General features: G+C 50.5%; 67 protein-coding genes and 1 tRNA gene (2 of these 68 running past the window's edge). 52 read left to right on the top strand and 16 right to left on the bottom strand.

The window, feature by feature from the left end; genetic code table 11:
* On the top strand, positions 1-327 hold the 3' portion of the coding sequence (locus OGX67_RS20105) for an MFS transporter (protein WP_257651830.1). Its footprint begins 906 nt before the window's first position; only the last 327 of its 1233 coding nucleotides appear in the window; its start codon lies beyond the left edge, outside the window; its stop codon occupies positions 325-327.
* Positions 328-355: 28 nt separating this feature from the next.
* On the opposite strand, the gene OGX67_RS20100 is transcribed toward OGX67_RS20105, so the two are convergent.
* The 3 genes from OGX67_RS20100 to OGX67_RS20090 form a co-directional block, all read right to left on the bottom strand.
* Positions 356-637: a hypothetical protein gene (locus tag OGX67_RS20100; protein ID WP_003035330.1), complete on the bottom strand. Its 282-nt coding sequence runs from the start codon at positions 635-637 to the stop codon at positions 356-358.
* Between the two features lie 107 nt (positions 638-744).
* The gene (locus OGX67_RS20095) at positions 745-1560 is read right to left on the bottom strand and encodes a Cof-type HAD-IIB family hydrolase (protein ID WP_003035335.1); all 816 of its coding nucleotides are present in this window, start codon (positions 1558-1560) and stop codon (positions 745-747) included.
* Entirely contained in the window at positions 1560-2768 is a 1209-nt protein-coding gene (locus OGX67_RS20090) for an MFS transporter (protein ID WP_003836950.1), read from the bottom strand. The genes OGX67_RS20095 and OGX67_RS20090 overlap by 1 nt, the downstream gene beginning before the upstream one ends.
* Before the next feature lie 85 nt (positions 2769-2853).
* Here OGX67_RS20090 and OGX67_RS20085 point away from each other — a divergent pair, with 85 nt between their 5' ends.
* Positions 2854-3402 (top strand): TetR/AcrR family transcriptional regulator, encoded by a 549-nt coding sequence (locus OGX67_RS20085; RefSeq protein ID WP_061548820.1) that lies wholly within the window; start codon positions 2854-2856, stop codon positions 3400-3402.
* A 5-nt stretch (positions 3403-3407) separates the two neighbouring features.
* On the opposite strand, the gene OGX67_RS20080 is transcribed toward OGX67_RS20085, so the two are convergent.
* Complete coding sequence (locus tag OGX67_RS20080; protein ID WP_048219203.1) at positions 3408-4322, bottom strand: LysR family transcriptional regulator; 915 nt, start codon at positions 4320-4322, stop codon at positions 3408-3410.
* A gap of 102 nt (positions 4323-4424) precedes the next feature.
* Here OGX67_RS20080 and OGX67_RS20075 point away from each other — a divergent pair, with 102 nt between their 5' ends.
* Complete coding sequence (locus OGX67_RS20075) at positions 4425-5339, top strand: DMT family transporter (RefSeq protein WP_032948920.1); 915 nt, start codon at positions 4425-4427, stop codon at positions 5337-5339.
* Positions 5340-5351: 12 nt separating this feature from the next.
* Here OGX67_RS20075 and OGX67_RS20070 read toward each other — a convergent pair whose 3' ends face one another.
* From OGX67_RS20070 to OGX67_RS20045, 6 genes are all read right to left on the bottom strand, one after another.
* Entirely contained in the window at positions 5352-6149 is a 798-nt protein-coding gene (locus tag OGX67_RS20070; protein ID WP_257651831.1) for an SDR family NAD(P)-dependent oxidoreductase, read from the bottom strand.
* A 164-nt stretch (positions 6150-6313) separates the two neighbouring features.
* Positions 6314-7525, bottom strand: a complete 1212-nt coding sequence (locus OGX67_RS20065) for a multidrug effflux MFS transporter (protein ID WP_257651832.1) — start codon at positions 7523-7525, stop codon at positions 6314-6316.
* A gap of 488 nt (positions 7526-8013) precedes the next feature.
* A complete protein-coding gene (bamE, locus tag OGX67_RS20060; protein ID WP_052951303.1) occupies positions 8014-8325 on the bottom strand; it encodes an outer membrane protein assembly factor BamE domain-containing protein in 312 nt (103 codons plus the stop codon).
* Positions 8326-8451: 126 nt separating this feature from the next.
* The gene (locus OGX67_RS20055; protein WP_257651833.1) at positions 8452-9498 is read right to left on the bottom strand and encodes a phage integrase; all 1047 of its coding nucleotides are present in this window, start codon (positions 9496-9498) and stop codon (positions 8452-8454) included.
* A 52-nt stretch (positions 9499-9550) separates the two neighbouring features.
* Positions 9551-10633, bottom strand: a complete 1083-nt coding sequence (locus tag OGX67_RS20050; protein ID WP_257651834.1) for a hypothetical protein — start codon at positions 10631-10633, stop codon at positions 9551-9553.
* Between the two features lie 92 nt (positions 10634-10725).
* The gene (locus tag OGX67_RS20045) at positions 10726-11286 is read right to left on the bottom strand and encodes a phage repressor protein CI (protein ID WP_257651883.1); all 561 of its coding nucleotides are present in this window, start codon (positions 11284-11286) and stop codon (positions 10726-10728) included.
* A gap of 128 nt (positions 11287-11414) precedes the next feature.
* On the opposite strand from OGX67_RS20045, the gene OGX67_RS20040 reads away from it, so the two are divergent.
* From OGX67_RS20040 to OGX67_RS19985, 12 genes are all read left to right on the top strand, one after another.
* Positions 11415-11636 carry a MerR family transcriptional regulator gene (locus tag OGX67_RS20040; protein ID WP_012016743.1) on the top strand — a complete coding sequence of 74 codons (222 nt, stop codon included), beginning with the start codon at positions 11415-11417 and terminating at the stop codon, positions 11634-11636.
* 32 nt (positions 11637-11668) lie between these two features.
* A complete protein-coding gene (locus tag OGX67_RS20035) occupies positions 11669-12178 on the top strand; it encodes a phage regulatory CII family protein (protein WP_286527071.1) in 510 nt (169 codons plus the stop codon).
* A 7-nt stretch (positions 12179-12185) separates the two neighbouring features.
* Complete coding sequence (locus OGX67_RS20030) at positions 12186-12386, top strand: phage filamentation protein Fil family protein (protein ID WP_023184690.1); 201 nt, start codon at positions 12186-12188, stop codon at positions 12384-12386.
* Positions 12350-12691, top strand: a complete 342-nt coding sequence (locus OGX67_RS20025; protein WP_257651835.1) for a DUF5347 family protein — start codon at positions 12350-12352, stop codon at positions 12689-12691. Before OGX67_RS20030 ends, OGX67_RS20025 begins: the two co-directional genes overlap by 37 nt.
* Before the next feature lie 67 nt (positions 12692-12758).
* Positions 12759-12992 (top strand): DUF2732 family protein, encoded by a 234-nt coding sequence (locus tag OGX67_RS20020; RefSeq protein ID WP_001244238.1) that lies wholly within the window; start codon positions 12759-12761, stop codon positions 12990-12992.
* On the top strand, positions 12992-13219 hold the full coding sequence (locus tag OGX67_RS20015) for a TraR/DksA family transcriptional regulator (RefSeq protein ID WP_257651836.1): 228 nt from the start codon (positions 12992-12994) through the stop codon (positions 13217-13219). The genes OGX67_RS20020 and OGX67_RS20015 overlap by 1 nt, the downstream gene beginning before the upstream one ends.
* The gene (locus tag OGX67_RS20010) at positions 13216-14073 is read left to right on the top strand and encodes a DNA adenine methylase (RefSeq protein WP_257651837.1); all 858 of its coding nucleotides are present in this window, start codon (positions 13216-13218) and stop codon (positions 14071-14073) included. The genes OGX67_RS20015 and OGX67_RS20010 overlap by 4 nt, the downstream gene beginning before the upstream one ends.
* Positions 14064-16472, top strand: a complete 2409-nt coding sequence (locus OGX67_RS20005; protein ID WP_257651838.1) for a replication endonuclease — start codon at positions 14064-14066, stop codon at positions 16470-16472. The genes OGX67_RS20010 and OGX67_RS20005 overlap by 10 nt, the downstream gene beginning before the upstream one ends.
* Before the next feature lie 158 nt (positions 16473-16630).
* On the top strand, positions 16631-16819 hold the full coding sequence (locus OGX67_RS20000) for a hypothetical protein (protein ID WP_151225021.1): 189 nt from the start codon (positions 16631-16633) through the stop codon (positions 16817-16819).
* A gap of 160 nt (positions 16820-16979) precedes the next feature.
* Positions 16980-17516, top strand: a complete 537-nt coding sequence (locus OGX67_RS19995; RefSeq protein ID WP_257651839.1) for a hypothetical protein — start codon at positions 16980-16982, stop codon at positions 17514-17516.
* On the top strand, positions 17513-18493 hold the full coding sequence (locus OGX67_RS19990; protein WP_257651840.1) for a HEPN domain-containing protein: 981 nt from the start codon (positions 17513-17515) through the stop codon (positions 18491-18493). The genes OGX67_RS19995 and OGX67_RS19990 overlap by 4 nt, the downstream gene beginning before the upstream one ends.
* A gap of 305 nt (positions 18494-18798) precedes the next feature.
* Positions 18799-19503 carry a DUF4145 domain-containing protein gene (locus OGX67_RS19985; protein WP_137347562.1) on the top strand — a complete coding sequence of 235 codons (705 nt, stop codon included), beginning with the start codon at positions 18799-18801 and terminating at the stop codon, positions 19501-19503.
* 2 nt (positions 19504-19505) lie between these two features.
* Here the strand turns inward: OGX67_RS19985 and OGX67_RS19980 are convergent, their stop codons facing one another.
* Positions 19506-20546, bottom strand: a complete 1041-nt coding sequence (locus tag OGX67_RS19980; protein WP_257651841.1) for a phage portal protein — start codon at positions 20544-20546, stop codon at positions 19506-19508.
* On the bottom strand, positions 20546-22312 hold the full coding sequence (locus tag OGX67_RS19975) for a terminase ATPase subunit family protein (RefSeq protein WP_257651842.1): 1767 nt from the start codon (positions 22310-22312) through the stop codon (positions 20546-20548). Before OGX67_RS19975 ends, OGX67_RS19980 begins: the two co-directional genes overlap by 1 nt.
* 142 nt (positions 22313-22454) lie before the next feature.
* Between OGX67_RS19975 and OGX67_RS19970 the strand changes: the two genes are divergently transcribed.
* From OGX67_RS19970 to OGX67_RS19920, 11 genes are all read left to right on the top strand, one after another.
* Positions 22455-23288 carry a GPO family capsid scaffolding protein gene (locus OGX67_RS19970; RefSeq protein WP_286527061.1) on the top strand — a complete coding sequence of 278 codons (834 nt, stop codon included), beginning with the start codon at positions 22455-22457 and terminating at the stop codon, positions 23286-23288.
* Positions 23289-23304: 16 nt separating this feature from the next.
* Complete coding sequence (locus OGX67_RS19965) at positions 23305-24369, top strand: phage major capsid protein, P2 family (protein ID WP_286527059.1); 1065 nt, start codon at positions 23305-23307, stop codon at positions 24367-24369.
* A 3-nt stretch (positions 24370-24372) separates the two neighbouring features.
* Positions 24373-25023 (top strand): phage terminase small subunit, encoded by a 651-nt coding sequence (gpM, locus tag OGX67_RS19960; protein ID WP_286527057.1) that lies wholly within the window; start codon positions 24373-24375, stop codon positions 25021-25023.
* Positions 25024-25116: 93 nt separating this feature from the next.
* Positions 25117-25581: a head completion/stabilization protein gene (locus tag OGX67_RS19955; RefSeq protein WP_286527055.1), complete on the top strand. Its 465-nt coding sequence runs from the start codon at positions 25117-25119 to the stop codon at positions 25579-25581.
* Positions 25581-25784 (top strand): tail protein X, encoded by a 204-nt coding sequence (locus OGX67_RS19950; RefSeq protein WP_166515006.1) that lies wholly within the window; start codon positions 25581-25583, stop codon positions 25782-25784. Before OGX67_RS19955 ends, OGX67_RS19950 begins: the two co-directional genes overlap by 1 nt.
* Positions 25785-25787: 3 nt before the next feature.
* Positions 25788-26003: an HP1 family phage holin gene (locus OGX67_RS19945; protein WP_286527049.1), complete on the top strand. Its 216-nt coding sequence runs from the start codon at positions 25788-25790 to the stop codon at positions 26001-26003.
* Complete coding sequence (locus tag OGX67_RS19940) at positions 25984-26499, top strand: lysozyme (protein ID WP_286527047.1); 516 nt, start codon at positions 25984-25986, stop codon at positions 26497-26499. Before OGX67_RS19945 ends, OGX67_RS19940 begins: the two co-directional genes overlap by 20 nt.
* Entirely contained in the window at positions 26496-26924 is a 429-nt protein-coding gene (gene lysB, locus OGX67_RS19935; RefSeq protein ID WP_286527045.1) for an Rz-like lysis system protein LysB, read from the top strand. Before OGX67_RS19940 ends, lysB begins: the two co-directional genes overlap by 4 nt.
* Positions 26815-27057: an Rz1-like lysis system protein LysC gene (gene lysC / locus OGX67_RS19930; protein WP_286527043.1), complete on the top strand. Its 243-nt coding sequence runs from the start codon at positions 26815-26817 to the stop codon at positions 27055-27057. Before lysB ends, lysC begins: the two co-directional genes overlap by 110 nt.
* Positions 27020-27451: a phage tail protein gene (locus OGX67_RS19925; RefSeq protein WP_257651843.1), complete on the top strand. Its 432-nt coding sequence runs from the start codon at positions 27020-27022 to the stop codon at positions 27449-27451. Before lysC ends, OGX67_RS19925 begins: the two co-directional genes overlap by 38 nt.
* Positions 27444-27893, top strand: a complete 450-nt coding sequence (locus OGX67_RS19920) for a phage virion morphogenesis protein (protein ID WP_257651844.1) — start codon at positions 27444-27446, stop codon at positions 27891-27893. The genes OGX67_RS19925 and OGX67_RS19920 overlap by 8 nt, the downstream gene beginning before the upstream one ends.
* 74 nt (positions 27894-27967) lie before the next feature.
* On the opposite strand, the gene OGX67_RS19915 is transcribed toward OGX67_RS19920, so the two are convergent.
* Entirely contained in the window at positions 27968-29662 is a 1695-nt protein-coding gene (locus OGX67_RS19915; protein WP_257651845.1) for a hypothetical protein, read from the bottom strand.
* Positions 29663-29753: 91 nt separating this feature from the next.
* On the opposite strand from OGX67_RS19915, the gene OGX67_RS19910 reads away from it, so the two are divergent.
* The 15 genes from OGX67_RS19910 (at position 29754) to OGX67_RS19840 (ending at position 42676) form a co-directional block, all read left to right on the top strand.
* Positions 29754-30332: a phage baseplate assembly protein V gene (locus OGX67_RS19910; protein ID WP_257651846.1), complete on the top strand. Its 579-nt coding sequence runs from the start codon at positions 29754-29756 to the stop codon at positions 30330-30332.
* The gene (locus OGX67_RS19905; protein WP_257651847.1) at positions 30329-30688 is read left to right on the top strand and encodes a GPW/gp25 family protein; all 360 of its coding nucleotides are present in this window, start codon (positions 30329-30331) and stop codon (positions 30686-30688) included. Before OGX67_RS19910 ends, OGX67_RS19905 begins: the two co-directional genes overlap by 4 nt.
* Positions 30675-31583, top strand: coding sequence for a baseplate assembly protein (locus OGX67_RS19900; RefSeq protein ID WP_257651848.1), 909 nt, complete (start codon positions 30675-30677; stop codon positions 31581-31583). The genes OGX67_RS19905 and OGX67_RS19900 overlap by 14 nt, the downstream gene beginning before the upstream one ends.
* The gene (locus OGX67_RS19895) at positions 31576-32181 is read left to right on the top strand and encodes a phage tail protein I (RefSeq protein ID WP_257651849.1); all 606 of its coding nucleotides are present in this window, start codon (positions 31576-31578) and stop codon (positions 32179-32181) included. Before OGX67_RS19900 ends, OGX67_RS19895 begins: the two co-directional genes overlap by 8 nt.
* Complete coding sequence (locus OGX67_RS19890) at positions 32178-33605, top strand: phage tail protein (protein WP_257651850.1); 1428 nt, start codon at positions 32178-32180, stop codon at positions 33603-33605. The genes OGX67_RS19895 and OGX67_RS19890 overlap by 4 nt, the downstream gene beginning before the upstream one ends.
* Positions 33605-34201, top strand: a complete 597-nt coding sequence (locus OGX67_RS19885; protein WP_257651851.1) for a tail fiber assembly protein — start codon at positions 33605-33607, stop codon at positions 34199-34201. Before OGX67_RS19890 ends, OGX67_RS19885 begins: the two co-directional genes overlap by 1 nt.
* A gap of 127 nt (positions 34202-34328) precedes the next feature.
* A complete protein-coding gene (locus tag OGX67_RS19880; RefSeq protein ID WP_257651852.1) occupies positions 34329-35339 on the top strand; it encodes an acyltransferase family protein in 1011 nt (336 codons plus the stop codon).
* A gap of 228 nt (positions 35340-35567) precedes the next feature.
* The gene (locus tag OGX67_RS19875) at positions 35568-36740 is read left to right on the top strand and encodes a phage tail sheath protein (protein WP_257651853.1); all 1173 of its coding nucleotides are present in this window, start codon (positions 35568-35570) and stop codon (positions 36738-36740) included.
* Between the two features lie 9 nt (positions 36741-36749).
* A complete protein-coding gene (locus tag OGX67_RS19870) occupies positions 36750-37265 on the top strand; it encodes a phage major tail tube protein (protein WP_286527036.1) in 516 nt (171 codons plus the stop codon).
* 54 nt (positions 37266-37319) lie between these two features.
* Positions 37320-37622, top strand: coding sequence for a phage tail assembly protein (locus tag OGX67_RS19865; RefSeq protein WP_257651854.1), 303 nt, complete (start codon positions 37320-37322; stop codon positions 37620-37622).
* Positions 37623-37636: 14 nt separating this feature from the next.
* A complete protein-coding gene (locus tag OGX67_RS19860) occupies positions 37637-37756 on the top strand; it encodes a GpE family phage tail protein (RefSeq protein WP_001397628.1) in 120 nt (39 codons plus the stop codon).
* The gene (locus OGX67_RS19855) at positions 37749-40814 is read left to right on the top strand and encodes a phage tail tape measure protein (protein ID WP_257651855.1); all 3066 of its coding nucleotides are present in this window, start codon (positions 37749-37751) and stop codon (positions 40812-40814) included. The genes OGX67_RS19860 and OGX67_RS19855 overlap by 8 nt, the downstream gene beginning before the upstream one ends.
* Entirely contained in the window at positions 40811-41296 is a 486-nt protein-coding gene (locus tag OGX67_RS19850) for a phage tail protein (protein ID WP_257651856.1), read from the top strand. The genes OGX67_RS19855 and OGX67_RS19850 overlap by 4 nt, the downstream gene beginning before the upstream one ends.
* On the top strand, positions 41293-42393 hold the full coding sequence (locus OGX67_RS19845; protein ID WP_257651857.1) for a phage late control D family protein: 1101 nt from the start codon (positions 41293-41295) through the stop codon (positions 42391-42393). Before OGX67_RS19850 ends, OGX67_RS19845 begins: the two co-directional genes overlap by 4 nt.
* A 67-nt stretch (positions 42394-42460) precedes the next feature.
* Positions 42461-42676, top strand: a complete 216-nt coding sequence (locus tag OGX67_RS19840; protein WP_072053662.1) for an ogr/Delta-like zinc finger family protein — start codon at positions 42461-42463, stop codon at positions 42674-42676.
* Between the two features lie 287 nt (positions 42677-42963).
* Here OGX67_RS19840 and OGX67_RS19835 read toward each other — a convergent pair whose 3' ends face one another.
* Positions 42964-44649 carry an aspartate:alanine antiporter gene (locus tag OGX67_RS19835; RefSeq protein ID WP_003035354.1) on the bottom strand — a complete coding sequence of 562 codons (1686 nt, stop codon included), beginning with the start codon at positions 44647-44649 and terminating at the stop codon, positions 42964-42966.
* Positions 44650-44918: 269 nt separating this feature from the next.
* Between OGX67_RS19835 and OGX67_RS19830 the strand changes: the two genes are divergently transcribed.
* On the top strand, positions 44919-45299 hold the full coding sequence (locus tag OGX67_RS19830; protein WP_003035356.1) for an inner membrane protein YbjM: 381 nt from the start codon (positions 44919-44921) through the stop codon (positions 45297-45299).
* Positions 45300-45333: 34 nt separating this feature from the next.
* Here OGX67_RS19830 and OGX67_RS19825 read toward each other — a convergent pair whose 3' ends face one another.
* Positions 45334-45597: a GrxA family glutaredoxin gene (locus OGX67_RS19825; protein WP_003035358.1), complete on the bottom strand. Its 264-nt coding sequence runs from the start codon at positions 45595-45597 to the stop codon at positions 45334-45336.
* 172 nt (positions 45598-45769) lie between these two features.
* Here OGX67_RS19825 and OGX67_RS19820 point away from each other — a divergent pair, with 172 nt between their 5' ends.
* The 10 genes from OGX67_RS19820 (at position 45770) to rlmC (ending at position 54635) form a co-directional block, all read left to right on the top strand.
* Positions 45770-46060, top strand: coding sequence for a YbjC family protein (locus OGX67_RS19820; RefSeq protein ID WP_003035362.1), 291 nt, complete (start codon positions 45770-45772; stop codon positions 46058-46060).
* On the top strand, positions 46044-46766 hold the full coding sequence (nfsA, locus tag OGX67_RS19815) for a nitroreductase NfsA (protein ID WP_003836934.1): 723 nt from the start codon (positions 46044-46046) through the stop codon (positions 46764-46766). Before OGX67_RS19820 ends, nfsA begins: the two co-directional genes overlap by 17 nt.
* Before the next feature lie 59 nt (positions 46767-46825).
* Complete coding sequence (gene rimK / locus OGX67_RS19810) at positions 46826-47728, top strand: 30S ribosomal protein S6--L-glutamate ligase (RefSeq protein ID WP_071697293.1); 903 nt, start codon at positions 46826-46828, stop codon at positions 47726-47728.
* 90 nt (positions 47729-47818) lie between these two features.
* Positions 47819-48295, top strand: a complete 477-nt coding sequence (locus OGX67_RS19805; RefSeq protein ID WP_003035368.1) for a type III secretion system chaperone family protein — start codon at positions 47819-47821, stop codon at positions 48293-48295.
* A 433-nt stretch (positions 48296-48728) separates the two neighbouring features.
* On the top strand, positions 48729-49841 hold the full coding sequence (gene potF, locus OGX67_RS19800; RefSeq protein WP_003035370.1) for a spermidine/putrescine ABC transporter substrate-binding protein PotF: 1113 nt from the start codon (positions 48729-48731) through the stop codon (positions 49839-49841).
* 138 nt (positions 49842-49979) lie between these two features.
* Entirely contained in the window at positions 49980-51113 is a 1134-nt protein-coding gene (gene potG, locus OGX67_RS19795) for a putrescine ABC transporter ATP-binding subunit PotG (protein ID WP_003035373.1), read from the top strand.
* A gap of 9 nt (positions 51114-51122) precedes the next feature.
* Positions 51123-52076, top strand: a complete 954-nt coding sequence (gene potH, locus OGX67_RS19790; protein WP_003035374.1) for a putrescine ABC transporter permease PotH — start codon at positions 51123-51125, stop codon at positions 52074-52076.
* Positions 52073-52918, top strand: a complete 846-nt coding sequence (potI, locus tag OGX67_RS19785) for a putrescine ABC transporter permease PotI (RefSeq protein ID WP_003035376.1) — start codon at positions 52073-52075, stop codon at positions 52916-52918. Before potH ends, potI begins: the two co-directional genes overlap by 4 nt.
* A gap of 59 nt (positions 52919-52977) precedes the next feature.
* Complete coding sequence (locus OGX67_RS19780) at positions 52978-53466, top strand: YbjO family protein (RefSeq protein WP_003035378.1); 489 nt, start codon at positions 52978-52980, stop codon at positions 53464-53466.
* A gap of 41 nt (positions 53467-53507) precedes the next feature.
* The gene (gene rlmC / locus OGX67_RS19775) at positions 53508-54635 is read left to right on the top strand and encodes a 23S rRNA (uracil(747)-C(5))-methyltransferase RlmC (protein ID WP_257651858.1); all 1128 of its coding nucleotides are present in this window, start codon (positions 53508-53510) and stop codon (positions 54633-54635) included.
* A gap of 504 nt (positions 54636-55139) precedes the next feature.
* On the opposite strand, the gene OGX67_RS19770 is transcribed toward rlmC, so the two are convergent.
* Positions 55140-55163, bottom strand: a tRNA-Ser gene (locus OGX67_RS19770); it runs 139 nt beyond the window's last position.

The raw sequence follows: 55163 nt of genomic DNA, 5'->3' as shown, positions 1-55163 counted from the left end.
GCTGCGACCACGGTGGTGTCATCTCATGCATATCTATGGATGACGGCGGGTTTGAGTATCTATGCGTTTGGTATTGGCGTGGCGAATGCGGGGCTGGTGCGCCTGACGCTGTTTGCCAGTGAAATGAGTAAAGGTACGGTTTCTGCCGCAATGGGTATGTTGCAGATGCTGATTTTTACCGTTGGTATCGAGCTGAGTAAACACGCTTATCTGCTGGGAGGCAACGGCTTGTTCAGCTTGTTCAATCTGGCCAGCGGCGTGCTGTGGCTGATTCTGATGGTGATCTTCCTGAAAGATAAACGGGTAGGGGATTCCCGGGAAGGCTAAAGCCCGGTTGCCCGGGCCTGGCAGAAACTTAGTGGTGATCGTCAATCTGATGTTCGATGATCATGCCTTCACCGACGCTGGCAACATGTCGCGCATAAGGATGTGCGCGATAAACAGGAGCCGGGGCAGGTGCCGGGGCAACATACACCGTTTGTGGCGCAGTAGTCACGTTGACCGCCTGCGGCACGCTGACGGAAGAGGGCACGATCACCACTTTATAACCGCTTGGTACATCAACGGTAACGCTTTGTGCAAATACTGACCCTGCAAAACCCAGCAACAATGTCGCCATCAGTACACTTTTCTTCATAATCCGCTCACCTGAAATATTCACTGGAAGTAATAATCCAGTGGGTTAATTTGAGGCGGATTATGAATAGATCATGCCATCATTTTGTTGCCGTCTGTGCTGAGGCGTTAATGCGTAAACGGTGCTTCATTCTTTAACACGCGGTCGATAATATCCAGGACGCCCTCTTCGTTGTTCGATCCCGCGCGATATTTCGCCGCCTTGATAACCGGCTCATGGGCGTTGGCCATTGCAAAACTAAATCCCGCCTGGCGCAGCATCTCAATATCATTTCCGCCATCGCCAAACACAACAACCTCATCGTCGTTAATATTCCAGCGTTGTTGCAGCAGCCGCAGACCATTTGCCTTATGCACGCCGGGAATAATTAAATCGATGCTGCCGTAGCCGGTATGCACCGGCACCATAATGTCGCCAATCGCCTCGTGGAGATCGGCCTGCACCTGTGGGATTCTGTCGTCGGAAATATTCAGCCCGAACTTGAAGAAAACGTCGTTAAGATTATCAAAATTATCTACAAATTCGAGACGATGATAATACATGGCGGAAACAGCTTTATGTTCATCGCTGTACTGCTTCAGCGTGTAGGCGCTGCTTTTACCACAGGCAATAATATCAATGTCCGTACGGGTCAGCAGATGTTCAACGATGGCCTGGAAATCATCCTTTGCCAGTTCGCCGTTAAAAACATCTTCACCTTCACTGACTACCCAACCGCCGTTTTCGGCAACAAATGAGATCTCACTGGCCAGTTCGGGGAAAAAGGAAATCAACTGATAATATTGATTGCCGCTGGCGACCACAAAGCGGATCCCTTGTTCTTTCATCTGGCGGTATTGCGCCATAAAGCGCTCACGGTTATAGGTTTTTTGGTCACTTAAAAATGTGCCATCCATGTCGACCGCAATTAATTTGATACTCATTAGCTGTTCTCCATCACCGTGGTATTTTTGAGATCCGGTTTCGCCACCGCTTTCGCGACGATGGCGGCAACAAGCACCAGCGCCAGCACCACCAGCATAGCGCTGCGCAGGCCGTAGTGTTCACCCAGGTAGCCCAGCAGCGGCGGTCCAACCAGGAACGCCAGATAGCCGGTCGTTGCGACAACGCTGACGCGGGTTGGTGCATCGGGACCGGTGTCGCTGGCGGCTGAAATGGTCAGCGGGAAGCCGAGTGATGCACCGAGTCCCCACAAAATAACGGAAACTCCTGCCACCCAAGAGCTGTCGACAAAAATAATCAGGCTAATCCCGAGAGCGCCCATCAGCGCACTGGCGCGCACCACCGTGACGCGGCTGTAGCGGTCGATGAACCAGCCGCCAGTAAAGCGGCCAACGGTCATGCCCAGCGTAAATCCGGCATAAATCAGAGAGCCTGATGTTGGGCTAAACCCATGACCGTCCACCATCAGCAGCGGAAGCCAGTCGTTGGCGGAACCTTCAGCAAATGCCATTGCGAGCACCACGACGCCAATCAGCAATAACTGGATATCGCGATAAAAAGGCAGTCCTTTTTCACCGGAGGGAGAACCATCAGCGGCATTTTTACCCGTGCCGTCAGGAATCGCTTTGATGGCGATAAAGATAGGAGTGATAGCTACCAGCGCCGCCAGCAGAATATGCGCGTTTGCCGGGACGCTGAAGGCGGTAAGCATCATCCCAACTCCTGCGCCCGCCAGCGTTCCCAGGCTGTAAAAACCATGCATCATCGGCAGCACGGTTTTATTCATTTCGCGTTCAACCGCCGCACCTTCGACGTTGATGGCCACTTCTGCTGCGCCAAAGCTGGCGCCAAACACGGCCAGACCAAATGCGAAAAGCCAGGCGGAATGCAGCCAGAGCGCCACGCTGAGGATAGCCATCCCAATGACCGCACATGACATGGTAGTGCGGATCACTTTGCGCGTGCCAAATCGTTTCACCAGCCAGGCCGAACAAAGAATGCCACTCATCGAACCAATAGAGAGTCCAAACAGCACCGCGCCCATTTCGGCGGTAGAGATGGAGAGAATATCTCTGATGGCAGGGGTACGCGTTGCCCAGGAGGCCATTAATAATCCTGGTAAAAAGAAGAACGTGAACAGCGCCCAGGTGCGACGTCTTAAGGCTTTGCGTGATGAGATGCCAGTCATGAATTCGAGCCAAAGAAAAGAGGAAAGAAGACAACATTAGCAAGGTTGTGTACATTTGTACACAAATGCAAGAAGAGGAAATGCAGTGCGACGTGCAAACGATCCGCAGCGGCGGGAAAAAATAGTTCAGGCCACCCTTAAGGCGATAGTAATCCATGGTATTCATGGGGTTACACACCGTAAAATCGCTATGATTGCCGAGGTGCCACTGGGCTCAATGACCTATTATTTTGCAGGAATAGATGATCTGCTGTTGGAGGCATTCAGCTGTTTTACGCATACTATGTCTCAGCAGTACCAGGATTTTTTTGCCGACGTTGCTGATGCGCAGACGGCCTGCCATGCGATTACCGATATGATTTACGGCTCCCAGGTCACAACGCCTGATAATATGGAGCTCATGTATCAGCTGTATGCTTTCGCCAGCCGTAAACCAGCGTTGAAAACGGTGATGCAGAACTGGATGCTACGCAGTCAACAAACGTTAGAGCAGTGGTTTGATCCGGTTACGGCGCGGGCGCTGGATGCGTTTATTGAAGGAATGACGCTGCATTTTGTCACGGATAAAAAACCGCTGCAGCGAGAAGATATTCTGATGATGGTGGAGCGTATTGCCGAATTGCCGCAGAGATAAAATCCTCAAAATGGTTTGTCGAGGCGGGTAACGGCCTGACGTAAAAAATCAATGACTTTTACCGCCTCTGGCGTCAACGGTCGGGCGGCTTTTTTTACCGTCCCGACATCCATGTAAGTAATAAAATCATCAATCGTTCTGTGCATGACGCGCAGACCATCCAGTGACCACGGGCGATACACCAGGTCGGATAAAATGGTTATCCCTCTGCCTTTTGCAACCAGACTTCTTATTGCTTCAAAAGAGTTGCTGCGAAAACTGATATTGGGCGTATAGCCACGCTGCTGCCAGTAATCGATGATTACGTCAGGGTATTTATCGGTTTCCAGCAGTAAAAATGGTAGTTTCTCGACGTCTATTAAACGGATCGATGCCTGGCTCTGTAGCGGATGCCCAATAGACGTCCACAGGCGGCGCTGTGAACGAATAAATGTTTCGATCTCCAGGTCGTTATCATGGTTGATATTTGAGGTCAGAAGCAGGCAAAAATCGACCTTTTGTTCCCGTAGCGCCTGTACCAGTTCCGGTGCAGTGGCTTCATAAAACACGATCTCCAGCAAAGGGAAACGTCGTTCAATATCGTTGAGTATATCCGGAATAAGATAGGCAGAGAGCGTTTCGGCAATGCCTATGCGCACTGTGCCGGTGAGAATTTCGCTCCTGTCATGCAGGGCGTCAATAGCCGAGTGGCTACTGTTGATGATGTTGCAGGCATGTGCCAGAAAGCGCTCGCCCTCAGCGGTGAGCTTCACACCTTTGGGATAACGTACAAATAGCTGCACGTCTAATGCTTCTTCCAGGTTCCGCATGGCAATGGTCATTGATGACTGAGAAATATGACAGCGTGCGGCAGCTTTGGAAATTTGTAATGTTTCTGCAAGCGCGATGTAAAACTCAAGTTGCCTTAGCGTAAATTTCATAGTTTTAATCTATGCAGATGGATAAAAACGTTATATTAGCATTCATTCTCACGCCGCCGTAGCCTTGTGGTCATACCGTACAACTGACAATAAGGCGCAAATATGCCCTATCTTTTACTCAGTCTGGCTGCCTGTTTTTGGGGTGGAAATTATGTGATTGGTCATCTCTTGGTCGCTGAAGTTAATCCCATCGTTTTATCAGCGGCGCGCTGGGTATTTACCGCGTTATTATTGATGACGCTCTATTTTCGTCAGGTCACAGAGCAATGGCCGGTGATGAAAAAATCCTTTGGTACTATCGTCTTCCTTGCGCTTTGTGGTCAGGTTCTTTTCCCCTTAACGCTGTATATCGGCTTGCAATATACAACCTCGCTTAATGCCGCGATTTATATGTCCACCACCCCGGCACTCGTACTGTTAATCAATAAGTTCTTTTTTAAAGAGCGGATTTCTGCGCGAAATATAGCTGGTGTGATCCTGAGTACTGTTGGTGTTATATGGCTGGTGTCGCAGGGTGATATGATAAATGCGCGGGTATTTGCACATCTGAATCAGGGCGATTTCTGGACCATGGGGTCAGCGTTAAGTTGGGCCGTCTATTGTGCTTTTTTACGCATTAAACCGCGTGAGGTAAAGGGAAACGCCTTTGTCGCAGTGAGCGCGCTGTTAGGTGCGATTGTACTTATTCCGGTACTGGCTCTGGAGTTGATACGCAATGGTATGCCGGGATGGAATAGCTATGCCAATACAGGCGTTGTAACTGGGCTGGCATACCTTGTTATTTTTCCTTCCTGGCTGTCATATCTATTATGGAACAAAGGGATTAGCGCCATTGGCGCAACGCGTGGAGAGATCTATTCACACTTGATCCCATTGAGTGGCGGATTATTTAGCGTGATGTTTTTGCACGTCGCTCTGCATTCATATCATCTGGTGAGCGCGTTGGTTATTATGTGCGGTATAGCATTGTGTTCCCGTCCGAGTGCAAAAAAAGGCTCGCAGCAGCACATGGCGTGAAAAGCGGGTAAATTAGCTTACGGTGGCGCCCCCGGTAATATTTACCACTGTGGCGGTCATAGCGCTGGCATGGTCTGAAGCGAGAAAGGTTGTAACCTCAGCGATTTGTGCAAGCGTAGGCAGGCGCGCGAGCATGGTACTTTGCGCCGCCCCCTCTAACCATTGATCGACGGTTAAACCCATTGACTGTGCTTTAGCGGTGAAAATTTCTCCGGTATAGGAGCCAGCCGCTACAGCATCCACAATCGCATGCGACCGCACGCCGACGACACGAATGTTTATTGGTCCCGTCTCGCTGGCGAGCGCTTTAATAAAAGCCTCTGTTCCTGCACAGCCGACGATATGGCCGAGATGCCCGGGCATCGCCATCGGGGCTGCGGGCGCAACGATGGTGAGAATAACGCCCGGTCGATTGCCGCCCATGTGCGGCGTTACGGCTTTTGCGATATTGAACTGCGCCGCAAGAAAAGGGGTGATACCGCTTATAAACTCAGAGAGGGATAATGCATCGATGCGTTTGCCCTGTTCGTGCATAAATCCCGTTGCGTTTACCACCACATCTATTCCACCGGTTTGCTGTACAAGGCGGGTAACTTCCTTCGATGCGTTGTGCTCGTCGAGTACATCGGTGATAAAGGTTTCGACTGTACCACCCGCCGTTCGGATGCCACTTGCGGTCCAATCCAGCTTTTCCTGACGGCGCGCGCCCAGATACACATGGGCTCCTTCGCGCGCCATAGTATGCGCAACTGCACTACCAATAGCGCCGCTGCCACCGAAGATCATTGCGACTTTGCCTGAGAGTAACATAGCAACCCCATCACCATTTAGCACCGAGTAAAGTATGTGCCATAACGGGCATGCTGCAAATTTGAGAAAGCGTTTCCGGGGAACCTCACTCAGCGATGAAAATCAGGTTATGTCGGGGACATTGCTGCTATAGGTCTTATAGCAGCAATGTCTATCAGCTCATTTTAACGCCGATCAGTTACTGTAAGTGTTTGATATTTCTTTAACATGTATATCATTATCAAAATTATCAAAAGCAAGTACATCATCCAGATGCTGGTATTTAGCTCAATTAAAAAACTACCGACACCTCCGATAACTGACGGAATAACCAGCGAGGCGGCTCCCATCAACGCAGAGGTCGCTCCCAGGTTGGTGCGCTGGCTGGACATGGTCAGGTAGGTATAGAGTGATTCGAACATCCCTCCAGCAAACATCAGGATAATAAAGAAGAATATAAAAATATTGACGTGATAACTAAGTATTATTAATGGAATACACAGTACAATAAATGAGGCGATGATTTTCAGCCACGAATTCAAAATTTGCGACGCAGACCGTTTCTTAAGAAGTTTACCTGATAATGCAGCCCCCAGCAGTAGGAAGCCTCCAATAATTGATGAAAGCACACCAAATTGCGTTGATGAGTATCCAAACGTAACCATAAAAATAAATGGGGAGGCTGTGACATAGCAATAAATCAGCGAAAATGACAGACCAAGAGACAGACAAGGTAGATAAAATCGAGGTTGTTTGCTGATCTCTTTATACGTATTAAATGATGATTTTAATGAATAGGCAACCCTTCTCTCATGACTGAGTGTTTCAGGGAAGTTTAAATAAACGTATATTAACGTTATAATAGCATAGCCACATATCATTAAAAAAATTGCGCGCCATCCCCATAAGTCATTAATTATCCCTCCCAGCAGGGGCGAAGCAATGGGAACGACACCTTCGATAGTGATGATGATGGCATACAGCGTCGCGGCCACTGAACCACGAGTTACATCTCGAACTGCGCTGATTGCTGTAACCAGCGTTATTGATATAGAAAGACCTTGTATGACACGGATCGCCAGAAACATAACCAGATCGGTTGAGAGCGTGAGACAATATGTTGTCACGCCATAAATAACCGCACCTGTAAGCATAATTTTTCGCCGGCCAATAGCATCAGATAATGGACCAAAAATTAGCTGTCCAAAACCAATGCATAGGGTATAAACCATAATCGACAACTGCGTGGTTGAGACATTTTTTTCAAATTCTTTTGCGATGTCGGGAATTGAAGGTAAATAAGTGTCCACTCCCAGAATCCCCATTATCGTCAACATGGCCAGGCCGACAGTAAAGTAAATTATGTTCTTTCTATGAATAACAGTTTGCAGCTTCATTACTTATCACCATGAGTAAATTAAAAGCATGAAAAAGTTCACTATTTAAATAGAGATGTTGTGGATAATTATCGTGTAGGCAATAAAACAGAGTTGAAATGAACTGTCAAACTTTTGACTCAAAAAAATTGAGATATGAGTCACAGGTATATAGCCATAATTTTCGATGGTAGGGTTCCAGTTAAATTTAATTGTGTTTGATTGCCAGGCAGCACGAGGAACCATAAGTACACTGACTTCGAATACGGGCATACTGTTGGTGTTGGTGTTGGTGTTGGTGTTGGCGTACGTGATTGATTTTTTCAGTAGTAAATTTCAGGCAACAAAAAACCCATTTATGTAAATGGGTTAATTAAAACAACGAGTTGTATAATAATCAATAAGTTAGTTTTGTGGGGAGAGGTGGCGACTACGGGGCATTGCCAACCGCTGCCGCCACTTTGTCGCCACTAACGTTTTAACTAACTAATGTCATAAGAGTGCACGTATTAAAATACCACAACACCTTTGACGGGAGCGCCTGCTCCACGGATTTCGCCGCTTCCATAAGAGACGACTTTCCCGTTTTCAAAGGTAACGTAGTAATCACCCTTATCCCATCCCCAACCAGATGTTAACCGGTTGCTGTACTGGATTTGTTCGCTGTTACCTTTAACTGCATCACCATCAGGGGTTCCAAGTAAATCAATTACTTGTTGTTTTGTCATGCCAACCTGAACATTGTGAATTTTTTCACCAGTAGTACAGCTTGCTAAAACTGCTACGGTAAAGCCGATCATCATTAATTTTTTGAAGTTCATTTCTCAGTCTCTATGGATTGTGAGCAGTAATTATTTACCAACCAACATTATGTGATATTGATCACGCACTAGAGGACTCAATGATTCCATAAATAATTTTTAATAAGCTGGTACAGGATGAGCACTCTATATCCGGGGTATGTCAAAGTTTGTTAGTGCCATAGGCAATGTTGCCAGGGGATTAAAACGCAATGCTGTTTCTAGGTGGTCAGGTGCTAAGTGCGCGTAGCGCATAGTCATTTTTATGTCGTGATGCCCAAGGATTTTCTGCAGAGCCAGAATGTTTCCGCCAGACATCATAAAATGCGCTGCGAACGTATGACGAAGAACGTGTGTTAGTTGACCGCGTGGAAGCACGATAGAAGTCTTATCCATTACAGATAAAAACTGGAAGTAGCAGTCAGTGAAGAACTTGAAACCGTCCAGGGTAATGATTTCCTCATACAGCTCTTTGCTAATCGGAATGCTGCGGTTCTTTTTGCCTTTGGTCCTGACGAATGTGATCCGGTATTTCGTCACCTGAGAACGGGTTAGGTTCACAGCTTCGCGCCAGCGTGCTCCGGTGCTCAGACAGATTTTAACGACCAAAGCGAGCAGGGGGCTTTGGCGGTTGCAGTCGTACAAAAGCTCAGTAATTTGTTCATGCGTCAGCCAGGCCATCTCCTTTTCTGCGATGGTAAATTTGCGCATGTTCTCCAGCGGGTTCGGCGCTGTCCATTCACCTAGTCGGGCCAGCTCGCTAAAAACGCCGCTAAGGTAGCTTTGCTCAAGGTTGATAGTTACCGGGCTGGCACCTTTCTTCCACTTGTCGCTAAAGTAGATTTCCCCTGTAAGGCGTTTATCGCGGTAGTGCGCGAACAATTTGGAACTGAGATCGGTTGCGAGAGGGTTTCCGAGTGCATCGACCATCAGGACCAATTTGTCGTAAACATGCTCGCCAGCGGTCAGGGATTTGCCGTGCAGTTTGAACCAGAGTTCAACCACGTCTTTCAGAGTTCGACGGTCTACCGATTCACCCAGCCAAGGCTTAGCTTCTGCCTCATCCATCGTGTGACGCTCAAAAGCTAATGCTTCGCCTTTGGTGGCGAACTGCTTACGCACACGCCGCCCGCTGCGCCCAGCGGGGTAGCATTCGCATATCCATTTACCTGTGTCGAGTTTTCGTACTGCCATAAAAAAGCCCTCATGTCTGAGGGCTAAATTTAACTGTATGCATGAACAGTGGTCAATGTTTGTTGAGCTCATTGATATACATGTTCATTTTTAACTTGGTGTTATAACGCTCAAAATCCTCGTCAAGCGATTTAGAAATATTGGATGCGAATCCATAAAATTCTGGGGCTTCAATCTCAACAGTTTTGCTAAACATATCCCCATAAAAATAATGTCTCTCATTAAATACGTTAATGTAATAGTATAATGTGTCTTTTATTTCCAAACGTTTATTCATTAAGCCACAAATAGATGAGATAAGCTCAATTGAGTATTTTAAATCTTTTTTGAACTCATCCTCATCATAGTAGGTTGTTACTATTTTAAGGGTTCCAACATCATTTTTAAGCATGTATAAGTAATTTTTGTCAGATTTCTTTATACTTATGGTTAGCTTTTTATTTATTTCATTTATTGCATTTGCTACTCTATTGAAATCATCAACCTTACCACGTAGATTATCCTTCCTTATCTTTGAACGTGAAAGATAAGATGAGGCTGTGTTAAGCAGGGTTTGAATATCATTAATTTTATCTGATATGTCATTAATTACTAATCCAGATTCATAAGACGATTTTTCAAAAAGATTATTATAAAGTTTGTAAGGTTCGCTAACCTTCTTTTCAAATTCTCCATCTTTTGTTTTTAATATGTGCGTCGGGAATTTAGATAACGCTTCTGTAATATATTTGTGATGTGAAAAAAAACTATCACCCATATTCTTTTTTCTTGTAACTTCTAATTGAGAGGCCGTTTGAATTGTTCTGTGTATGTGTGCAACTATAGCAACTAAAGGAATGGATAAAGACCAAACACCAATCGGTAGTTTAAAAATAGTTAAGAAATTTTGATAGCCGACATGACTTAGATTTAATTTTATAGTGCTGTCATACCAAATGGGTAAACAAAGTGAAGTTGCTAGTAAAAGAGGTCCAGCAATAGCAATTTTGAAAAGACGTTGCTTCGATAAACTTTCGTCAGTAAATTCAAAGAAGCTCAATATGTATCTATTAAATTTGTCTAAAAAAATGAATATTAAAATAATCGAAATCAGAAAACCAATCAGTATAGTTTTTATGTTTAATAAGTCATCCATTACTTGCTTCTCTCACGTATAGCTAAAAATGCTAGAAGTTGCTGTAAATTAAAAATGATAACGTTTGTTTCCCCAGACATAAAAAATTCCTTTTATTTAATGCAGCTAATGAGCACCTTTGCGAGGATCTCTATATCTGCTAATGCACACTCAAACGAACGATTACCGCCGTCAATTAGGAGCCGGCTTCCCGGAAGGCGAGTTAAAGTCCGAAGTAGAACCTGACCATCAATACTCACTAGCCATTTGCCATCACGGACATCTTCAAACTCGGTATCACAGATAAATTCTGAATCATGTTCTGCGACCACAATTGGTTTCCTAAGATTTTCTGGAAGAAATGCTTTATCGAAGATGTAAGAACCCGCCACTTTTAGCTTACCTGATGATACAACATGTCTATCAAGCTCTATGGTGTTTTCTTTTTGTGAGATTTCTCTGTGTCCTTCCCCACATGTAAGCCATTTTAGTGAGACTCCAGTTTCAAGGGCGCACTGGATTATCCAATCGGCAGGAAAGGTATCCCTCATGTACCGGTTAGCCAATGTACTTTTTGACACTTCTAAGTGGTCAGCAAGGGCTTGCCGTGTTGTAAAACCATATGCCTCGACCAATCGCTCAATCGCAGCCTTTCCACCCTGATTGGGATTTATTTTGATCTCGTTTGGGTACTTTGATGTTGACATATCTCTTATGCGATCCTAGTATCAATTTGGTTCCCATTTGGGGACTTATCACGATTACAAACGGCTCACCACAAGCCAATAGGAGATGTTGCATCATGACCCCTAATATTTCAATCACTCTGAACACACCGCACGTCACAATTGAACGCTATAGCGAGTTAACTGGCCTGCCTGTTGACACCATAAACGATATGCTTGCAGATGGTCGGTTGCCTCGTCACCGCCTGCGCAAAGATAAGAAGCGTGAAAAGGTAATGATTAACATCGTTGCTTTAACCGTTGATGCACTATCAGATTGCAACGTGACTATCAATTAGTTCCATTTTGAGACTTTACGGAGCAACTGACTATGTTTGACTATCGCATATCAAAACATCCTCACTTCAATGAGGCCTGCCGGACGTTCGCTCTACGCCACAATATGGCGAAGCTGGCAGAACGTGCAGGTATGAACGTTCAAACCCTGCGCAATAAGCTCAACCCGGAGCAACCACACCAGCTCACAGCACCAGATATCTGGCTGCTGACCGATCTCACCGAAGACTCAACACTGGTTGATGGATTTCTGGCGCAAATTCATTGCCTGCCATGTGTTCCGGTAAACGAAGTTGCAAAAGATAAATTACCTCATTACGTCATGAGCGCTACCGCAGAAATAGGTCGTGTTGCTGCCGGTGCTGTCTCTGGTGATGTGAAAACTACTGCAGGCCGCCGCGAGGTTATCAACAGCATCAACTCTGTCACGCGCCTGATGGCACTCACCGCAGTTTCATTACATGCGCGTTTGCAGGCGAATCCGGCGATGGCAAGCGCGGTAGATACCGTGACGGGCCTCGGCGCTTCGTTCGGTCTGATCTGAGGTGGCTATGCTGACTAAAGAACCATCTTTTGCATCACTGCTCGTTAAGCAAAGTCCTGCAATGCACTGCGGTCATGGCTGGATTATGGGGAAGGATGGCAAGCGCTGGCATCCATGCCGCTCTCAGGATGCTCTGCTGGATGAACTGTCCACTAAAAATCAGGGGAAACCATGGCTATTGAAGGCGATGCTGCGACTGTTCCGCTAAGCGCTGGCCTCCGCCTTAATGGGTTAAACCACATCGCGGAATTAAGGGCGAAAGTGTTTGGCTTAAATATTGATTCAGAACTGGGGCGCTTTATTAGCGATATGCGGGGCCAACGGGATATTAACCATGAGCAGAATAAACGCGCATTAGCTGCAATATTCTTTATGGCAAAGATTCCGGCGGAACGTCATAGCGTCAATGTTAGTGAGCTGACGACTGACGAAAAGCGGGAGCTGATTAAAGCAATGAACCATTTCCGTACAGTGGTGAGTTTATTTCCAAATCGGCTAGCCATGCCGAATTAATCCACAACCGAAATTAAAGGCGTAAACCCGCCGGGCTTCTTATTGCCCAAATTCAGGAGAAACAACAATGCGAAATATTGAAACCCGAATCACCAAAACAGGACCAGATGATGCTGGCCTTAACCAGATGCTGACTGATGCACGCATGGAAGAACGCCGTGCACGTGCTGCGGCAATGGCAGCCCGTCTTGATAGCCTGGCTTGCCATATCACGTCACGCCAGCTTAATCACGTTGAAGCGGCGGAGCTGCTGCGTATTGCGGCTGAAAACATTCAGAACGAAGCGCAGGAGATCCACTGATGGCTGATTCAATGGACCTTGTACAACAGCGCGTTGAAGAAGAACGCCAGCGCCACATTCACACCGCCCGCAACAGAGCGCCGGGCGTTTCTCGTGTTCTCTGCATTGATTGTGATGCACCGATCCCACCAGAACGCCGCCGTGCTATTCCGGGTGTGCAGTGCTGTGTCACCTGCCAGGAGATTGCGGAGCTGAAAGGCAAGCATTACGTAGGGGGTGCTGTATGAGCACTATCCTGAAATGGGCGGGTAATAAAACCGCCATCATGGCAGAACTGAAAAAACACCTTCCAGCAGGCCCGCGACTGGTTGAACCTTTCGCGGGTTCATGCGCTGTGATGATGGCGACAGACTATCCTCATTATCTTGTCGCGGATATTAATCCAGACCTGATTAATCTTTATCAGGTGATAAAGAATGATGTTGAATACTTCATCAAAGAAGGCCGATATCTTTTTGAAGCCCGTAATGATTCAGAGGCATATTATAAGACGAGACAGGAATTTAACTTGCGCCATGGTGGCGCAATTGAATGCGCATTGTATTTCTTATATTTAAATCGCCATGGTTATCGCGGACTGTGTCGCTATAACTTGAACGGCTATTTTAATGTTCCTTACGGTAATTATAAAAAACCGTACTTCCCTGAAAACGAAATACGCGCATTTGCAGAAAAAGCAAAACGCGCAACGTTTCTCTGCTCAAGCTATGACGAGACACTGGCACTGCTGCAGACGGGTGATGTGGTTTATTGTGATCCGCCATATGACGGCACGTTTAACGGATATCACACCGCTGGTTTTACAGAGGATGATCAGTACCATCTGGCGTCTATTCTTGAGCGTCGGTCATCAGAAGGTCATCCGGTTATTGTGTCCAACAGTGATACGTCTTTGACCAATTCGCTTTATCGTGATTTTACCCACCATCGTATAACCGCTAAGCGCAGCATGGGCGTGGCTGCCGGTGATAGTAAAACTGCAGTAGAAATCATTGCTACAAAATCAGCACACTGGCTTGGTGTTGATTTGTCATCTGGTCCTGATGTCTCGGTGGAAACTGAGGTGCGGGCGTGGCAGTGAGTAAATTCACATTACATCATGAACAAACCACCGGCGGCTCGAATGAGGCCGCCGTGGCCTTTCCATGGAATACCCCAAAAAAAGCGGTTAACCCGTATCTGGACCCGACGGACGTTGCGCCGGAGTCTGCGCTTTCAAACCTCATCACTCTGTATGCTGCGGATAATGAGCAGGAGCAACTGCGCCGTGAGGCGTTGAGTGATGAGGTTTGGGAACGCTATTTCTTTAATGAATCCCGTGATCCTATCCAGCGTGAAATTGAGCAGGAACGGCTGATTAGCCATGCCAAAATGGCCCGCGAACAGCAGCGCGTTAATCCCGATTTGGTGATTATTGCCGATGTAAGCGCCATGCCTGCCCATATCAGCAAGCCTCTGCTGGAGCGGATTAAATACTTCCATAGCCTGGGCAGGGCTAAAGCTTATTCCCGTTATCTGCGCGAAACAATCAGGCCTTGTCTTGAGCGGCTGGAGCGCGTACGTGACAGCCAGGTGTCAGCGTCTTTCCGGTTCATGGCGAGCCAGGACGGGCTAGAGGGGCTGCTGGTACTGCCTGAAATGAATCAGGAGCAGGTCAAGCGCCTTTCCACGCTGGTTGCGGCACATATGAGCATGTGTCTTGATGCGGCCTGCGGTGATTTGTTTGTCAGTGACGATGTTAAACCAGAAGAAATCCGCCAGGCATGGGAAAGGGTTGCTGCAGAAGCCATGCGCCTTGAGGTCATCCCGCCTGCCTTTGAGAAGTTACGCCGCAAAAAGCGCCGCCGCAAGCCGGTGCCTTATGAATTGATCCCACCGTCGCTGGCGCGCATGCTGTGTGCGGACTGGTGGTACCGCAAATTGTGGCAGATGCGCTGTGAGTGGCGGGAGGAGCAGCTGCGTGCCGTCTGCCTGGTCAACAAGAAAGCGTCCCCGTATGTCAGCTATGAAGCGGTGATCCATAAACGCGAGCAGCGCCGCAAATCGCTGGAGTTCTTCCGCTCGCATGAGCTGGTCAACGAAGACGGCGAAACGCTGGACATGGAAGACGTGGTGAACGCCAGCAACAGCAACCCGGCACACCGCCGTAATGAAATGATGGCCTGTGTTAAGGGACTGGAGCTGATCGCGGAAATGCGCGGAGACTGCGCGGTGTTTTATACCATCACCTGCCCGTCACGCTTCCATGCAACCCTCAACAACGGCAGACCTAATCCGAAGTGGACCAGCGCTACTGTCCGGCAGAGCAGTGATTATCTGGTTGATACATTCGCCGCTTTCCGCAAGGCCATGCACAAGGCCGGGCTGCGCTGGTACGGCGTCCGCGTTGCAGAGCCGCACCATGACGGCACCGTGCACTGGCATCTTCTGTGCTTTATGCGCAAAAAGGACCGTCGCCCCATCACCGCGCTGCTGCGTAAGTTTGCCATCCGTGAAGACCGCGAGGAGCTGGGCACCAATACCGGACCGCGCTTCAAGTCCGAGCTAATCAATCCGCGCAAGGGAACGCCGACCAGCTACATCGCCAAATACATCAGTAAGAACATCGATGGGCGCGGGCTGGCTAAAGAAATCAGCAAAGAAACCGGCAGATCACTGCGTGACAGCGCCGAGCATGTCAGCGCCTGGGCGTCACTGCACCGTGTCCAGCAATTTCGTTTCTTTGGTATTCCGGGGCGTCAGGCATACCGCGAGCTGCGCTTGCTGGCTGGTCAGGCGGCGAGAGTGCAGGGCGAACGCAAAGCGGGTGCGCCGGTACTGGATAATCCGCGTCTGGATGCGGTACTGGCAGCTGCAGATGCGGGTTGCTTTGCCACCTACATCATGAAGCAGGGCGGTGTACTGGTTCCCCGCAAACATCACCTTGTCCGCACGGCTTATGAGCTTAACGACGAACCGAGCGCCTACGGCGATCACGGTATCCGTATCTACGGCATCTGGTCCCCGATTGTAGAGGGCAAGATTTGCACGCACGCGGTGAAGTGGAAAAAGGTTCGTAAGGCCGTTGATGTTCAGGAGGCGGCAGCCGACAAGGGCGCTTGCGCCCCTTGGACTCGTGGCAATAACTGTCCCCCTGTTGAAAATCTGAACAAATCAGGGGGGGATTTACCTGATATTAAAACTATGGATGAGAAGGAGCTGCAGGAATATCTCCACAACATGGGCCAGAAGGAGCGGCGGGAGCTGACAGCCAGGTTGAGACTGGTAAAACCGAAGCGGAAAAAAGCATACAAACAGAGTATTTCGGATCAGCAGCGCCTGCTGCTTGAGGCAGAACTGACAGCCAGAGGGTTTGAAGGTAGTGCATCGGAGATTGATTTGCTTCTGCGTGGCGGCAGCATCCCATCCGGTGCCGGTTTACGTATTTTTTACCGTAACCAGCGGCTGCAGGAAGATGACAAATGGCGTCAGTGGTACTAAGACTGCCATTTAACATTTCGTGCTTTATTGACTGGGGTCAGTGCATCCAATTAACTGACAAAAAACAGTTTTACATTTTTCTGTTCCTACTATACTGTTTATATAAACAGTGGATATATGTACAGTAATTGTGTATCCGTGTAATGATAGGAGGGAAGATGCAGGACTATCTTTTGGAGTCATTGAAGCTCCAGCGTATTGATTTTTTTATCAAGCTTGTAGCGGCTAGTGAGTGCAGCGACGAAGAAAAGCGGCTGGCTATCCAGTGGGTGTCGGAATTGACGGACGAGCTAATGGCGAAAATTTACGCTCATGAAAGTTACCGCTCAAGTGATATGTCCAGTTGAATTTTCATTAGCTGTGATTATTGATTAGATAAATTTATAAACAGTAGCCTGCGTTAAGCCAATGGGTGACGCAGGTTTTCTGTATGTGACATAAGCCCTTGAAATTATCTCTAAGCAATTGTAATGTTGAGATTAATGGGTGATTATAATGGTATTTTTTATGGATGATTTAGAGAAAAAGTTCAGGTGTACACCTTTAGAGCATAAAAAATATCCAAAGAGATTAAGTGAATATATAAGTTTTTTAATAGGTAAAGGTCGAATTTTAGAGGCTAAATATTATTTTCAGATATTAATTAAATTGCGACCTGATAACTTAAATGCTAATATTTTAGGTTATGAGCTATCAATAAAATCTTTTGATAACGAAGGTGTGGCTAGATATGATAAATTTCTATGTGATAACTCTAAAAGAATTGTTGATGTACAGATTTTACAGTTGGAATATTATTACTCAGTAAACAATGTCAAGGGTTTTTCATTTGTCCTCGAACATATTTTATTAACTAGATTAAAACCAGATGTTTTAACCAAGGTTATTGGGCTTGTTGTTACTTTTGAATCGTATGTGTCAATCACAATGTTATTGTCATATCTCAAGAAAAATAAATTAAAACTAAACGCTAATGCTGAGGCACGAATAAAGAAAGTTGCTGTGCAGGAATTTACGGATACGCTAGTAAGGATTAAGTTATGAGTGCTTTTTTAGTTGTCCGGATATTGCAGTCTCAGAGTGTTTATCTGCCTCACACCTTAGTTTATTCTGAAGTGGAATTGAGAGGCCCGAGTGCAGATACAAGTGAGGAATCCAGCTTTTTTGAGTCTGTTGCAAAGAAGAGTTATCTTGACTATAACCATTACAAATTATGTGCAAGAATTGCTGCTATTGTAAATGCAAGCAATGTTGCTGATGCTTTAAATATTGCAGAAAATATATTTTCTGAAGTAATGGATGTCATCTCAATAAATTTTCCGATATCGAATTTTAATCTCTCACCTATAGGATTGGTTAAAAACTTGGATAGTGGGGCTATTCATCATATGAATGATGATAGCTTCAAACCATCCACAACATTTATGTTGCAACAAGGAATGATTCAAAAATATGATAATGATCATTATTTATTATCAAGGGATAATGAATTGAGTAAAAGATATTTGCGATCACTCCACTGGTTTAGAAATGCAAAGCATGAAAATAATAAGCAGCTAAAAATACTTTTTTATTGGTTTGCGCTTGAGGCTCTTCTTAAGGAGAATGAGTCCGATAATATCAGTGGGATGATTCGTTGGTTTCTAGGGTTTCCTAACGGGAAAAATAGTCAGGATGTGTCCCTGCATCTAATAAAAAATTTGGAATTACATGAGAGATATCATTTTTGGAAAAAGAAATTGCCAAGTGTTTTAGATCAAATTAGAGAGTTTAGAAATAACTCAGTTCATCATGGTTTTAGAAATATTGAGTTTGCCTCGTCTGAGCTTGATCTATTTTGCCAAGTGATGGTTCTGAGTGTATCAAGGTGCCAAGGGGCTGTGAGAAATGCAATTAACAATAATATAACAAGTATTTCTGAATTTAAAGAGTATATACCTGATATTTTTGAACTCAACACACATGTAATTAATGATACCCATGGAACAATAATTTATAGTCTTGAAGAGAAAGTTAAGTAGGCACACATTCTGAACTAAGGCCTCTAGTATCGGGAATTTTAGTTTCTTGATACGTTACATGTTCTGCCAGTTGCCGCATGAATTCGCATGATCGCCAGAAGATCTTTTATGCTTAGGCCTATCAGAAATGGCGGGGATTTGCTCAAATCATGCAGTGCATGAAAACCATTGCACAAAGCGGGCAGGCGTGGCGGGGATACGAGCGCGCGCTGATGGTTGTAAAGCAGAAGCGTTGATATCAAAATGTAATACGTCAAGGGCCTCGATTCGGCTCGGTTTATAGGGAATTAGTGGGGGATTGGGTCATGGCAACGTATGTAGACGACTGTCCGAGATGTGGTACACAAAAAATTGCTTTTGATGTACGTGGTGCAAACTGTTGTGGGACTTATCGGTCTTTTGATATGCAGGATATTCCTGTGTATGAAGTTTATTGTGTGTGCAGAGAATGCCATAAAACGACGCTTTTTCTTTGCGAAAATAAACAAAAAGAACAAGCATTGGATTCTTTTGATTGGAGGATGGCAATATTTGGGCTGAAGGATGTAGCCAGAGTAAAGCGTTGTATTTCTCCTGCAGATCTTATGGTTGGTGAACCGCCTGAATTTTTGCCTGCACATATAAATACTGCATATGAAGAAGGGGCAAAATGTTTGGCGATTGGCTGCTACAACGCAGCGGCCACTATGTTTAGGCTTTGTCTTGATTACGCAACAAAAGGGCTTATTCCAAATGGTGATGACGCGCCTGCGGCAAAAATAAAAAGAAGCCTTGGGCTAAGAATGGAATGGTTGTTTGAAAATAGTATTTTGCCTGAGTCCTTGAGAGAGTTGGCTGAATGTGTCAAAGATGATGGGAATGATGGTGCTCACGAAGGTATATTAGATAAGGATGCCGCTGAAGATTTAGAGGATTTCACCTACATTTTTCTTGAGCGTTTGTACACTGAGCCTCAGCGCCTTGTTGAGGCTAGAGCAAGGCGTGAGGCAAGAAAAAAGAAGGGAAACTAAGTTTAATCTACGTTTAGGCTGTATGGAGAGAATGAAATTACTTCTTCATCCAGCCATTCATTCAATTCCTGCAGTCGCTTCTGTAGTGGTATCAGCTCGTTGCGGACAAAGACGCGGCTGGCCTTTTCCACGTCACCAAAGCCGCCGGTATTGTTGGGAATGATGCCCATCATCTGCGGTGGAACACGGTGTGCTGCCATCATGTCATCGCGGCTCACGTTCTTGATGTTCAGAAACTCATCCTTTGCCGCCACCTCTGACAGTGGGATGATCTGAATCCCGTCCTTTTTGCCGTTCGGTGAGTACATAAATAGGTTGCGGAAGTTCCCCGGTCCTTTGGCACTTTTCATCGCCTGACGGATGTTGTTCACGTCCTCCTGATTCTGCGCGGCGTCGGTCATGTACATGATGAACCCCGCATGGCTACCGTTGATGTAATACTTCCGGCGGAACAAGGTGGCGGATTCGTTCAGTAGGGCGGAAGGGATGGCGGAGAGGTATTCCGGCAGACCGTAAATCTCCTGGTTTAAATCCGGCTCCATCAGGTGAAAGATGCTGCCTTTAGTGAACTCGTAGGGCTGCGTGGTCATACCGTATTGCACAAACCAGTAGGTATCCAGATCCACGCCGCGGCGGGTGAATTTCGCCAGCGATGGCTCCAGCGACAGAATACCGCCGAGCCGGTTCGTCCGTTTCTCCAGATAGGCGTTACCGAATACCAGATAGTCCTGCACAAAGCGGCTGAATGCCTGCTGGCTCAGCAGCGGATGCGGAATAAAGGTGCTGGTCAGAATGTTGCGCTTTACGGCAATCGGTGAGCTGTGATGCACGGCGGCGCGGTAGGTGCGAGCCAGCCCATCAAAGCTGACCGGCGGCTCATACCACCTGTCCATCTGCACACATTCAACATAGTCCAGCAACTCGCGGCGATCCAGCACAGGGATCGGATCGCCAAAGCTGAAAGCCTCGGCAGTTACGCCTGCGTTTTTAGGCGCCGTATCTTCTGTTGGCGTGGTGCTGGTTAAGGCTTCTGGTTCACTCATCAAAAAATCTCCACAATATTGCTGGTATTGGCGGATTCGCCCTGCAGCGGCTCGTTAAACAGTGCGTGCATCGTTGCCCAGGCCAAATCTGCGTGGCTGGCTTCTTCGCTGCGGCTGGCTTCGTAGGTAGGGCGGTTGCCGCTGGCGGTGGTGGCCCGGCGGATAGCCATAAAGGACTGCGCAATGTCGGTATGCCCGGCGTCGAACTCCAGACGGCGGTGGCTGATAATGTCGTATGCCTTAAGCACCAGGGCGTTTTTGACGTTAGGGTTGTAGACAAACTCCCGTACTGCTGGGAAAAAGTCTTTTACGTTCAGGTAAACACCGTGACCGACGCCGGTCGAGTCGATGCCGATATAGGTCACGTTGTACTGCTGCGTCAGCTTTTTGATAGCGTCAGCCTGGGCGCGGAAGTCCATCCCGCGCCACTGGTGCCGCTCAAGAATGCGGAACTTGCCGCCCGGCACGGTTGGCGGTGCCACCACCACGCACCCTGCGCTGTCACCGTTCTGCGTACCTTTCGCCGGGTCATAACCGATCCAGACTTCACGCCAGCCAAACGGACGCAGCGCCAGCGCCTGAAAATCAGTCCAGACTTCCCAGCTGTCCACCATGCAGGCCTGCAGCTCGCTGAGCGGGAACACTGACGCCAGATCGTCAATAAATTCACACATCAGCAGGTTCTGGTATTCGTCCGGGCTGTATTCCATGCGCAGCTGGTCGAGGTCAAACAGGTTACAGCCACCGCGCACCGCATCCTCAACGGTGACGATCTGGCGGTATTGTCCATCAGGGCAGAGCAGGCCGCGCGCAAGGTTACTGTGGGTCAGGTCAATATCCACCTTGTCCGCTTTGGCGCGGCCCCGGTTAAACAGCGCTCCGGACCAGAACGGATAGGCACTGTGGGTCAGGCTGGACGGCGTGGAAAAGTAGGTTTGTCGCCATTTCTTGTGAATGGCCATCCCGGAAGCCACCTTGCGCAGCTCCTGGAATTTCGGTATCCAAAAATATTCATCCAGGTACAGGTTGCCGTGGTAGCTCTGCGCCGTACGGGCATTGGTGCCGAGGAAGTACAATGCTGCGCCATTAGGTAGCACCATAGGATCGCCTTTCAGCTCCACCTCAACTTCTTTGGCAAAGTCGATGATGTACTGCTTAAAGACGTGCGCCTGTGCCTTACTGGCAGAAAGGAAAATCTGATTGCGTCCGGTCAGCAGGGCGTCAATCAATGCTTCACGGGCAAAATAAAACGTGGCGCCAATCTGGCGCGACTTGAGCAGATTGCGGATGCGGTTTGTTTTCCCGGCTTCAAACCAGTGACGCTGATAGTCGAACATTGAGGCATGGAAGACTTCTTCCAGTTTTTCGATCTGTTCGTCGGTGAAAACGTTCTTTTCCGGCTGCCTGCGCGGACCTTTGTTACGGTTAGCTACTTTCGGGTTTAAATCTGCTTCGTTCCCGCCGTCGTTAAATTTTCCGATCCGGGCGTGACGCTCTGACTGGCGCGCCAGCAGGTCAATTTCCTTGAAGTCTTTCCCTTCTTTCTGCTCCTTCATGATGAGCTGGCAGTAACGTGCGGCGGTGGTGAGCTGCATCTGATCCAGCGGCCCATAGTCGCCCCACTTGTCGCGTTTTTTCCAGCTGTGAACGGTTGCAACTTTTTCGCCCAGCATTTCAGCAATGCGGGCTACGCGGTATCCCTGAAAGTACAGCAGCATAGCCTGCCGACGGGGATCGAGGTCTGCGGGGGTCAGTGTCGTGTTCATGGCCCAAACATACGGCCTTGGATGGCGGCTTTCCCCGGCTGCGTTTTGTGTGGTTTACCGTACAAATACAGCGCGTTGTCTCACTCCCCCCATCACCGCAAACATAAGGCTCCAGTAAGTTATTTCTAACGGAGCACGGCTCATGACAGTGAAAGCAAAGCGTTTCCGTATCGGTGTGGAAGGTGCCACCACTGACGGGCGCGAGATCCAGCGTGAATGGCTGGTACAGATGGCTGCCAGCTACAACCCGGCGGTCTATACCGCGCTGATTAACCTTGAGCACATCAAGTCTTATTCCCCGGACAGTGCCTTCAACCGTTACGGCAAAGTGACGGCGCTGGTTGCGGAAGAAATCCAGGACGGTCCGCTGGCGGGCAAGATGGCGCTTTACGCCGATGTTGAACCGACGGACTCCCTGGTAGCGCTGGTGAAAAAAGGCCAGAAGCTTTTCACCTCCATGGAGGTCAGCCCGAAGTTTGCCGACACCGGTAAAGCCTATCTTGTGGGGCTGGCGGCAACAGACGATCCGGCGAGTCTCGGCACCGAAATGCTGGCATTCAGCGCCAGCGCCGCACATAACCCGCTGGCAAACCGTAAGCAGAACCCTGAAAACCTGTTTACCGCTGCCGAAGAAACGCAGATCGAACTGGAAGAAGCCCAGGACGAAAAAACGTCCCTCTTTGCCCGCGTAACCGCGCTGTTCACCAAAAAAGAGCAGACCGACGATGCGCGCTTCTCTGATGTGCATAAAGCCGTGGAACTGGTCGCCACCGAGCAGCAGAACCTGAGCGAACGCACTGACAAATCCCTGTCCGATCAGGACCTGCGCCTTTCTGAGCTGGAGTCATCCCTGCAGGAACAGCAGGCCGCTTTTGCCGAGTTACAGCAGCAGCTGAGCCGTGAAGACAGCCGCAAGGATTACCGCCAGCGCGCGCCGGGTGGTGACGCACCGGCAGGCACCCTGACCAATTGCTGATGGAGCATAAAACCCGATGAAAAAGAAAACCCGCTTTGCCTTTAACGCTTACCTGCAGCAGCTGGCGCGCCTGAACGGTGTGGAGGTTGAAGAACTCTCCAGCAAGTTCACTGTTGAACCGTCCGTGCAGCAGACGCTGGAAGACCAGATCCAGCAGTCCGCTGCTTTCCTGACGTTGATTAACATCACGCCGGTCACTGAGCAGTCCGGGCAGTTGCTGGGGCTGGGCGTGGGCAGCACCATTGCCGGAACCACCGATACCACCACCAAAGAGCGCGAGCCTACCGATCCGACGCTGATGGAAGACGTGGAATACAAATGCGAGCAGACCAACTTTGATACGGTGCTGACCTACGCAAAACTGGACCTGTGGGCCAAGTTCCAGGACTTCCAGGTGCGTATCCGCAACGCCATCGTCAAGCGTCAGGCGCTGGACCGCATCATGATCGGTTTTAACGGCGTGAAGCGCGCCAAAACGTCCAACCGTGCTGAAAACCCGCTGCTGCAGGACGTCAATAAAGGCTGGTTGCAGAAAATCCGCGAAGACGCGCCGGATCATGTCATGGGCAGCAAAAGCGCAGAAGACGGCACCACTACGGCGGAACCGGTAAAAGTAGGTCCGGGTGGTAAGTATCTAAATCTTGATGCGGTGGTGATGGATACAGTCAACGAGCTGATCGATGTGGAGTATCAGGATGATGACGAGCTGGTTGTTGTCTGTGGTCGTGAACTGCTGTCTGACAAGTATTTCCCGCTGGTCAACAAAGAGCAGGACAACAGCGAGAAAATCGCCGCCGATCTGATCATCAGCCAGAAACGCATGGGCGGCCTGCAGGCTGTGCGCGCGCCTTTCTTCCCGGCAAATGCCCTGCTGATCACCCGTCTGGATAACCTGTCCATCTACTGGCAGGAAGACACCCGCCGCCGTTCAGTTATCGACAACCCGAAACGCGACCGGATTGAAAACTTTGAATCCGTCAACGAGGCGTATGTGGTCGAGGACTACCGCTGCGCGGCGCTGGTAGAAAACATCGAAATCGGTGATTTCAGCGTGCCTGCCGCACCGGAAGGTGGGGAATAACGCATGAGCCTGAGTCCCGCACGGCAACACCGCCTGCGTATTCAGGCCGAACAGGCCGCCCGTGAGGGCGGCAGTGTTCGCCATGCGTCGGGTTATGACCTGATGCTGCTGCAACTGGCAGAAGATCGTCGCAGGCTTAAAGGCATCCAGTCCACGGTGAAAAAGGCGGAAATCAAGGTGGAGCTGCTGCCGAAATATTCTGCCTGGGCAGAGGGCGTGCTGGCTGCCGGAGGTGCGCAGCAGGATGACGTGCTGATGTACGTGATGTTGTGGCGTATCGACGCCGGTGATTATGCCGGTGCGCTGGAAATCGGGCGTCATGCGCTGCGCCATGGCTGGGTGATGCCTCTGGGCAACCGCAACGTGCAGACCGTGCTGGCAGAAGAAATGGCAGACGCGGCGCAAAGCGCTCTGTTAGCCGCTGCTGGTTTTGATGCCGATCTGCTTCTGCTGACGCTGGACCTGACAACCGATCTGGATATGCCGGACCAGTCGCGGGCACGCCTGCATAAAGCCATCGGCGCTGTACTGAGCGAAAGCAACCCGGCGTCTGCCCTGAATCACCTTACCCATGCGCTGCAGCTTGATCCCCGCTGTGGTGTGAAAAAAGAAAAGCAGCAGCTGGAGCGCAGACTGCGCAATGACAGCCGCTAACGAACGTGCCCCGCGCACGGGCGGCACGGGATGGCGAAAGGCACTGCCACATCAAAATTCCGTCCACCGCCCACTTATTCAGGAGAAAGCCGCATGAAGTTTGTTGCGCCCGAACAGACACCGGAACAGGCGGAGGTCATCAAAAATACGCCGTTCTGGCCTGATGTGGACCTGTCGGAATTTCGCAGTGTGATGCGCACTGACGGCACGGTGACGCAGCCGCGTTTAAAGCAGGTTGTGCTGACGGCTATTTCTGAGGTTAACGCTGAGCTGTACGACTTCCGCAACCGCCAGCAGTTGCTGGGCTACCGGGCACTGGCTGAGGTTCCGGCGGACATGCTGGACGGCAAAAGCGAGCGTATCCGGCACTACCACAACGCCGTTTTTTGCTGGGCGCGCGCTGTGCTCAATGAGCGTTATCAGGACTATGATGCCACGGCGTCAGGCGTGAAGCGAGGGGAGGCGCTGGCGGAGGCCAGCGGTGATCTGTGGCGTGATGCCCGCTGGGCTATCAGCCGGGTGCAGGATGCGCCGCACTGTACGGTGGAGCTTATCTGATGAAAGTGCGTGCGCATCAGTATGACACTGTGGACGCGCTGTGCTGGCGGCACTACGGGCGCACGCAGGGTGTCACTGAGCAGGTATTGCGGGCAAATCCGGGGCTGGCTGAATACGGCCCCTTTTTACCTCACGGGTTGCAGGTGGAGCTGCCGGATATAACGGAAACGCCCACCGTGCAGACCGTTCAGCTATGGGACTGAATCATGACGCTTGAACGAATCAGCGCTTTTATCACGTATTTCATCGCCGCGGTGCTGGCATGGATGGGGGACCTGTCCATCAAGGATGCCTCCACGGTTGGCGGTGTGTTGATTGGCGTGCTGATGATGCTGATCAACTGGTACTACAAACACAAAACTTTCCAGCTGCTGCGTGACGGGAAGCTCTCACGGGAGGCGTATGAATCCATCAATCGTTAAGCGCTGCCTGGTGGGCGCGGTGCTGGCAATCGCCGCCACGCTACCGGGATTTCAGACCCTCCACACCTCGCTGGATGGCCTGAAACTGATTGCCGATTACGAAGGCTGTCGCCTGCAGCCGTACCAGTGCAGCGCGGGGGTGTGGACCGATGGCATCGGTAACACCTCCGGCGTGGTGCCGGACCGGGGTATCACTGAACTCCAGGCGGCGCAGGGGCTTATCACTAATGTGCTGAAAGTGGAAAGGGCCCTGGAAAAATGCGTGCTGCAGACGATGCCGCAAAAGGTCTATGACGCGGTGGTGTCGTTCGCGTTCAACGTCGGCACGGGCAGTGCCTGCAGCTCCACGCTGGTTAAGTTGCTCAATCAAAAGCGCTGGGTGGAGGCGTGTCGGCAGTTGCCGCGCTGGGTGTACATCAAGGGCGTGTTTAATCAGGGGCTGGACAACCGCCGCGGGCGGGAAATGGCCTGGTGTCTGAAAGGGGCGGGCGCATGACGCGCACCCTTGCTGTGATGCTGGCGCTGGTAGTGGCGGCGCTGGGCTTGCAGTCGTGGCGGCTCAATAACGCCAGCCACACCATCAAAACTCAGGGCGCTGCGCTGGAGAGTAAAACCCAGGAGCTGACGAAGAAAAACAGCCAGCTGATCGGCCTGTCCATTCTGACCGAAACCAACAGCCGGGAGCAGACGCGGCTCTATGCAGCGGCAGAAGATACGCGCGCATTGCTGCATCAGCGGCAGAACCGGATCGAGGAGCTTAAACGTGAAAACGAAGATTTGCGCCGCTGGGCTGACACTCTTTTGCCTCCTGATGTTGTCAGGCTGCGCGAAAGACCCGCCATCACCGGAGGTGCAGCTTACCGTGAGTGGCTGTCCAAAGGTGACGCAGTGCCGCCTGGAAAGGTCAGCGCCGTGCAGTAACGGCGATCTGCTGACCCTGCTGGATGAAACGGAGGCCGCCTGGGCGGTCTGTGCAGACAAAGTGGACACCATTGTGTCATGCCAGGAGCGAGACAGTGAACAAGCCGCAATCCCTGCGCGCAGCGCTAAATAAGTCAGTGGCCTATGTCCGGGACAACCCGGACAAGCTGCACCTGTTTGTGGATAAAGGCTCACTGGTGGCAACCGGTGCCAGCTCCATGTCATGGGAATACCGTTACACCCTGAATGTGGTGATTGAAGACTTCAGCGGCGATCAAAATCTGCTGATGGCCCCGGTGCTGCTGTGGCTGATGGAGAATCAGCCGGATGCCATCAACAACCCGGATCTGCGCGAAAAGCTGTTTTCCTTTGAGGTGGATATTCTGCGTAATGACATTTGCGACATCAGCCTGGACCTGCAGCTGACGGAGCGCATTCTGGTGAGTTCGCAGGGCGGGACCTCAACCGTTGAAGCGGAGCCGGAGCCTGATGAACCGGAAGAAATGTGGACGGTGAATCGTGGATGAGCTGCAGAAAGTAGACGCCTGGCTGGCAGCGCTGCTGGCAAATTTGGAACCAGTAGCACGTAGCCGAATGATGCGAGAGCTCGCGCAACAGTTACGCCGGACCCAGCAGAACAACATTCGGCTGCAGCGTAATCCTGATGGCACGGGTTTCGAGCCTCGCCGGGTGACAGCCCGAACGAAAAAGGGCCGCATTAAGCGGCAGATGTTCGCCAAACTCCGCACCACGAAATACCTGAAAACCGCCGCTACTGCCGATTCTGCAAGTGTCGAGTTTGTCGGGCAGGTGCAGCGGATTGCACGGGTACATCATTACGGCTTACGGGATCGTGTAAGCCGTCGGGGGCCGGAAGTGCGTTATGCTGAGCGAAGATTGCTTGGGCTTAATGATAAAATGCGAATCTCAGTAGAAGATATTCTACTTCGTTGGATTAATCGTAATTAGAGTCTTGATGTTATATGGTTGTTGCGATTGAAAACATAAAAGGAGTATTTAAATACTCCTTTTATGCATGTAGTTTAGTCAGTGGTCGAGCTTTTGTTAATTTGCAAGTAATTGGGTATGTCAAAGTATTGTTCTTGATCTTTATTAAAGTGCTCTATTTTTATTGGTGAGTTAGGTGTGTTGATAGCTATGTGGTCTAATAATTCATTAAGGATCGTGTGGTTGTTGTCGCCGAGGAAATGATTTGCGAGATTTGCACAGATTAATGATTCGAAAAATTCAGAAAGTTTAATTTTTTTCTTTTGATACTTAGATTGAATGTATGCTTTGAACGATGCGTAGTACTCATTGATACTCTCGAGTTTTACTCCGCACATAGTGTTGATAAGCAACATTTCTATTCCTTTACTATCATAAAAATGTGTGTGCTTTTGTATTGTCTTGTCATACGACTCATCTAGAGTGAATCTATAAATGGCTGACAATAGAGTCAGTATTGACATGAGTATTCGTATGTCATCTTTATTATTTTCAGTTGCAAGTCGATTTCCGATTTCATTTACAACCAGTTGCATGTTTGGTATTTCATGTTTTCCATTAATAATTCCGTGCTCGATTCGAGATAGGACGGCAGAAAACATCGAAATATAATTTCCTTTGACTAATGCTCTTACATCATGCATCCAATATTCTTCTGACATGCGAGCAAATCTAACACCAGGAATAATTCTCATTATATCTAGATCTTCCTTCTCACAGAATGGCATGTCATTAACAAATTTAAGTATGACCTCTCTATTAACTGCTGCCAATCCATTGAAAGTTAGGTGAGGTTTTTCGTCAACCTCAACGCAGTAGTTAAGGTTGTGAGGCTCAGCTATTTCAGGTGGTAATGGTTTAAGTACATGTACATATTTTGAACGGAGATTGTATGCATTTTTTATGGCTATTTTGAGTTCATTTTCACCGGCTAACCGAAAACTCTTGTCTTTTGCATTGTAAAAATCTCTATCCAAAGAGTTCATTGTTGTAGTAAGGAACTTGCGACTCAAAGCTAAATGCTCATGACTAATAATTTCATCTCTTATTGAGTTTGCTATAGAGTCATCTAGATTTTTTATTATTTCATCTAAATTTTTTCTTTTTCTTGGATCAATATCTCCCCAGTTTATTTCAGATTCGAGGGCGTCTTGAGATAATGATTCAATTGAAGCAACAAATAATGTATATGCCGCATCTAAATCATCAGATATTCTAATTGCTGCAGTGACATATCGTCGTATTGCTTGAATGGATTTTTCATAATAAGCTCTTGGCGAGTTTACTAATTTACTAAAAAACAATTGAAAAGCTAAAGCTTGCTCCTGCGTGATGGTTATTCTTTCATCGAAAAATTTGCTTAAATAATCACGAGTTGCATTTCCAGCTATTCTTTCGCCGCTTAGTAATTGTTTTGTAAATGATTGGGATGTTGTACATAGGCCACAAAAATAAAAGGATATTACGTGAGCAAGATCATTCATTAAATCTTGGCCGGTTGTAGAAATGAATGGGGCTAGGCTCCCGTCAGGGTTCTTAGATGGTTGTCTCTCTTCGATTTCACATATGATGACTTTAGGGGATAGATACATTGATGATGGCAATAATTTTCCGATGCAAAAATCAATACCTTCTCTCGGTATAGATAAGTTTGTATACAGAGGAGTCCTATGATGGGTTTTATACAAATTATCCGTTTTTAAAAAATTTCCATTGCAGAGTTGCAGCATAAGTAGCACCTGAGGTGGTTTTGGATTGTATTGTTAACCATACAATACCACCGTAAAGAAAATCCATTCAGTACGTTTCAAAATTGCACCCATGAACGCTCAACTGACCGAAATCATGCGCCTTATCACCAACCTGATCCGCACCGGAACTGTCACCGAAGTGGACCGGGTTAACTGGCTGTGCCGGGTGAAAACGGGTGACCTTGAAACCAACTGGATTAACTGGCTGACCTGCCGTGCCGGGAAATCACGGACCTGGTGGAAACCGTCCGTGGGTGAGCAGGTTGTGCTGTTCAGCCTGGGCGGCAATCTGGAAACCGCCTTTGCACTGCCTGCTGTCTACTCAAATCAGTTTCCGCCCCCCTCAGATTCTGAGGACGGCAACGTGACGGCGTATGACGACGGCGGCTGGTTTGAATACGAACCCTCCACCGGGCGCTGGTATGTGCGCGGTATCAAATCCATGGTGATCGAGGCGGCGGATAACGTCACCTATAAAACCGGGGAGTTTGTGGTGGAGGCCAACACCACCCGCATCAACAGCGAGGTAGTGATCAACGGTGGTGTGACCCAGGGCGGCGGTGAGATGAGTTCTAACGGGGTTGTGGCTGATAAGCACGGTCACACAGGTGTTAAGTCCGGCGGAGACACATCGGGAGGCCCGGTATGACGATGTATTACGGTATGAACAGCACCACGGGCAAGGCCATCACGGACACTGAACATCTACGCCAGTCCGTGAAAGATATTCTCATCACACCACAAGGCAGCCGTATTGCCCGCCGGGAGTATGGATCGCTGCTGTCTGCCCTGATTGACCAGCCACAAAACCCGGCGCTGCGCCTGCAGATGATGAGTGCTGTTTATGTCGCGCTGATGCGCTGGGAGCCACGTTTGACACTGGATGAAATCACCATCAGCAGTGACTTTGACGGCTCTATGGTTGTGGAGCTGACCGGGCGGCGTACCGATGGCTCACCCGTTTCCCTTTCCGTTACCCCTGGAGTGCAGAATGGCAGCAATTGACCTTTCCCAGCTACCGCCGCCGCAGATTGTGGATGAGCCGGATTTTGAAACGCTGCTGGCTGAGCGTAAAGAGGGCTTTGTGGCTCTGCATCCCGCAGACCAGCAGGAGGCCGTGCGCCGGACGCTGGCGCTGGAGTCCGAACCCATCACCAAACAACTGCAGGAAAGTACCTACCGTGAGGTCCTGTTGCGGCAGCGCATCAACGAGGCTGCACTGGCGGTCATGGTGGCTTACTCACACAGCAATGATCTGGACCAGCTCGCGGCGAATTGCAACGTGAAGCGGCTGATCGTGACCCCGGCGGATAACAATGCTGTGCCACCCGTTCCGGCAGTGTACGAGACAGATGAAGAACTGCGCCCGCGTATCCCGGAAGCCTTTGAGGGGCTGTCTGTAGCGGGACCGACGGCAGCCTATGAGTTTCACGCCAAAAGTGCAGATGGTCGCGTATCTGATGCCAGCGCAACCAGCCCGGCCCCGGCGGAGGTGGTGATTACCGTGTTAAGTCGCGAAGGTGACGGCACTGCAGGGGCTGACCTGCTGGCAGTGGTTGATAAGGCGCTCAATAGTGAGAGCGTGCGCCCGGTGGCTGACCGTCTGACAGTACGCAGCGCAGAGATTATCCCGTACAGCGTGGACGCCACGATCTTTATTTATCCGGGGCCGGAAGCTGAGCCGGTAATGGCAGAGGCCAAAGCCAGCCTGCAGAAATACATTGCCAGCCAGACGCGGCTGGGCCGGGATATTCGCCTGAGTGCCATTTATGCTGCGCTGCATGTTGAAGGTGTGCAGCGAGTGGAGCTGACTGCTCCCCTGGCGGATGTGGTGCTGGATAAAACCCAGGCCGCATCCTGCACCACCTGGAATGTGAGCAACGGGGGGACAGATGAATAGCCTGATGCCCCCAGGCTCCTCGCCGCTTGAGCGCCGCCTGGCGCAGAGCTGCAGCGGCATTTCCGATCTGCAGGTGCAGCTGCGTGATCTCTGGAACCCGGCAACGTGCCCGGTCCGTTTTCTCCCTTATCTGGCCTGGGCCTTTTCGGTGGATCGTTGGGATGAAAACTGGGCGGAAAGCGTTAAGCGCCAGGTGGTGCAGGATGCTTTCTATGTCCATCAGCGCAAAGGCACAACCAGCGCCGTGCGCAGGGTGGTGGAGCCGTTCGGCTTCCTGATCCGCATTCTGGAATGGTGGCAGACCAACGAGGCCCCCGGCACGTTCCGTCTGGATATTGGCGTGCAGGACCAGGGCATTACAGAGGAAACCTTTCTGGAGCTGGAGCGCCTGATAAGTGACGCCAAACCAAGCAGCCGCCACCTGATCGGCATGTCCATCAACCTGCAGACCAGCGGCCCGTATTGGGTGGGAGCCGGGACGTATATTGGCGAGGAAATTACGGTGTACCCGTATATCAACGAAACCATTATTTCCGGCGGTGCTCTGTTTGAGGGCGGCGCAGTCCATGTTATTGACACAGTGAGAGTGAATCCATGAGCGCAAAATTTTATACCCTGCTGACGGAGATCGGCGCGGCGAAACTGGCAAGCGCCGCCGCGCTCGGTGTTCCGTTGAAAATTACGCAGATGGCGGTGGGTGACGGCGGTGGTGTTCTGCCCGCACCCAATGCACAGCAGACAAAACTGGTGGCTGAAAAGCGCCGGGCGGCACTGAATATGCTGTACATCGATCCGCAGAACAGCAGCCAGCTGATTGCTGAGCAAGTTATTCCCGAAACTGACGGCGGTTGGTGGATTCGTGAAGTTGGCCTGTTCGATGAGACGGGCGCACTGATTGCAGTAGGCAACTGCCCGGAAAGCTACAAGCCGAAGCTGGCAGAGGGCAGCGGACGCACGCAGACCGTGCGTATGGTACTGATTACCAGCAGCACCGATAACATCACCCTGAAAATTGACCCTGCAGTGGTTCTGGCAACCCGCAAATATGTGGATGATAAGGTGCTGGAGCTTAAGGTGTATGTGGATGACCTGATGGCAAAGCATCTTGCTGCTGTTGATCCTCATTCGCAGTATGCGCCTAAAGATAGCCCAACATTGACTGGCACACCGAAAACGCCAACAGCACCGGCGGGAACTAACACAACTCAGATTGCCAGCACGGCATTTGTGCAGGCGGTGGTAACGGTGTTAAACAATGCACTGGCGCTCAAGGCTCCGCTGGCAAACCCTGCGCTGACCGGAACGCCAACAGCTCCTACTGCAACGCAGACGGCGAACAATACGCAGATTGCCACGACCGCATTTGTGAAAGCGGCAGTTGCCGGGCTGGTCGGTTCATCGCCGGAGGCGCTGGATACGTTAAATGAGCTGGCTGCTGCGCTGGGGAATGATCCTAACTTTGCGACAACAGTAATGACTGCGTTGGCGGGAAAAATGGATAAAGCAGCTAATGGCGCTGATATTGCCGATATTTCTGCTTTTCTAAAAAATCTTCATCTTGGAGAGGGCAGTGCGTTGCCAGTCGGTGTTCCCATTCCGTGGCCTACTGCAATACCGCCGGAAGGTTGGTTGAAATGTAATGGAGCATCATTCATTTCCTCACAATATCCGAAACTGGCGCAGGTTTATCCGTCATTAAAATTACCAGATCTACGCAGTGAATTTATTCGTGGGTGGGACGATGGGCGTGGAGTAGATGCTGGACGTCAGGTTCTAACGTCTCAGACTGATGCTATGCAGCCGATTATCGGCTCCATTGGCTATGGTACAAACGGTATGTTTACTTATGCTGATGGAGTTTTTACGGGTATAAATCGTGAAAGCGGAGACGGTGTCGTTACACAAGCAACAAGCATCTCACAATATAAACAGGCTCATTTAGACTCAAGTACGGTAACACGAACAGCGGCAGAAACACGTCCGCGGAATATTTCATTTAATTACATTGTGAGAGCAGCATAATGACTGAGGCGAAACTTAATAATGAATTTATAGCTGTGGAATCTGGCAATATAACGGTGTTTAACTTTGATATTGAGACGCGTGAATATCTTTCTTCTACTATTGAGTTTCTTGCCGTAGGGGTTGGCGTTCCTGCTAATTCATGCATTGATATGCCGGGTAAAAGTAAAAAGGGGTTAGCCATTTGCCGGACTAAGGACCTTAACGAGTGGGAATATATTGCTGATCACCGAGGTGAGAGCGTTTACAGCACAGAAACTGGCAAAAAAATAGTTGTGTCAGAGCTGGGAGATTACCCAGAGAACACTACAGAACTGCCTCCTGCTACACCATATGATAAGTGGAACGGTAGCGCATGGGTGACGGATACCGAGGCGCAGTACAAGGTTTATGTAGAAACAGCTGAACATAAGAAAGCGGAGCTTCTGGCAAAGGCTCAGCTAACAATCAATCTATGGCAGACAGAACTACAATTAGGAATTATCAGTGATGAAGATAAAGTCAGACTAATCACCTGGATGAATTACATCAAAGCGGTGCAGGTGGTAGACACGTCAACTGCGCCAGATATCACGTGGCCGAGGAAGCCCGAGTGACTGATAATTAAATGGTTAGTGTTATTCTCCCCCACACTGCCTATGTGGTATGAATACGAGGGGGAGGATGTTTGTTTTCTGTTTCTGTGATAATATTAGGTCCTCATTTTTTAATATAAAAATCAATATGAAAGAGAATAAAATACGTTCTGCCGATGGCGTAAGAGGTTTCGCTTTGATGATTGTTGTGGTGATGCATGCTACGGGGCTATTCTTTCCCTCACTGCATGATCATCTCGGAGGTACGGGACAGCCTGGTGTTTGGTTGTTTTTTGTTCTTAGCGCTTTTTTGTTGACACATAAATTTATTAATTCTGGTTTTTCGTTCTTGAATGTGTTGAGTTATCTTTTAGGGCGAACAATAAGGATATTACCGATTTTTTATATTGCAGTATTAATTTATTACCTTATGGGGTTTTATGATTTAGAGAAAATGAAATCGATAATTTCATTTGATAGTACTTACATCCATCTCTGGACTATTCCGATAGAATTCAAGTTTTACTTTTTGTTGCCGATTGTGGTTTATCTCGCATCTAGTATCCAGAAAGTTGCAGGTAGAAAATATTCTTTGTTGTTTTTGGTATTGTTAACCTTAGCGTTCGCTTTTATATACCCTTATACGGATGACGAAATCAACGGCAGACTGTCGTATTACATTCCTGTCTTTATGTATGGAATTATAATTGCGTTTATGTATAACTGTTTTCAAATTAAAATATCATCTCTCGTTAGTGATGGGGTGTCAATTGCAATTATATTAATATTTATAATGTTGACGCCTCCTTTTCAAGGAGTTAATGGTTGGCTGGGTAATAAGTTTGTGGTGTTAGGGCCATTTATTGCTCTCTTTGTATATCTGCAAGTAAATTCCAGTGGGTATATAAGCACGCTTTTATCTTCAAAAATCATGGCGGATTTGGGGAAATATAGTTTTTCAATTTACTTATTTCATATAATGATAATTTTTATTGTTTACCCTAACTTCTTGGGTAATATTACTGCATATTTAGTTACTATAGCTTTATGTATTGGCGGTGGGGCTATTGCCTATCATTGCATTGAATCTCCCTTGGAATCGTTCAGGCATAAGCTTATGAAAAGAATAACGCAGGCTTATCAGAATCAAAATATTTAAGTAAAAGTAAAAAAGGCTCTCGTCAACCGACGAGGCCTTTTAAAACGAGTATTAATTCCCATCCTGTAAAGTGCCCCCCTATCCCGAACAACGTTTTTAGTTATCAACGCCGTACCGAAAATTTCCTGCGACATTGTGTGATTAATCGTACAACGCACATCAGCTGTCTGCATGGCGTAATCAATACAACATAGTGCGAAGCCTAATCCAATCAGGAGGTTCGCCACTATGGCTCAGGATTACCACCACGGGGTGCGCGTTGTTGAAGTCAACGACGGCACCCGCTCCCTCACCACGGTAAGCACTGCTATCGTGGGCATGGTCTGCACCGGCGATGATGCTGATGCGTCCGTATTCCCTCTCAATAAGCCGGTTCTGCTGACGGATGTACTGGAGGCCAGCGGTAAAGCAGGCGAGTCCGGCACGCTGGCCCGTTCGCTGGATGCGATTGCCGACCAGTCAAAACCCGTGACGGTTGTTGTGCGCGTGGCGCAGGGCGAAACCGAAGCGGAAACCACCTCCAACATTATCGGCGGCGTGACCGCTGACGGTAAAAAAACGGGGATGAAAGCGCTGCTTTCTGCGCAGTCGCAACTGAAAGTTAAGCCGCGCATTCTCGGTGTGCCGGGGCACGACACGCAGGCAGTTGCCACTGAGCTGATGAGTGTGGCGCAGAGTCTGCGCGGTTTTGCTTATCTGTCCGCCTGGGGCTGCAAGACGGTGGAAGAAACCATTGCTTACCGGGACAATTTCAGCCAGCGAGAGGGGATGCTGATCTGGCCTGATTTCATCAACTTTGACACCGTTCTGAAAGCCGATGCGACGGCTTACGCCTCCGCCCGTGCGCTCGGTCTGCGCGCCAAAATCGACGAACAGACCGGCTGGCACAAAACCCTGTCCAACGTAGGTGTGAATGGCGTCACCGGTATTTCCGCTGATGTGTTCTGGGATCTGCAGGACCCGGCAACGGATGCGGGACTGCTGAACCAGAATGACGTCACCACGCTAATCTGCAAAGACGGGTTCCGCTTCTGGGGTTCCCGCTGCCTCAGTGACGATCCCTTGTTTGCGTTTGAGAACTACACCCGCACGGCGCAGGTGCTGGCTGACACGATTGCAGAGGGGCACATGTGGGCGGTGGATAAGCCACTGAATCCGTCACTGGCTCGCGACATTATCGAAGGTATCCGCGCCAAATTACGCAGCCTGGTGAATCAGGGATACCTCATCGGGGCGGACTGCTGGCTGGATGAGTCAGTGAACGATAAAGACTCCCTGAAAGCCGGGAAACTCACCATCGACTACGACTACACGCCTGTGCCGCCGCTTGAAAATCTGATGCTGCGCCAGCGCATCACCGATCGCTACCTGGTCGATTTTGCCAGCCGTGTCAGTGCATAAGGGGGATACATGGCATTACCACGCAAGTTAAAACACCTGAACCTGTTCAACGACGGGAACAACTGGCAGGGGATCGTTGAGTCCCTGACCCTGCCGAAATTCACCCGCAAGTTTGAGAAGTATCGCGGCGGCGGTATGCCGGGCGCGGTGGATGTGGATATGGGGCTGGATGACGGCGCACTGGATACGGAATTTTCAATCGGCGGCACTGAACTGCTGTTATTCAAGCAGATGGGCAAAGCCACTGTTGACGGCATCCAACTGCGCTTCACCGGCTCCATTCAGCGCGACGATACCGGCGAAGTGCAGGCCATTGAGCTGGTTGTGCGCGGGCGTCATAAAGAAGTGGATTCCGGCGAGTGGAAAACCGGCGAGAGCAGCACCACCAAGGTCAGCAGCACCAACAGCTACGCGAAGCTGACCATTAACGGCGAAGTGCTCTATGAGGTTGATGTGGTCAACATGATTGACATCGTTGACGGCGTGGACCTGATGGAAGCACACCGTAACGCCCTTGGCCTCTGATTTAACTTAACGGCGCGGTGATCCGCGCCAGTATCTGATTAACAGGAAACGAACATGAGCGACAAGCTGACTGACAAAACCGTACAACTGGATACGCCAATCATGCGCGGTAAAACCCAAATCACCGAAATTGTGCTGCGTAAGCCGCAGTCCGGTGCGCTGCGCGGCACCCGCCTGCAGGCCATTATGGATATGGACGTGGGGGCCATGATGACAGTGATCCCGCGTATTTCCACCCCAACGCTGACCGCACAGGAAATGGCTGAACTGGACCCCGCCGATCTCACCGCGCTGTCGGTCGAGGTGGTGACTTTTTTGTTGAAGAAGTCGGTGCTTGCCGGTTTACCGACAGCCTGACGATTGATGACCTGGTGGCGGATATCGCCACCATCTTTCACTGGTCGCCGTCCATCACTGACGTTATGCCGCTGACTGAGGTGCTGGAGTGGCGGCACAAAGCGATTCAGAGAAGCGGGGCCAGCGATGAGTGACAATAACCTGCGTCTGCAGGTGATTCTGAATGCGGTTGACAAGCTCACCCGCCCATTTCGATCCGCGCAGGCCAGCTCAAAAGAGCTGGCTGCCGCTATTCAGCAAAGCCGCGCCCGGCTGAAAGAGTTAGATTCTCAGGCGGGCAGAATTGATGGCTTCCGTAAGGCCAGCGCGCAGCTGGCAGTCACAGGTAACAGCCTTAAAGCCGCCCGCGAAGAAGCGGCAAAACTCGCCACGCAGTTTACTGCGACCAACCGCCCGACGGCAGCACAGGCCAGACTGCTTGAGCAGGCTAAAAATCGCGTCACCGATTTACAGGGAAAATATAACGGGCTGCGTCAGTCAGTGCAGCGTCAGCGCCTTGCGCTGAATGAGGCAGGGCTTGATACAAAGAAACTTAGCAGCGCACAGCGTGAATTACGGCAGAACGCCGATGAAACCCGACTGGCACTGGAGCGGCAGCAGAAATCCCTGAAACGCCTGGGTGAACAGCAGGCGAGAATGAATGCAGTTCGTGATCAGTATTCGCGCCGTCTGGAGGTACGGGATCGCATTGCCGGAGCCGGGGCCACCACCACGGCAGCGGGGCTGGCAATGGGCGCGCCGGTTATGGCTGCAGTTAAGAGCTACGCCAGTATGGAAGATGCCATGAAAGGCGTGGCAAAGCAGGTAAACGGGCTGCGTGACGATAACGGCAACCGTACAAAACAGTTTTATGACATGCAGGATGCCATCAAGGCTGCCAGTGAGCAGTTGCCGATGGAGAACGGCGCTATAGACTATGCCGCGCTGGTTGAGGGGGGCGCGCGCATGGGCGTGACCAGCCAGGATGATCCCTTTGAGGACCAGAAACGTGACCTGCTGGCCTTTGCATCCACGGCGGCAAAAGCTGCAACGGCCTTTGAGCTGCCCGCCGATGAGCTGGCGGAAGGGCTGGGGAAAATCGCGCAGCTCTATAAAGTGCCGACGCGCAATATTGAACAACTGGGCGATGCGCTGAACTACCTGGACGATAACGCCATGTCAAAGGGCGGAGACATTATCAACGTCCTGCAGCGCATGGGGGGCGTGGCTGACCGCCTTGACTTCCGAAAGGCTGCGGCGCTGGGTTCAACATTCCTTTCTCTTGGGGCTGCCCCGGAAATCGCCGCCAGCGCCTCTAATGCCATGGTGCGTGAACTGTCTATTGCCACCATGCAAAGTAAACGCTTCTTTGAAGGTATGGACCTGCTGAAACTCAATCCGGCGGAGATTGAAAAGCAGATGACCACCGATGCCATGGGCACCATCCAGCGGGTTCTGGAGAAGGTCAACAATCTGCCGCAGGACAAGCGCCTGTCTGCAATGACGATGCTTTTTGGCAAAGAGTTTGGCGATGATGCGGCAAAGCTGGCTAACAACCTGCCGGAGCTGCAGCGCCAGTTGAAACTCACATCGGGTAGTGGTGCTGATGGCTCCATGCAGAAAGAATCCGACATTAACAAGGATTCATTGTCTGCGCAGTGGTTGCTGGTTAAGACGGGTGCGCAGAACGCTTTCAGCAGCCTGGGGGAAACGTTGCGCCAGCCGCTGATGGATATTATGGGCATGGTTAAGGATGTGACCGGGGCGCTGCGTCGCTGGGTGGAGCAGAATCCCGTGCTGGCTGGCACGCTGATGAAAGTGGCGGCGGCTATGGCGGCTGTCACTGTCGGACTGGGTACACTTGCCGTGGCGGTAGCTGCTGTGCTGGGGCCGATTGCGGTGATCCGGTTTGGCCTGTCTGTGCTGGGTGTAAAAACATTACCTTCCGTTGCTGCAGCAGTAACACGTACTGGCAGTGCCCTGTCATGGCTGGCAGGTGCGCCACTTTCCCTGTTGCGTCGGGGTATGGCGTCATCCGATGGCAGTGTCGGGTTGCTGAGTGCCCCGCTTAATTCCCTGCGTCGCTCAGCCGGAATCGTGGGTAATGCACTGAAAACGGTGGCAGGTGCGCCGCTTGCCGTGTTCCGTGCCGGTATGTCAGGCATCCGTAATGTTATCGGTATGGTGATGAACCCACTGGCGGCGTTGCGGGGTGGGCTGGCAGCTGCCGGTGGTGTGTTGCGTTTTCTTGTTTCTGGTCCGCTGGCATTACTTCGCGGCGCGCTGTTTGGCATTTCTGGCCTGTTGGGCGCGCTGCTCAGTCCGATAGGGCTGGTTGTGGCTGCGCTGGCTGGTGTGGCGCTGGTTGTGTGGAAATACTGGCAGCCCATCGGTGCATTTCTGGGGGGCGTGGTGGAAGGGTTCAAAGCCGCTGCTGCGCCAATCAGCGCCGCCTTTGAGCCGCTCAGACCCGTGTTTCAGTGGATTGGTGACAGGGTGCAGGCCTTGTGGGGCTGGTTCAATGATTTACTTACGCCGGTTAAATCCACTTCCGAAGAACTGAACAGCGCAGCTGCAATGGGGCGCCGGTTTGGTGAGGCGCTGGCGGAAGGTCTGAATAGGGTGATGCACCCGCTGGAATCACTTAAATCCGGTGTGTCGTGGCTGCTGGAAAAGCTCGGTATTGTCAGTAAGGAGGCGGCAAATGCGAAACTGCCCGCGCAGGTCACGCAGCAGCAGTCCGCCACGGTGAACAGTGACGGCAAAGTGGTGCTGCCGCCCGGCGGGTTCCCGGCTTACGCGGGGATGTACGACACGGGCGGGATCATTCCACGCGGGCAGTTTGGCATTGTTGGAGAAAATGGCCCTGAAATTGTGAACGGACCGGCAAATGTCACCAGCAGGCGGCGTACTGCTGCGCTTGCCTCTGTCGTTGCAGGCGTGATGGGGGTTGCTGCGACACCTGAAGAAGCGGCTCCGCTTCATCCCTTCAGTCTGCCTTCGAGTGCATACCAGACGCAGCCTGTTAAGGCAGACAGCCCGCCGTCAGTTATTCGTTATGAGATAAATGCGCCCATTCATATCGTTGCACAGCCGGGACAGAGTGCGCAGGATATTGCCCGTGAAGTGGCACGGCAGCTTGACGAGCGGGAACGCAGGGCCAGGGCAAAAGCGCGCAGCAATTTCAGCGATCAGGGGGGGTATGAATCATGATGATGGTGCTGGGTTTATATGTATTTATGCTGCGTACTGTCCCTTATCAGGAGCTGCAGTATCAACGCAGCTGGCGACATGCAGCCAACAGCCGGGTGAACCGCCGCCCGTCAACGCAGTTTCTTGGCCCGGATAATGATTCACTGACACTGTCCGGGGTTCTGCTGCCGGAAGTGACCGGAGGCAGGCTGTCATTGCTGGCGCTGGAGTTGATGGCAGAGCAGGGCAAAGCCTGGCCTTTGATTGAAGGCAGCGGAACCATTTACGGCATGTTTGTCATTGAGAGTCTGAACCAGACAAAGACGGAGTTTTTTGCAAGCGGAATGCCCAGGCGCATTGAGTTTACGATCACCCTCAAACGGGTTGATGAATCGCTGTCTGACATGTTCGGGAGCCTGAGTGACCAGCTCAGCAACCTGCAGGACTCTGCTGCCTCTGCGATTGGGGGGATTAAAAACACGGCTGGAGGATTGCTGCAGTGAACGTTAATTCTGATCTCCTGAATCTGAACAGCAAAAGCCCGGCTTTCAGTATCGTCATTGAAGGTAAGGACGTGACTACCGTGCTGGATACCCGCCTGATGAGTCTGACGCTGACGGATAACCGGGGCTTTGAAGCGGACCAGCTTGATCTGGAGCTGGACGACGCCGACGGGCTGATCGCTCTGCCGCGACGTGGGGCAGTGATTCAGCTGGCGCTGGGCTGGAAAGGCCAGCCGCTTTTCCCTAAAGGGGCTTTTACCGTGGATGAAATTGAACACAGCGGTGCCCCTGACCGGCTGACCATCAGGGCGCGTAGCGCAGATTTCCGTGAAACCCTCAATACACGGCGCGAAAAATCATGGCATCAGACAACGGTGGGGGAGGTGGTAAAGGAAATCGCCGCCCGGCATAACCTCAAAATGGCGCTGGGTAAAGACCTGACGGATAAGGCGCTGGATCATCTGGACCAGACCAATGAAAGCGATGCAAGTTTTCTGATGAAACTGGCGAGACAGTATGGGGCGATTGCTTCCGTTAAGGACGGGAACCTGCTGTTTATCCGCCAGGGGCAGGGAAGAACGGCAAGCGGCAAGCCGCTGCCGGTTATCACCATCACGCGCAAAGCCGGTGACGGTCATCGGTTCACCCTTGCTGATCGTGGTGCCTATACCGGTGTTATTGCCAGCTGGTTGCATACGCGTGAACCCAGGAAAAAAGAGACAACCAGTGTTAAGCGCCGTCGAAGGAAAGCCACCGCACCCAAAGAGCCGGAAGCAAAACAGGGCGATTATCTGATGGGAACGGATGAAAACGTGCTGGTTCTTAATCGTACCTACGCCAACCGGAGCAATGCAGAGCGCGCAGCAAAAATGCAGTGGGAACGTCTGCAGCGCGGGGTTGCTTCATTTTCCCTGCAGCTCGCTGAGGGGCGGGCTGATCTCTATACGGAAATGCCGGTGAAGGTGACGGGGTTTAAGCAGCCGATCGATGATGCCGAATGGACCATTACCACCCTGACGCATTCTGTCAGCCCGGATAATGGATTTACGACCAGCATGGATCTCGAAGTGCAAATAGATGAGTTCGACATTGAATGATTAGTTCCAAATTGCGAACAATGATGTATCATTATTGCGAACTGGTTAATAGTGAGGGCTGATTATTATGATGAATTGTCCTATGTGCGGGCAGGCGGCACATACCCGAAGTAGCTTCCAGGTTTCCAACGAAACCAAAGAGCGCTACAACCAGTGCACTAACATCGAGTGCGGGCATACCTTCGTGACGCATGAAACTTTTGTGCGATCAGTATGCCGGCCGCAAAAAATCAGCGCCGCACCACCACATCCGCAAGGAATGCAGGAACAATTAGCCTACTGATATTGACCCGCCGCTGGCGGGTTTTTTACGTCTGGTGTCGCCATAACAAAAGCGCTGTCGCCACTTTGTCGCCACATATTAATAAGTGTTTCTCTAAGTGTTTGATTAGAATAGGGATGAATTTCAGGCAACAAAAAACCCATCAACCTTGAACCAAAACGGCGGGGTTGATGGGCTCCACAAATTGGGGACATCAAAGAAAAGCAGTGGCAATAGTTATGACTGACGCCTTGAAGAAAAGTTCTGCTTACCTGCAAAAAATTTTCGTTTAAGGGTAAATTTCAGCGCTAACCAAGGCCAGGCCAGACAATGACGATGAGTGTCCCCGCTAATGTCAGCAGAACGTTAGCTATCGCGTAGGTCCCAGCATAGCCTAACGCAGGGATGTTGCTGCGTGCGGTGTCGCTGATGATTTCCATTGCCGGAGCACAGGTACGTGCGCCCATCATGGCGCCAAACAGCAGGGCGCGGTTCATGCGCAATACGTAAGCACCAAACAAGAAACAGATAACAACCGGAACCAGGCTGACTACCAGACCGGCAATCAACATTTGACCACCGACGGCCCCCAGGCCATTACCAATGCCACTGCCTGCGCTTAAACCGACGCCAGCCATGAATACCATCAGACCAAACTCTTTCACCATGTTCAGTGCACCCTGTGGGATGTAGCCAAACGTTGGATGGTTGGCTCGCAGGAAGCCCAGCATGATACCGGCGAACAGCAGTCCAGCCGCATTCCCGATGCCGAAGCTGAAATTACTGAACTGGAAGGTGATCATCCCGATCATCAGACCGATGATAAAGAAGGCGCAGAAGGCCAGCAGATCGGTCACCTGACTGTGAATCGAAATGAAGCCGATACGATCGGCAATAGTTTTCACGCGACGAGCATCACCGCTGACCTGCAAAACGTCACCTTTATTGAGCACGACGTTGTCATCAATAGGCATTTCAATCTGGCTGCGGATCACGCGGTTCAGGAAACAACCGTGGTCGGTCAGTTTCAACTGGGCCAGGCGACGACCAACGGCATTGTGGTTTTTCACTACAATTTCTTCAGTGACGATGCGCATATCGAGCAGATCGCGATCGAACACCTCTTTACCGTTACGGAAGCTGGGATCGAGGCGGGCATGGGCGTCCGGATAACCCACCAGAGCTATCTCATCGCCCATTTGCAGCACCGCGTCACCATCCGGGTTGGCAAGAATGCCGTTGCGACGGATACGTTCAATGTAACAACCGGTCTGACGATAAATACCCAGTTCGCGCAGATTTTTACCATCGGCCCATGCCACTAGCTCCGGGCCAACGCGATAGGCGCGAATCACCGGGAGGTAAACTTTACGATTGGCATCAGTATCCAGGCCTCGTTCACGCGCGATTTGTTGGGCGCTGGTTTGCAGGTCCTGATGCTGAAGTTTCGGCAAATAGCGTGCACCAACAATCAGACTGACCAGACCAATCAAATAGGTGAGGGCGTAACCCAAGCTCAGGTTATCGAGAGCGCTTGAAAGTTGTGTTCCTGACATTCCTGAATGGCGCAAGGTGTCACCTGCGCCGACCAGCACCGGCGTTGAGGTCATCGAGCCAGCCAGCATACCCGCCGTCAGGCCGATGTCCCAGCCAAATAGCTTACCCAGCCCCAGGGCGATCAGCATTGCGCTACCGACCATTACCAGGGCAAGCATTAGATAATTTTTCCCATCGCGAAAAAAAATCGAAAAAAAGTTGGGGCCGGCTTCGACGCCGACGCAAAAAATAAACAGCATAAAGCCGAGATTTAATGCATCGGTGTTAATACTAAAGTGCTGCTGACCTAATAATAGGGAGACCACTAAAACGCCAATGGAATTACCGAGTTGGACTGAACCCAGACGTAATTTGCCCAGACACAGGCCCAGAGCCAGGACCACAAATAATAACAGGATGTAATTCCCATTTAACAAATCTGCGACGTTTATATTCACGGAGACTAACTTCTTGTTTACTAGTAAGCTATTGAAAGAAATGGCAATTTACGCTAATGTTTTTGCCAGAAATTAAGGGGCGACAGCATCGTACACAGCCCCGAATAATGCAGCATAACAATATATGCGGCTAGTTTAATCTCATTACGTATCAACGGCTATAAGAATCGTGTGGGTGTGTTTTTGGCATGGAATGCCGAGTTACTTTATCTGACTGGACGCCTGCGGGCGAAAAGAGTGTTCGATAGAGAATGTGTCAGGAGGAACGATTGAAACATAAGCAAAGTTGGGCGAGTGCGGTCTGCTGCTTTGTGCTCTTTATTGTGGTGTGTCTTTCATTAACGCTGAACGTGAAAGGGGCATTCAGAGCGGCAGGGCATCCTGAGGTCGGATTGTTGTTTTTTATCTTACCAGGTGCTGCAGCAAGCTTTTTTTCCCATCGTCGGGAAGTACTCAAACCCCTTCTTGGTGCAATGTTGGCGGCGCCGTGCTGCCTGTTACTGATGCGGTTCGTTTTTATGCCGACGCGTTCATTGTGGCAAGAGCTGGCGTGGTTGTTTAGTGCGGTGTTTTGGTGCGCGCTTGGCGCATTATGTTTTTTATTTATCAGTAGCTTATTCAATCAGCATCAACGGCGGAAAAAGAACTGATGACGCCCTCAAGCTGAGGGCGTAGAAACAGCTATCAGGCGAACAGATTCATATTCTCTTTTGCCCAGGCTTCAAAATCCGTGCAGCCGCCGATGTGTTTTTGATCGACGAAAATCTGCGGAACGGTTTCAACTGGCTTACCTACTGTTTTTTCCAGATCTGCTTTGGTAATTCCTTCAGCATGGATATCAATGTAGCGGAAGTTAAAATCGTCATGCTCACTGCTTAATTTTTCTGCTAATTCTTTTGCGCGCACGCAATACGGGCACCCTGGGCGACCAAAAATAACGGCAAACATCTCTTTCTCCTCGAACTTATCAGGCCGGATGGCAATACTTGTTATGATGCCGCGATTTGTGACGGATGGAAAGCAGGTTCAGCCTGTTGCTTTGATATCCTCAAGCTATATCTGTTAAACACGGCAAGCTGGAACGTTTTATAATGAAAGCCATTTCGCCGGGAGGCCGCGTATGCGCACAATTGGTGTATTACCCAAAAGCGTATTGATGCTGGAAATAGTTGGGATGGTTTTGTTATCGCTGGCGCTGCTATCGCTTAACGATTACCTCACCTTGCCCGCACCGCTTAACAGCCCGTTAGCCTGCGTGGTGATGATATTTCTGGGCGTACTGCTGATGCTCCCTGCTGCGGTGGCGTTGATGTGGCGTATTGCGCAACTGCTGGCACCGCAACTTATGTCACGCGCACCCGGTGATTCAACTGATTTAGACAGAGACAAAAGAGATGACACCAACCATTGATTTACTCCGCAGCCACCGTTCCATTCGCCATTTTACCGATGATGCTATCTCGGATGCACAGCGTGAGGCGATTATTGCCGCAGCTCAGGGAACGTCAAGCTCCAGTTTTCTACAGTGCACGACGATCGTTCGTATAACGGATAAATCTCTGCGTGAATCGCTGGCTACCTTATCTGGCGGCCAAAAGCATGTGGCGCAGGCCGCTGAGTTCTGGGTGTTTTGCGCTGATTTTAATCGTCATTTGCAGATTTGCCCTGATGCGCAACTTGGGCTGGCGGAACAGCTGCTGCTGGGCGTGGTTGATACTGCAATGATGGCGCAAAATGCGTTGACGGCGGCAGAGTCGCTGGGACTTGGCGGCGTATTCATTGGCGGTCTGCGTAACAATATTGAGCCGGTCACCGAACTGCTGAAGCTGCCGCAGCACGTTCTGCCGCTGTTTGGTTTGTGCCTTGGCTGGCCTGCGGATAACCCGGATATCAAGCCGCGCCTGCCTGCGTCACTTGTTGTGCACGAAAACCAGTATCAGCCGCTCGATACAGACGTTTTGTCGCAGTATGACGAACAGCTTGCGCAGTACTATCTGACCCGCGGCAGCAATACGCGTCGTGACACCTGGAGCGATCACATTCGCCGTACCATCATTAAAGAAAGTCGCCCCTTTATCCTGGAATATTTGCATAAACAGGGATGGGCCACGCGCTAAAGATTTTAACCCAGTGTATGATACGCCAGCTTTTACCAGGTCATTCAGAGAGGTGCAGGGTGAAAATTGCCATTTTGTCCCGGGACGGAACGCTCTATTCTTGTAAACGCCTGCGTGAAGCGGCGATGCAGCGCGGTCACCTGGTTGAAGTTATCGATCCCCTTTCTTGCTATATGAACATCAGTCCGGCGGCATCTTCTATTCATTACAAGGGCCGTCAGCTTCCCCATTTCGACGCGGTGATCCCGCGGATTGGTTCCGCGATTACCTTTTATGGGACGGCGGCGCTGCGCCAGTTTGAGATGCTGGGTAGCTATCCGTTGAATGAATCGGTAGCGATTACACGGGCGCGCGATAAGCTGCGTTCGCTACAGCTGCTGGCGCGTCAGGGAATTGATTTACCCATCACCGGGATAGCCCACTCTCCCGACGATACCAGCGACATGATTGACATGGTTGGCGGTGCGCCGTTAGTGGTGAAACTGGTTGAAGGCACCCAGGGTATTGGCGTGGTGTTGGCGGAAACGCGGCAGGCTGCAGAAAGCGTGGTAGATGCCTTTCGTGGGCTGAATGCCCATATCCTGGTTCAGGAATATATCAAAGAAGCGAAGGGGCGCGATATCCGCTGTTTCGTGGTGGGCGACGAAGTAGTGGCCGCCATTGAACGACGGGCTAAAGAGGGCGATTTTCGTTCTAATCTCCATCGCGGTGGTGTGGCGACTATTGCGAGTATCACGTCGCGCGAAAGAGAAATTGCGCTCAAAGCCGCCCGGACTATGGGCCTGGACGTTGCAGGCGTTGATATTCTGCGCGCTGATCGAGGGCCACTGGTCATGGAGGTCAACGCGTCCCCGGGGCTGGAAGGAGTGGAGAAAACCACCGGGATAGACATAGCTGGCAAGATGATCCAGTGGATCGAACGTCACGCTACGCCTGAATTTTGCCTTAAAATCGGCGGCTAAGCGCAATATCGATTGCGATCGTGGTATGACTCGCTCTTTTTGCGTAAGCTGTGCCGGTATTTTTTTCATCAATAGAGGTCGCACATTATTATGACATCACTGGTCGTTCCCACTCTGGATACGTTGCGTCAATGGCTCGACGACCTGGGCATGAGTTTTTTTGAATGCGATACCTGTCAGGCGCTGCATTTGCCGCACATGCAGAATTTTGACGGCATCTTTGATGCAAAAGTTGATTTGGTCGATAACGTCATTCTGTTTTCCGCGATGGCAGAAGTCAGACCTTCTGCACTGCTGCCGCTGGCCGCCGATCTGTCCGCGATCAATGCCAGCTCACTGACGGTGAAAGCTTTTCTGGATATGCAGGATGATAATCTGCCAAAACTGGTGGTTTGCCAGTCTTTATCCGTTATGCCGGGCGTGACGTTTGAGCAGTTTGAGTGTTTTGTTCGCCAGAGCGAAGAGCAGATATCGATGGTGATCCTTGAAGCCGGTGCGCATCAGCTGTTATTTAATGCTGAAGAAGATGCGCAGAATAGCACCGCTGAAATTCATTTCCTCCATTAATTCTTCCTGAATCTGGACATATATTGCGCAGCCGCTGCCAGAGCGGTTGCGTATTGCCCGTTTTTATTCTGTATTTAACCTTTCATTAAAGAATTATTCACCTCTATTCAGCGCCTTCCGCTTTACGTCATAGACAATTCCTGCATAAAAAATTGATAAAAGACGTTTTTTAATCTGGGCTATATCCACGATTCCTGGCTAAAGTTATTCTTGCGAAGCTTACCAACGTCATCATTTAAACAGCCCCTTGTGACCTGTTCTACGGCCACAATGTATGTTGAATGCCTGGACGGATGCCAGCGAGCAATAGCGGCGTGAGGAGAGGTCTCTCTTTACATCGGTGCCGCATGAAAGAATATGCACGTTTCTTGCATATCATTAGAGTGTGACATTTTTGTTCGTTTGTTAACGAACTTTCAGAAGGAAAGAGATTATGACCGCCTTAAATAAAAAATGGTTATCAGGCCTGGTTGCGGGTGCTCTGATGGCCGTCTCTGCCGGCACGCTCGCTGCTGAACAAAAAACGCTGCATATATATAACTGGTCTGATTATATTGCCCCGGACACGGTGGCTAATTTTGAAAAAGAGACCGGAATTAAAGTCATCTATGACGTATTTGATTCCAATGAAGTGCTGGAAGGTAAGCTCATGGCTGGCAGTACCGGCTTTGACCTTGTCGTTCCATCCGCCAGCTTCCTTGAGCGTCAACTGACCGCGGGCGTATTCCAACCGCTGGATAAGAGCAAATTGCCGGGCTGGAAAAACCTTGATCCTGAACTGCTGAAGCTAGTGGGCAAACACGATCCGGACAACAAGTTTGCGATGCCGTATATGTGGGCTACGACCGGTATTGGTTACAACGTGGATAAAGTTAAAGCTGTGCTGGGGCCGGATGCGCCGGTTGACAGCTGGGATTTGATCCTCAAGCCAGAAAATCTGGAAAAACTCAAAAGCTGCGGCGTCTCTTTCCTTGATGCCCCCGAAGAGGTGTTCGCCACGGTGCTGAACTATTTGGGTAAAGATCCAAACAGTACCAAAGCGGATGATTACACCGGACCGGCAACGGATCTGTTGTTGAAACTGCGACCGAATATTCGCTATTTCCACTCTTCGCAGTACATCAACGACCTGGCAAACGGTGATACCTGCGTCGCAATCGGCTGGGCTGGGGACGTATGGCAGGCCGCAAACCGTGCGAAAGAAGCGAAAAATGGCGTCAATATCTCCTTCTCAATTCCTAAAGAAGGTGCAATGGCGTTCTTTGACGTATTCGCGATGCCTGCCGATGCGAAAAACAAAGACGAAGCCTATCAGTTCCTCAACTACCTGCTGCGCCCTGATGTGATTGCGCATATCTCCGACCACGTTTTTTATGCCAATGCCAACAAAGAAGCGACGGCTCTGGTCAGCCCTGAAGTTCGTGACAACCCGGGTATTTACCCGCCTGCGGATGTGCGAGCTAAGTTGTTCACACTGAAAGTACAGGATCCGAAGATCGATCGTGTACGTACCCGCGCATGGACGAAGGTAAAAAGCGGGAAATAAACCGATGTTTGGGACATGACCCGGCAGGATTTGTGCCTGCCGGGCAGCGTTGAGCCCGGACACATATAACCCGGCAATACGCACTGTTATAGTGCGTTATTTGCACCGTTTCTTTGTTTTATGCCGGAGAGCACCTGAGTGAATGATGCAACCCCACGCCCACAAGCGAAAATCCGCAAGGCGCTGACCCCGCTGCTTGAAATTCGCAATCTGACCAAGTCATTTGACGGTCAGCACGCCGTTGATGACGTCAATCTTACTATCTACAAAGGTGAAATATTTGCTCTGCTCGGCGCGTCCGGCTGTGGCAAATCGACACTGCTGCGGATGCTGGCGGGATTTGAACTGCCGACTACCGGGCAAATCATGCTTGATGGCGTCGATTTAGCGCATGTCCCGCCTTATCTGCGTCCAATTAATATGATGTTTCAGTCCTACGCCTTGTTTCCGCATATGACTGTCGAGCAGAACATTGCCTTTGGTCTCAAGCAGGACAAACTGCCGAAGGCTGAAATCGCCAGTCGGGTGAATGAGATGCTGGGACTCGTGCATATGCAGGAGTTCGCTAAACGCAAACCACATCAGCTTTCTGGCGGCCAGCGTCAGCGCGTGGCATTGGCGCGCAGCCTGGCAAAACGTCCAAAACTGCTGCTGCTGGATGAACCAATGGGGGCACTGGATAAAAAACTCCGAGACCGCATGCAACTGGAGGTAGTGGATATCCTGGAACGCGTCGGTGTGACCTGCGTGATGGTGACGCACGATCAGGAAGAAGCCATGACGATGGCGGGTCGTATTGCGATCATGAATCGTGGAAAATTTGTCCAGATTGGTGAGCCAGAAGAGATCTACGAGCATCCGACCACGCGTTACAGCGCAGAGTTTATCGGTTCGGTAAACGTTTTTGAGGGACTGCTGAAAGAACGTCGGGAAGATGGTCTGGTGATTGAGTCTCCAGGACTGGTGCATCCGCTGAAAGTGGACGCCGATGCTTCTGTTGTCGATAACGTCCCGGTGTATGTTGCGCTGCGTCCGGAAAAAATCATGCTCTGCGAAGCGCCTCCGCCAGAGGGTTATAACTTCGCGGTAGGCGAAGTGGTGCACATTGCCTATCTGGGTGATTTGTCGGTGTACCACGTACGTTTGAAAAGCGGTCAGATGTTGAGCGCCCAGCTACAAAATGAGCATCGTTATCGTAAAGGGTTACCAACCTGGGGCGACGAAGTCCGTTTATGTTGGGATGCGGACAGCTGTGTGGTGTTGACGGTTTAAGGAGCGAAGATGAGTACACTTGAACCTGCGGCACGCGTGGATAACGCGGGGCGATTCAGGCTGTTTATGTCGCGGCTACAAATGAAGCACGGGCGCAAGCTGGTGATCGCACTGCCGTATGTGTGGCTGCTGCTCCTGTTTCTGCTGCCTTTTCTGATCGTCTTCAAAATCAGTTTGGCTGAAATGGCGCGCGCTATTCCACCCTATACCGACCTCGTTTCATGGGCTGACGATCAGTTATCCATCACGCTCAACTTAGGCAACTTCCTGCAACTGACGGACGATCCGCTCTATTTCGATGCCTACCTGCAATCGTTACAGGTGGCGGGAATTTCGACAATCTGTTGTCTGCTGCTGGGATACCCGCTGGCATGGGCCGTCGCGCACAGTAAACCCTCAACGCGTAATATTCTGCTGTTGCTGGTGATCCTACCGTCCTGGACCTCGTTTTTAATTCGCGTGTATGCCTGGATGGGGATCCTGAAAAACAACGGCGTCCTGAACAACTTTCTAATGTGGCTGGGCGTCATCGACCAACCGTTGACTATTTTGCACACCAATCTGGCGGTCTATATCGGCATTGTTTACGCCTATTTGCCCTTTATGGTGCTGCCGATTTATACCGCGCTGACCCGTATTGATTACTCGCTGGTGGAAGCGGCGCTGGATTTAGGTGCCCGACCGCTGAAGACTTTCTTTAGCGTGATTGTGCCGTTGACCAAGGGCGGGATTATTGCCGGGTCAATGCTGGTGTTTATTCCGGCTGTTGGCGAGTTTGTGATCCCTGAGCTGCTGGGTGGCCCGGACAGCATCATGATTGGCCGTGTGCTTTGGCAGGAGTTTTTCAATAACCGCGACTGGCCGGTGGCTTCTGCGGTCGCCATTATTATGTTGCTGTTACTGATTGTGCCGATCATGTGGTTCCACAAATATCAGCAAAAAAGCGTGGGGGAACACGGATGAATAACTTACCGGTCGTTCGCTCTCCGTGGCGTATTTTTATCCTGGTAGTTGGCTTTACCTTCCTGTACGCGCCGATGCTGATGTTGGTTATCTATTCGTTTAACAGCTCGAAGCTGGTGACGGTTTGGGCAGGGTGGTCAACGCGTTGGTATGGCGAGCTTTTTCACGATACCGCGATGATAAGCGCCGTAGGCATGAGCCTAACGATTGCCGCGGGCGCTGCGACGATGGCGGCAATCCTTGGCACCATCGCCGCCGTGGTAATGGTGCGCTTTGGTCGTTTTCGTGGTTCGAATGGTTTCGCCTTTATGATCACCGCGCCGCTGGTTATGCCAGATGTCATTACCGGTTTGTCGCTGCTGCTGCTGTTTGTAGCGTTGGCTCACGCCATCGGCTGGCCGGCTGATCGCGGAATGCTGACCATCTGGCTGGCGCACGTCACCTTCTGTACAGCGTACGTAGCGGTGGTGATTTCTTCACGTTTGCGCGAACTGGATCATTCCATTGAGGAAGCAGCGATGGATCTTGGCGCCACGCCGCTGAAGGTCTTTTTCGTCATCACGCTGCCGATGATTATGCCGGCGGTGATTTCCGGTTGGCTATTAGCCTTCACGCTGTCACTCGATGATCTGGTTATTGCCAGCTTTGTCTCTGGTCCTGGTGCCACAACGTTACCGATGCTGGTGTTCTCCAGCGTACGTATGGGGGTCAACCCGGAGATCAACGCGCTGGCGACGCTGATTCTTGGTGTGGTAGGAATTATCGGATTTATCGCGTGGTATCTGATGGCGCGAACAGAAAAACAACGGATCCGCGATATCCAACGTGCAAGACGCGGCTGAAAAAACTAAAATCTGCCAACCTGTCTATACGGCGCAGCTGTGGTGGTTGCGCCGTTTTCATGGAAGACGACGCGTTGGGATTTTTTAAGAAATCATCCACATCACATGCTCGCTTAAACGTCCCTGCTTTGGTGCAGGTGGCGGCGCTGGCTATTATTATGATCCGCTGTCTCGATCTGTTGATGATTTTTAATACGCTTGGGTTTCGTGGAACCAGTGAGTTTATTCATCGCAGTGTGCAGACCTGGAATTTGACGCTGGTGTTTCTGGGCAGTCTGGTGCTGCTATTTATCGAAATTTACTGTGCATTTTCGCTGGTAAAAGGACGGAACTGGGCACGCTGGATCTATCTGTTGACCCAGATTATCGCCAGCGTCTATCTGTGGGCAGCTTCGCTGGGCTACGGATATCCCGAACTGTTCAGTATTGCGGGGGAGTCCAGACGCGAAATCCTGCATACGCTGGTGATGCAAAAACTGCCGGATATGCTGGTATTGCTGCTACTGTTTGTTCCTGCGTCCAGCAGGCGGTTCTTCCGTTTGCAATAACGTGTATAATCTTGGCCCCCGGTTAATTTGTAGGTCTTTGTATGCAGTGCGCACTTTATGACGCCGAACGCTGTCGCTCCTGTCAGTGGATGACACAGCCTGTCGCCGATCAACTCTTCGCTAAAACAGCCGATCTACAGAATCTGCTGGCCGATTATCCGGTCGGAGAATGGTGCGCGCCGGTCAGTGGTCCGGAAAGCGCGTTTCGCAATAAAGCCAAAATGGTGGTCAGCGGCAGCGTGGAAAAACCGTTGCTGGGGATGTTGCATCGTGACGGTACGCCGGAAGATTTGTGCGACTGTCCGCTCTACCCTGAGTCTTTCGCGTCCGTATTTTCCGCGCTCAAGCCGTTTATCGCCCGAGCAGGGTTAACGCCCTATAACGTTGCGCGTAAACGCGGGGAACTGAAATATTTGCTGTTAACGGAAAGCCGGTTCGATGGTGGCATGATGCTGCGTTTTGTCCTGCGTTCTGAAGCAAAACTGGCACAGCTGCGCGCGGCGCTGCCCTGGCTGCAGGCACAGCTCCCACAGTTAAAAGTGATCACTGCCAATATTCAGCCGGTGCATATGGCGATTATGGAAGGGGAGACAGAAATCTTCCTGACGGAACAACAGGCGCTGGCGGAACGCTTTAACGATGTACCGTTGTGGATCCGCCCACAGAGCTTTTTCCAGACTAACCCGGTGGTGGCGGGGCAGTTGTATGCCACGGCGCGCGACTGGGTGCGTCAGCTTCCGGTTAATCACATGTGGGATCTGTTTTGCGGCGTTGGGGGTTTTGGTCTGCACTGCGCTACACCGCAAATGAAACTGACGGGGATTGAAATCGCGCCAGATGCGATTACCTGCGCGAAGCACTCGGCGCAGGAACTTGGGTTGCAGAATCTGCATTTTCAGGCGTTGGATTCAACTCAGTTTGCTACCGCTCAGGGCGAAGTTCCGGATCTGGTGCTGGTGAATCCGCCGCGTCGCGGGATTGGGAAACCGCTGTGCGATTTTCTTTCCCGCATGGCACCGCGTTTTATTGTTTATTCCAGCTGTAATGCGCAAACCATGGCGAAGGATATTCGTGAGTTGCCTGGGTATCGCATTGAACGCGTTCAGCTTTTCGATATGTTCCCGCACACCTCGCATTATGAAGTGTTAACGCTGCTCAGCCGACAATAACTGCTATGCCTGATGGCGCTTCGCTAATCAGGCCTACAGGTTGTTCGTCATTCGTAGGCCGGATAAGGTGCTTGCACCGCATCCGGCAAATGCAATATGCGAAAAAAAAGCCCGTACTTGCGTACGAGCTCTTCTTAAAATATGGCGGTGAGGCGGGGATTGACTCGCTTCGCTCGCCCTGCGGGCAGCCTGTTCGCTGTGCTCACAGTCTGTCCAACTGGCTGCGCCAGTAGTCGAACCCCGGTCCGGGCTTCTCATACCCGCCATGCTGTGCAACATGCGAAAAAAAAGCCCGTACTTGCGTACGAGCTCTTCTTAAAATATGGCGGTGAGGCGGGGATTGACTCGCTTCGCTCGCCCTGCGGGCAGCCTGTTCGCTGCGCTCTCAGTCTGTCCAACTGACTGCGCCAGTAGTCGAACCCCGGTCCGGGCTTCTCATCCCCACCAGGCTGTGCAACATGCGAAAAAAAAGCCCGTACTTGCGTACGAGCTCTTCTTAAAATATGGCGGTGAGGCGGGGATTGACTC

The sequence above is a fragment of the Citrobacter sp. Cf118 genome (assembly GCF_030334095.1).
Taxonomy (GTDB): Bacteria; Pseudomonadota; Gammaproteobacteria; order Enterobacterales; family Enterobacteriaceae; genus Citrobacter; species Citrobacter freundii.
Note: the sequence above shows the minus strand (reverse complement) of the source record. Positions and strands in the feature narration are given on the sequence as shown.

Coding starts and splice junctions, on each gene's coding strand:
- OGX67_RS20025 (WP_257651835.1), top strand. CDS start 12,350: ATGGCTATTGAAGGCGATGCTGCGACTGTTCCGCTAAGCGCTGGCCTC.
- OGX67_RS20020 (WP_001244238.1), top strand. CDS start 12,759: ATGCGAAATATTGAAACCCGAATCACCAAAACAGGACCAGATGATGCT.
- bamE (WP_052951303.1), bottom strand. CDS start 8,325: ATGAACTTCAAAAAATTAATGATGATCGGCTTTACCGTAGCAGTTTTA.
- gpM (WP_286527057.1), top strand. CDS start 24,373: ATGAGCCTGAGTCCCGCACGGCAACACCGCCTGCGTATTCAGGCCGAA.
- OGX67_RS19990 (WP_257651840.1), top strand. CDS start 17,513: ATGAGTGCTTTTTTAGTTGTCCGGATATTGCAGTCTCAGAGTGTTTAT.
- OGX67_RS19975 (WP_257651842.1), bottom strand. CDS start 22,312: ATGAACACGACACTGACCCCCGCAGACCTCGATCCCCGTCGGCAGGCT.
- OGX67_RS19950 (WP_166515006.1), top strand. CDS start 25,581: ATGAAAGTGCGTGCGCATCAGTATGACACTGTGGACGCGCTGTGCTGG.
- OGX67_RS20030 (WP_023184690.1), top strand. CDS start 12,186: ATGCTGACTAAAGAACCATCTTTTGCATCACTGCTCGTTAAGCAAAGT.
- OGX67_RS19780 (WP_003035378.1), top strand. CDS start 52,978: ATGGAAGACGACGCGTTGGGATTTTTTAAGAAATCATCCACATCACAT.
- potH (WP_003035374.1), top strand. CDS start 51,123: ATGAGTACACTTGAACCTGCGGCACGCGTGGATAACGCGGGGCGATTC.
- rlmC (WP_257651858.1), top strand. CDS start 53,508: ATGCAGTGCGCACTTTATGACGCCGAACGCTGTCGCTCCTGTCAGTGG.
- OGX67_RS20055 (WP_257651833.1), bottom strand. CDS start 9,498: ATGGCAGTACGAAAACTCGACACAGGTAAATGGATATGCGAATGCTAC.
- potF (WP_003035370.1), top strand. CDS start 48,729: ATGACCGCCTTAAATAAAAAATGGTTATCAGGCCTGGTTGCGGGTGCT.
- OGX67_RS19805 (WP_003035368.1), top strand. CDS start 47,819: ATGACATCACTGGTCGTTCCCACTCTGGATACGTTGCGTCAATGGCTC.
- OGX67_RS19945 (WP_286527049.1), top strand. CDS start 25,788: ATGACGCTTGAACGAATCAGCGCTTTTATCACGTATTTCATCGCCGCG.
- OGX67_RS20010 (WP_257651837.1), top strand. CDS start 13,216: ATGAGCACTATCCTGAAATGGGCGGGTAATAAAACCGCCATCATGGCA.
- OGX67_RS19955 (WP_286527055.1), top strand. CDS start 25,117: ATGAAGTTTGTTGCGCCCGAACAGACACCGGAACAGGCGGAGGTCATC.
- OGX67_RS19995 (WP_257651839.1), top strand. CDS start 16,980: ATGGATGATTTAGAGAAAAAGTTCAGGTGTACACCTTTAGAGCATAAA.
- OGX67_RS19870 (WP_286527036.1), top strand. CDS start 36,750: ATGGCATTACCACGCAAGTTAAAACACCTGAACCTGTTCAACGACGGG.
- OGX67_RS20100 (WP_003035330.1), bottom strand. CDS start 637: ATGAAGAAAAGTGTACTGATGGCGACATTGTTGCTGGGTTTTGCAGGG.
- OGX67_RS19890 (WP_257651850.1), top strand. CDS start 32,178: ATGAGCGCAAAATTTTATACCCTGCTGACGGAGATCGGCGCGGCGAAA.
- OGX67_RS20065 (WP_257651832.1), bottom strand. CDS start 7,525: ATGAAGCTGCAAACTGTTATTCATAGAAAGAACATAATTTACTTTACT.
- OGX67_RS20075 (WP_032948920.1), top strand. CDS start 4,425: ATGCCCTATCTTTTACTCAGTCTGGCTGCCTGTTTTTGGGGTGGAAAT.
- OGX67_RS19825 (WP_003035358.1), bottom strand. CDS start 45,597: ATGTTTGCCGTTATTTTTGGTCGCCCAGGGTGCCCGTATTGCGTGCGC.
- OGX67_RS19865 (WP_257651854.1), top strand. CDS start 37,320: ATGAGCGACAAGCTGACTGACAAAACCGTACAACTGGATACGCCAATC.
- OGX67_RS20015 (WP_257651836.1), top strand. CDS start 12,992: ATGGCTGATTCAATGGACCTTGTACAACAGCGCGTTGAAGAAGAACGC.
- OGX67_RS20080 (WP_048219203.1), bottom strand. CDS start 4,322: ATGAAATTTACGCTAAGGCAACTTGAGTTTTACATCGCGCTTGCAGAA.
- OGX67_RS20095 (WP_003035335.1), bottom strand. CDS start 1,560: ATGAGTATCAAATTAATTGCGGTCGACATGGATGGCACATTTTTAAGT.
- OGX67_RS19980 (WP_257651841.1), bottom strand. CDS start 20,546: ATGAGTGAACCAGAAGCCTTAACCAGCACCACGCCAACAGAAGATACG.
- OGX67_RS20035 (WP_286527071.1), top strand. CDS start 11,669: ATGTTTGACTATCGCATATCAAAACATCCTCACTTCAATGAGGCCTGC.
- OGX67_RS20090 (WP_003836950.1), bottom strand. CDS start 2,768: ATGACTGGCATCTCATCACGCAAAGCCTTAAGACGTCGCACCTGGGCG.
- OGX67_RS19885 (WP_257651851.1), top strand. CDS start 33,605: ATGACTGAGGCGAAACTTAATAATGAATTTATAGCTGTGGAATCTGGC.
- OGX67_RS20000 (WP_151225021.1), top strand. CDS start 16,631: ATGCAGGACTATCTTTTGGAGTCATTGAAGCTCCAGCGTATTGATTTT.
- OGX67_RS19840 (WP_072053662.1), top strand. CDS start 42,461: ATGATGAATTGTCCTATGTGCGGGCAGGCGGCACATACCCGAAGTAGC.
- OGX67_RS19900 (WP_257651848.1), top strand. CDS start 30,675: ATGGCAGCAATTGACCTTTCCCAGCTACCGCCGCCGCAGATTGTGGAT.
- OGX67_RS19855 (WP_257651855.1), top strand. CDS start 37,749: ATGAGTGACAATAACCTGCGTCTGCAGGTGATTCTGAATGCGGTTGAC.
- OGX67_RS19985 (WP_137347562.1), top strand. CDS start 18,799: ATGGCAACGTATGTAGACGACTGTCCGAGATGTGGTACACAAAAAATT.
- potI (WP_003035376.1), top strand. CDS start 52,073: ATGAATAACTTACCGGTCGTTCGCTCTCCGTGGCGTATTTTTATCCTG.
- nfsA (WP_003836934.1), top strand. CDS start 46,044: ATGACACCAACCATTGATTTACTCCGCAGCCACCGTTCCATTCGCCAT.
- OGX67_RS19850 (WP_257651856.1), top strand. CDS start 40,811: ATGATGATGGTGCTGGGTTTATATGTATTTATGCTGCGTACTGTCCCT.
- OGX67_RS19915 (WP_257651845.1), bottom strand. CDS start 29,662: ATGCTGCAACTCTGCAATGGAAATTTTTTAAAAACGGATAATTTGTAT.
- OGX67_RS19875 (WP_257651853.1), top strand. CDS start 35,568: ATGGCTCAGGATTACCACCACGGGGTGCGCGTTGTTGAAGTCAACGAC.
- OGX67_RS20070 (WP_257651831.1), bottom strand. CDS start 6,149: ATGTTACTCTCAGGCAAAGTCGCAATGATCTTCGGTGGCAGCGGCGCT.
- OGX67_RS20040 (WP_012016743.1), top strand. CDS start 11,415: ATGACCCCTAATATTTCAATCACTCTGAACACACCGCACGTCACAATT.
- OGX67_RS19910 (WP_257651846.1), top strand. CDS start 29,754: ATGAACGCTCAACTGACCGAAATCATGCGCCTTATCACCAACCTGATC.
- OGX67_RS19895 (WP_257651849.1), top strand. CDS start 31,576: ATGAATAGCCTGATGCCCCCAGGCTCCTCGCCGCTTGAGCGCCGCCTG.
- OGX67_RS19905 (WP_257651847.1), top strand. CDS start 30,329: ATGACGATGTATTACGGTATGAACAGCACCACGGGCAAGGCCATCACG.
- OGX67_RS19940 (WP_286527047.1), top strand. CDS start 25,984: ATGAATCCATCAATCGTTAAGCGCTGCCTGGTGGGCGCGGTGCTGGCA.
- OGX67_RS19965 (WP_286527059.1), top strand. CDS start 23,305: ATGAAAAAGAAAACCCGCTTTGCCTTTAACGCTTACCTGCAGCAGCTG.
- OGX67_RS19820 (WP_003035362.1), top strand. CDS start 45,770: ATGCGCACAATTGGTGTATTACCCAAAAGCGTATTGATGCTGGAAATA.
- OGX67_RS19970 (WP_286527061.1), top strand. CDS start 22,455: ATGACAGTGAAAGCAAAGCGTTTCCGTATCGGTGTGGAAGGTGCCACC.
- lysB (WP_286527045.1), top strand. CDS start 26,496: ATGACGCGCACCCTTGCTGTGATGCTGGCGCTGGTAGTGGCGGCGCTG.
- OGX67_RS20050 (WP_257651834.1), bottom strand. CDS start 10,633: ATGGATGACTTATTAAACATAAAAACTATACTGATTGGTTTTCTGATT.
- OGX67_RS19880 (WP_257651852.1), top strand. CDS start 34,329: ATGAAAGAGAATAAAATACGTTCTGCCGATGGCGTAAGAGGTTTCGCT.
- lysC (WP_286527043.1), top strand. CDS start 26,815: ATGTTGTCAGGCTGCGCGAAAGACCCGCCATCACCGGAGGTGCAGCTT.